This window comes from Streptomyces sp. NPDC002536 (assembly GCF_053594995.1).
This window is the reverse complement of record NZ_JBSFWU010000038.1, coordinates 1-57671: the sequence shown is the minus strand read 5'-3', so window position 1 is coordinate 57671 and position 57671 is coordinate 1. Positions and strand designations below refer to the sequence as shown.

At 70.7% G+C, this 57671-nt stretch carries 50 protein-coding genes (1 of these 50 running past the window's edge); 31 read left to right on the top strand and 19 right to left on the bottom strand.

Annotation, left to right across the window (positions count from 1 at the left end; translation table 11 throughout):
* The 5 genes from ACWD4B_RS16560 to ACWD4B_RS16540 form a co-directional block, all read right to left on the bottom strand.
* A protein-coding gene (locus ACWD4B_RS16560) for a type I polyketide synthase (RefSeq protein WP_451421392.1) crosses the window boundary here: on the bottom strand, positions 1-4908 show its 5' portion. The gene continues 327 nt to the left of window position 1, outside the view; only the first 4908 of its 5235 coding nucleotides appear in the window; it begins with the start codon at positions 4906-4908; its stop codon lies off the left edge, out of view.
* A gap of 65 nt (positions 4909-4973) precedes the next feature.
* Entirely contained in the window at positions 4974-5162 is a 189-nt protein-coding gene (locus ACWD4B_RS16555; RefSeq protein WP_336413908.1) for a ferredoxin, read from the bottom strand.
* A gap of 81 nt (positions 5163-5243) precedes the next feature.
* Positions 5244-6422 carry a cytochrome P450 gene (locus ACWD4B_RS16550; RefSeq protein WP_451421391.1) on the bottom strand — a complete coding sequence of 393 codons (1179 nt, stop codon included), beginning with the start codon at positions 6420-6422 and terminating at the stop codon, positions 5244-5246.
* Between the two features lie 29 nt (positions 6423-6451).
* On the bottom strand, positions 6452-7510 hold the full coding sequence (locus ACWD4B_RS16545; RefSeq protein ID WP_451421390.1) for a DegT/DnrJ/EryC1/StrS family aminotransferase: 1059 nt from the start codon (positions 7508-7510) through the stop codon (positions 6452-6454).
* A gap of 70 nt (positions 7511-7580) precedes the next feature.
* Positions 7581-8957, bottom strand: coding sequence for a glycosyltransferase (locus ACWD4B_RS16540; protein WP_451421389.1), 1377 nt, complete (start codon positions 8955-8957; stop codon positions 7581-7583).
* Between the two features lie 683 nt (positions 8958-9640).
* On the opposite strand from ACWD4B_RS16540, the gene ACWD4B_RS16535 reads away from it, so the two are divergent.
* Positions 9641-10261, top strand: a complete 621-nt coding sequence (locus ACWD4B_RS16535; RefSeq protein WP_451421395.1) for a LuxR C-terminal-related transcriptional regulator — start codon at positions 9641-9643, stop codon at positions 10259-10261.
* 31 nt (positions 10262-10292) lie between these two features.
* On the opposite strand, the gene ACWD4B_RS16530 is transcribed toward ACWD4B_RS16535, so the two are convergent.
* Positions 10293-11045: an SDR family NAD(P)-dependent oxidoreductase gene (locus ACWD4B_RS16530; protein WP_451421388.1), complete on the bottom strand. Its 753-nt coding sequence runs from the start codon at positions 11043-11045 to the stop codon at positions 10293-10295.
* 314 nt (positions 11046-11359) lie between these two features.
* On the opposite strand from ACWD4B_RS16530, the gene ACWD4B_RS16525 reads away from it, so the two are divergent.
* From ACWD4B_RS16525 to ACWD4B_RS16515, 3 genes are all read left to right on the top strand, one after another.
* Complete coding sequence (locus ACWD4B_RS16525) at positions 11360-11635, top strand: cupredoxin domain-containing protein (RefSeq protein WP_451421387.1); 276 nt, start codon at positions 11360-11362, stop codon at positions 11633-11635.
* 67 nt (positions 11636-11702) lie between these two features.
* Positions 11703-11924 (top strand): superinfection immunity protein, encoded by a 222-nt coding sequence (locus ACWD4B_RS16520; RefSeq protein WP_451421386.1) that lies wholly within the window; start codon positions 11703-11705, stop codon positions 11922-11924.
* A gap of 65 nt (positions 11925-11989) precedes the next feature.
* Positions 11990-12523 (top strand): GNAT family N-acetyltransferase, encoded by a 534-nt coding sequence (locus ACWD4B_RS16515; RefSeq protein WP_451421385.1) that lies wholly within the window; start codon positions 11990-11992, stop codon positions 12521-12523.
* Positions 12524-12598: 75 nt separating this feature from the next.
* On the opposite strand, the gene ACWD4B_RS16510 is transcribed toward ACWD4B_RS16515, so the two are convergent.
* Positions 12599-13549, bottom strand: coding sequence for an NAD-dependent epimerase/dehydratase family protein (locus tag ACWD4B_RS16510; RefSeq protein WP_451421384.1), 951 nt, complete (start codon positions 13547-13549; stop codon positions 12599-12601).
* Positions 13550-13920: 371 nt separating this feature from the next.
* Here ACWD4B_RS16510 and ACWD4B_RS16505 point away from each other — a divergent pair, with 371 nt between their 5' ends.
* Together ACWD4B_RS16505 and ACWD4B_RS16500 are read left to right on the top strand one after the other, a co-directional pair.
* Complete coding sequence (locus ACWD4B_RS16505) at positions 13921-14496, top strand: acyl-homoserine-lactone synthase (RefSeq protein WP_451421383.1); 576 nt, start codon at positions 13921-13923, stop codon at positions 14494-14496.
* A gap of 74 nt (positions 14497-14570) precedes the next feature.
* On the top strand, positions 14571-14762 hold the full coding sequence (locus ACWD4B_RS16500; protein WP_451421382.1) for a hypothetical protein: 192 nt from the start codon (positions 14571-14573) through the stop codon (positions 14760-14762).
* A 78-nt stretch (positions 14763-14840) separates the two neighbouring features.
* On the opposite strand, the gene ACWD4B_RS16495 is transcribed toward ACWD4B_RS16500, so the two are convergent.
* Positions 14841-15545: a Clp protease N-terminal domain-containing protein gene (locus tag ACWD4B_RS16495; protein ID WP_451421381.1), complete on the bottom strand. Its 705-nt coding sequence runs from the start codon at positions 15543-15545 to the stop codon at positions 14841-14843.
* 100 nt (positions 15546-15645) lie between these two features.
* A complete protein-coding gene (locus ACWD4B_RS16490) occupies positions 15646-15966 on the bottom strand; it encodes a putative quinol monooxygenase (RefSeq protein WP_451421380.1) in 321 nt (106 codons plus the stop codon).
* Between the two features lie 216 nt (positions 15967-16182).
* Between ACWD4B_RS16490 and ACWD4B_RS16485 the strand changes: the two genes are divergently transcribed.
* The gene (locus tag ACWD4B_RS16485) at positions 16183-17685 is read left to right on the top strand and encodes a M20/M25/M40 family metallo-hydrolase (protein WP_451421379.1); all 1503 of its coding nucleotides are present in this window, start codon (positions 16183-16185) and stop codon (positions 17683-17685) included.
* Positions 17686-17706: 21 nt separating this feature from the next.
* On the opposite strand, the gene ACWD4B_RS16480 is transcribed toward ACWD4B_RS16485, so the two are convergent.
* From ACWD4B_RS16480 to ACWD4B_RS16470, 3 genes are all read right to left on the bottom strand, one after another.
* A complete protein-coding gene (locus ACWD4B_RS16480; protein ID WP_451421378.1) occupies positions 17707-18228 on the bottom strand; it encodes a GNAT family N-acetyltransferase in 522 nt (173 codons plus the stop codon).
* A 107-nt stretch (positions 18229-18335) separates the two neighbouring features.
* Positions 18336-18863: a hypothetical protein gene (locus ACWD4B_RS16475; RefSeq protein WP_451421377.1), complete on the bottom strand. Its 528-nt coding sequence runs from the start codon at positions 18861-18863 to the stop codon at positions 18336-18338.
* Between the two features lie 122 nt (positions 18864-18985).
* Positions 18986-19972, bottom strand: coding sequence for a DUF5937 family protein (locus ACWD4B_RS16470; protein ID WP_451421376.1), 987 nt, complete (start codon positions 19970-19972; stop codon positions 18986-18988).
* Positions 19973-20072: 100 nt separating this feature from the next.
* On the opposite strand from ACWD4B_RS16470, the gene ACWD4B_RS16465 reads away from it, so the two are divergent.
* Positions 20073-20756, top strand: a complete 684-nt coding sequence (locus tag ACWD4B_RS16465) for a class I SAM-dependent methyltransferase (RefSeq protein WP_451421375.1) — start codon at positions 20073-20075, stop codon at positions 20754-20756.
* Between the two features lie 2 nt (positions 20757-20758).
* Complete coding sequence (locus ACWD4B_RS16460; RefSeq protein ID WP_451421374.1) at positions 20759-21901, top strand: cytochrome P450; 1143 nt, start codon at positions 20759-20761, stop codon at positions 21899-21901.
* A 146-nt stretch (positions 21902-22047) separates the two neighbouring features.
* On the opposite strand, the gene ACWD4B_RS16455 is transcribed toward ACWD4B_RS16460, so the two are convergent.
* Positions 22048-22305, bottom strand: coding sequence for a hypothetical protein (locus ACWD4B_RS16455; RefSeq protein ID WP_451421373.1), 258 nt, complete (start codon positions 22303-22305; stop codon positions 22048-22050).
* A 128-nt stretch (positions 22306-22433) separates the two neighbouring features.
* Positions 22434-22781 carry a VOC family protein gene (locus ACWD4B_RS16450; protein ID WP_451421372.1) on the bottom strand — a complete coding sequence of 116 codons (348 nt, stop codon included), beginning with the start codon at positions 22779-22781 and terminating at the stop codon, positions 22434-22436.
* 230 nt (positions 22782-23011) lie between these two features.
* On the opposite strand from ACWD4B_RS16450, the gene ACWD4B_RS16445 reads away from it, so the two are divergent.
* The 8 genes from ACWD4B_RS16445 to ACWD4B_RS16410 all read left to right on the top strand — a co-directional run bounded on the left by ACWD4B_RS16445 (position 23012) and on the right by ACWD4B_RS16410 (position 33618).
* A complete protein-coding gene (locus ACWD4B_RS16445; protein WP_451421371.1) occupies positions 23012-23368 on the top strand; it encodes a DUF6355 family natural product biosynthesis protein in 357 nt (118 codons plus the stop codon).
* 163 nt (positions 23369-23531) lie between these two features.
* Positions 23532-23915 (top strand): hypothetical protein, encoded by a 384-nt coding sequence (locus ACWD4B_RS16440; RefSeq protein ID WP_451421370.1) that lies wholly within the window; start codon positions 23532-23534, stop codon positions 23913-23915.
* Between the two features lie 54 nt (positions 23916-23969).
* The gene (locus tag ACWD4B_RS16435; protein ID WP_451421369.1) at positions 23970-24464 is read left to right on the top strand and encodes a nucleotide exchange factor GrpE; all 495 of its coding nucleotides are present in this window, start codon (positions 23970-23972) and stop codon (positions 24462-24464) included.
* Between the two features lie 127 nt (positions 24465-24591).
* Positions 24592-26175 carry an Hsp70 family protein gene (locus ACWD4B_RS16430; RefSeq protein WP_451421368.1) on the top strand — a complete coding sequence of 528 codons (1584 nt, stop codon included), beginning with the start codon at positions 24592-24594 and terminating at the stop codon, positions 26173-26175.
* A 27-nt stretch (positions 26176-26202) separates the two neighbouring features.
* Positions 26203-28845: a hypothetical protein gene (locus ACWD4B_RS16425; RefSeq protein WP_451421367.1), complete on the top strand. Its 2643-nt coding sequence runs from the start codon at positions 26203-26205 to the stop codon at positions 28843-28845.
* Positions 28842-29930 carry a TRAFAC clade GTPase domain-containing protein gene (locus tag ACWD4B_RS16420; RefSeq protein ID WP_451421366.1) on the top strand — a complete coding sequence of 363 codons (1089 nt, stop codon included), beginning with the start codon at positions 28842-28844 and terminating at the stop codon, positions 29928-29930. Before ACWD4B_RS16425 ends, ACWD4B_RS16420 begins: the two co-directional genes overlap by 4 nt.
* 5 nt (positions 29931-29935) lie before the next feature.
* Positions 29936-31366 (top strand): GAP1-N2 domain-containing protein, encoded by a 1431-nt coding sequence (locus ACWD4B_RS16415; RefSeq protein WP_451421365.1) that lies wholly within the window; start codon positions 29936-29938, stop codon positions 31364-31366.
* Between the two features lie 2 nt (positions 31367-31368).
* Positions 31369-33618: a hypothetical protein gene (locus ACWD4B_RS16410; protein WP_451421364.1), complete on the top strand. Its 2250-nt coding sequence runs from the start codon at positions 31369-31371 to the stop codon at positions 33616-33618.
* A gap of 4 nt (positions 33619-33622) precedes the next feature.
* Here the strand turns inward: ACWD4B_RS16410 and ACWD4B_RS16405 are convergent, their stop codons facing one another.
* The 3 genes from ACWD4B_RS16405 to ACWD4B_RS16395 all read right to left on the bottom strand — a co-directional run bounded on the left by ACWD4B_RS16405 (position 33623) and on the right by ACWD4B_RS16395 (position 38623).
* Complete coding sequence (locus tag ACWD4B_RS16405; RefSeq protein WP_451421363.1) at positions 33623-36229, bottom strand: NACHT domain-containing protein; 2607 nt, start codon at positions 36227-36229, stop codon at positions 33623-33625.
* Between the two features lie 70 nt (positions 36230-36299).
* Positions 36300-37226 carry a hypothetical protein gene (locus ACWD4B_RS16400; RefSeq protein WP_451421362.1) on the bottom strand — a complete coding sequence of 309 codons (927 nt, stop codon included), beginning with the start codon at positions 37224-37226 and terminating at the stop codon, positions 36300-36302.
* 122 nt (positions 37227-37348) lie between these two features.
* Positions 37349-38623, bottom strand: coding sequence for a hypothetical protein (locus tag ACWD4B_RS16395; RefSeq protein WP_451421361.1), 1275 nt, complete (start codon positions 38621-38623; stop codon positions 37349-37351).
* A 205-nt stretch (positions 38624-38828) separates the two neighbouring features.
* On the opposite strand from ACWD4B_RS16395, the gene ACWD4B_RS16390 reads away from it, so the two are divergent.
* The 11 genes from ACWD4B_RS16390 (at position 38829) to ACWD4B_RS16340 (ending at position 52934) form a co-directional block, all read left to right on the top strand.
* Complete coding sequence (locus ACWD4B_RS16390; RefSeq protein WP_451421360.1) at positions 38829-39419, top strand: snapalysin family zinc-dependent metalloprotease; 591 nt, start codon at positions 38829-38831, stop codon at positions 39417-39419.
* Between the two features lie 255 nt (positions 39420-39674).
* A complete protein-coding gene (locus ACWD4B_RS16385; protein WP_451421359.1) occupies positions 39675-42332 on the top strand; it encodes an aldehyde dehydrogenase family protein in 2658 nt (885 codons plus the stop codon).
* Positions 42333-42337: 5 nt separating this feature from the next.
* The gene (locus ACWD4B_RS16380; protein WP_451421358.1) at positions 42338-44026 is read left to right on the top strand and encodes a thiamine pyrophosphate-binding protein; all 1689 of its coding nucleotides are present in this window, start codon (positions 42338-42340) and stop codon (positions 44024-44026) included.
* Complete coding sequence (gene fabF / locus ACWD4B_RS16375) at positions 44023-45300, top strand: beta-ketoacyl-ACP synthase II (RefSeq protein ID WP_451421357.1); 1278 nt, start codon at positions 44023-44025, stop codon at positions 45298-45300. Before ACWD4B_RS16380 ends, fabF begins: the two co-directional genes overlap by 4 nt.
* Before the next feature lie 10 nt (positions 45301-45310).
* Entirely contained in the window at positions 45311-47281 is a 1971-nt protein-coding gene (locus ACWD4B_RS16370; protein ID WP_451421356.1) for a condensation domain-containing protein, read from the top strand.
* Positions 47278-48525, top strand: a complete 1248-nt coding sequence (locus ACWD4B_RS16365; RefSeq protein ID WP_451421355.1) for an aminotransferase class I/II-fold pyridoxal phosphate-dependent enzyme — start codon at positions 47278-47280, stop codon at positions 48523-48525. The genes ACWD4B_RS16370 and ACWD4B_RS16365 overlap by 4 nt, the downstream gene beginning before the upstream one ends.
* Before the next feature lie 40 nt (positions 48526-48565).
* On the top strand, positions 48566-48805 hold the full coding sequence (locus tag ACWD4B_RS16360; protein WP_451421354.1) for an acyl carrier protein: 240 nt from the start codon (positions 48566-48568) through the stop codon (positions 48803-48805).
* A gap of 83 nt (positions 48806-48888) precedes the next feature.
* Positions 48889-49650: an SDR family NAD(P)-dependent oxidoreductase gene (locus ACWD4B_RS16355; RefSeq protein WP_451421353.1), complete on the top strand. Its 762-nt coding sequence runs from the start codon at positions 48889-48891 to the stop codon at positions 49648-49650.
* Between the two features lie 207 nt (positions 49651-49857).
* Positions 49858-51114 carry an MFS transporter gene (locus ACWD4B_RS16350; protein WP_451421352.1) on the top strand — a complete coding sequence of 419 codons (1257 nt, stop codon included), beginning with the start codon at positions 49858-49860 and terminating at the stop codon, positions 51112-51114.
* Positions 51115-51144: 30 nt separating this feature from the next.
* Positions 51145-51291: a hypothetical protein gene (locus ACWD4B_RS16345; RefSeq protein WP_451421351.1), complete on the top strand. Its 147-nt coding sequence runs from the start codon at positions 51145-51147 to the stop codon at positions 51289-51291.
* A 230-nt stretch (positions 51292-51521) separates the two neighbouring features.
* Positions 51522-52934 (top strand): DEAD/DEAH box helicase, encoded by a 1413-nt coding sequence (locus tag ACWD4B_RS16340; RefSeq protein ID WP_451421350.1) that lies wholly within the window; start codon positions 51522-51524, stop codon positions 52932-52934.
* Between the two features lie 18 nt (positions 52935-52952).
* Here the strand turns inward: ACWD4B_RS16340 and ACWD4B_RS16335 are convergent, their stop codons facing one another.
* Both ACWD4B_RS16335 and ACWD4B_RS16330 read right to left on the bottom strand, forming a co-directional pair.
* The gene (locus ACWD4B_RS16335) at positions 52953-53390 is read right to left on the bottom strand and encodes a nucleoside deaminase (protein WP_451421349.1); all 438 of its coding nucleotides are present in this window, start codon (positions 53388-53390) and stop codon (positions 52953-52955) included.
* Positions 53387-54205, bottom strand: coding sequence for an LLM class flavin-dependent oxidoreductase (locus ACWD4B_RS16330; RefSeq protein WP_451421348.1), 819 nt, complete (start codon positions 54203-54205; stop codon positions 53387-53389). Before ACWD4B_RS16330 ends, ACWD4B_RS16335 begins: the two co-directional genes overlap by 4 nt.
* A 93-nt stretch (positions 54206-54298) precedes the next feature.
* On the opposite strand from ACWD4B_RS16330, the gene ACWD4B_RS16325 reads away from it, so the two are divergent.
* From ACWD4B_RS16325 to ACWD4B_RS16315, 3 genes are all read left to right on the top strand, one after another.
* Complete coding sequence (locus tag ACWD4B_RS16325) at positions 54299-54745, top strand: Lrp/AsnC family transcriptional regulator (RefSeq protein WP_451421347.1); 447 nt, start codon at positions 54299-54301, stop codon at positions 54743-54745.
* A 100-nt stretch (positions 54746-54845) separates the two neighbouring features.
* Positions 54846-55322: a nuclear transport factor 2 family protein gene (locus tag ACWD4B_RS16320; RefSeq protein WP_451421346.1), complete on the top strand. Its 477-nt coding sequence runs from the start codon at positions 54846-54848 to the stop codon at positions 55320-55322.
* Between the two features lie 65 nt (positions 55323-55387).
* Positions 55388-57622 carry an MGH1-like glycoside hydrolase domain-containing protein gene (locus tag ACWD4B_RS16315; protein WP_451421345.1) on the top strand — a complete coding sequence of 745 codons (2235 nt, stop codon included), beginning with the start codon at positions 55388-55390 and terminating at the stop codon, positions 57620-57622.
* Positions 57623-57671: the final 49 nt, after the last annotated feature.

Here is a 57671-nt window from a genome sequence, read left to right as displayed (position 1 = left end):
CTCGACCGCGTGCACCGAGGTGACGCCCATGTCCTTGAACGGCCGCTTGCCCTCGTCGCTCCCCAGCTCCGGGAGGCCGAGGACGGCCGAGACCTCGGTGAGGACCAGGTCCCGCACGAGCGCGTCCTGTGCGGCGGGGTCCTCCAGGCCGGACAACCGGGCGGCCAGCTCCGGCAGTTCGTCCAGTTCGTCGTCCAGCACCGCCGTGTCGCCGCCGATGCCCCCGACGGCCGCCGAACCCGCAGGCGCGGACGCCAGCCAGAACCGCCGCTGCTGGAAGGCATAGGTGGGCAGGGGAGCGGGCCGCGCCCCGGGCAGTACCGCCTGCCAGTCGACGGGAACGCCGTGGGCGTGCATCCGGGCGATTGCCTTGAGTACCGTGTGCCGTTCGCTCTCCCCGGTACGCATCGTCGGCACCACGGCGGCCCCGTAACCGGGGTCGGCGGACTCCAGGCACTCGTCCACCCACGGGGTGAGGGCAGGATGGGAGCCCAGCTCCAGGAACCCGGTGATGCGTTCGTCCCGGAGCCGGTCGACCGCGTCCTTGAAGCGCACGGACTGCCGCAGGTGCCGCACCCAGTGGTCGGGATCGTGGGCGTCCTCGGCGGTCATGTGCCGGCCGGTGACGGTCGAGACCACGGGGATGACCGGCGTGGAGTACGACAGCGTGCGGAGGACGGCGCCGAACTCCTCCAGGATGGGGTCCATGAGCGGCGAGTGGCCCGCCCCCTTCACCGCGACCCGCCGGGACTTGTGGCCGGCGGCGTTGAGCCGGTCCGTGAGCAGGGCCAGGGGCCCCTCCGCACCCGCAAGTACAAGGGAGTGCGGCCCGCTGACGGAGGCGATCGACACGGGCTCCGGCAACTCGGCGAGGTACGGCGCCACTTCGCTCTCCGAGATGCGCACCGCCACCATCGCCGCGCCGGGCGGCAGCGTGTCCATCAGCCGGCCCCGGGTGGCCGTCAGGATGCACGCGTCCTCAAGGCTGAGTCCGCCCGCGAGATGAACGGCGACGGTCTCGCCGGCGGAGTGCCCCATCAGGCGGTCCGGGACCACGCCCCAGGACTCGAAGAGCCGGTACAGGGCGACCTGGACGGCGAACAGGGCCGGTTGCGCGTAGGTGGCGTCGTCGAGGAGGGCCGCCTCCTCGGAGTCCGGATCCGCCCACATCACCGAGGTGAGCGGCCGGTCCAGCAAGGGGTCCATGACGGCGCACACGTCGCGCAGCGCGGCTGCGAACACGGGGAACGCCTCGGCCGCCTCGCGCCCCATACCGGGCCGCTGGCCGCCCTGTCCGGGGAAGAGGATGGCCAGCTCGCCGGGCGAGGAGTCCTCGACGGTGACCCCGGCGGGCCGCTTGCCTTCGGCGAACCGGGCCGTGGCGGAGAGCAGTTCCGCGCGGCCGGAGCCTGTGACGACGACCCGGTGCCGGTGCAGGGCGCGGGTGGTGGCCAGCGAGTAGGCGACGTCCTGTGCGGACAGGGCGGGGTCGTCCTGAACGCGCTCGGCCAACTGCTGTGCCTGGGCGCGGAGCGCCGCCCGGCTGCGGGCGGACAGGATCCAGGGCGCGGTCACCTCACCGGCCGTTTCCGGGCTCCCGGTGCCGGCTGCGCCGCCCGTACCCGTGCTCGTGTCGCTCGCCGTGTTCCCGGCGGGCGCTTCCTCCAGGATCACATGGGCGTTGGTGCCGGCGAGCCCGAAGGAGGACACGCCGGCCCGGCGGGTGCGTGCGTTCTCCCGCGGCCAGGGCCGGGCCTCGGTCAGCACCTGTACCGAGCCGGAGGACCAGTCCACGCGGGACGACAACTCGTCCACGTGCAGGGTCCTGGGCAGCACGCCGTGGTGCAGCGCGAGTACCGTCTTGATGACCCCGACGACGCCGGCGGCCGCCTGCGTGTGCCCGAGGTTCGACTTCACCGAGCCCAGCCACAGCGGCCGTTGCTGCGGGCGTTCCCTGCCGTACGTGGCCAGCAGTGCCTGGACCTCGATGGGGTCCCCGAGCGGGGTGCCGGTGCCGTGGCCCTCCACGGCGTCGACGTCCTGGGGCGTCAGCCGGGCGTCGGCCAGGGCCTGGCGGATGACGCGCTGCTGTGCGGGGCCGCTCGGTGCGGTCAGCCCGTTGGAGGCGCCGTCCTGGTTGACGGCGGAGCCGCGCACGAGTGCCAGCACGGGGTGTCCGTTGCGCCGGGCGTCGCTCAGCCGCTCCAGCAGCAGCAGTCCCGCGCCTTCGGAGAAGGCGGAGCCGTCGGCGGAGTCCGCGTATGCCTTGGCCCGGGCGTCGGGGGCCAGCGCGCGCAGCCGGGAGAACTGTGCGAACGGCGCCGGGGAGGCCATGACGGTCACGCCGCCGGCCAGTGCCAGGGAGGACTCGCCGGACCTGAGCGACTGGCACGCCAGGTGCAGTGCGACCAGGGACGAGGAGGAGCCGGTGTCCACGGTCAGCGCGGGGCCCTCCAGCCCGAAGGTGTAGGCGATACGTCCGGAGACGGCGCTGTCGGAGGATCCGGTGGCGAGCATGCCCTCCAAGTCGCCCTGGGGGACGGCGGTGTTGGCGGCGTAGTCGCGGTGCATCGCGCCCGTGAACACGCCGGTGCGGCTGCTCTTGAGGGTCGTCGGGTCGATGCCTGCGTGCTCGAAGGTCTCCCAGGCCGTCTCCAGCAGCAGCCGCTGCTGCGGGTCGGTGGCCGTGGCCTCCCGGTCGGAGAAGCCGAAGAAGCCGGCGTCGAAGCGGCCCGCGTCGAGGAAGCCGCCCTCGCGGGCGTAGGTGGTTCCGGGCCGGTCCGGGTCGTCGTCGAAGAGCTGGTCGAGGTCCCAGCCGCGGTCCTCGGGGAAGCCGCCCATGACGTGTGCCTCGTCGGTGAGCAACTGCCACAGGGCGCGCGGGGAGTGGGTGCCGCCGGGCAGCCGGCAGGCCATGCCGACGATGGCCACCGGTTCGTCCTGCTCCGGTGTGCGGTGCATGGGGGTGTTCTCGGTGCCGTCCTCCTGGCCGGTCAGTACCTGTGCGACGGCCTGCGGGGTGGGGAAGTCGAAGGCCAGGGTGGTGGGGAGGGGCAGGCCCGTCTCCTCGCGCAGCAGGTTGCGCAGGCGGACCGCGCGGATGGAGTCGAGGCCGAGGCGGCGGAAGTCCTCGCCGGGGGAGAAGGGGATCGCGGTGCCGTCGGGTCCGAGCACGCTGGCGACACATGTGCGGACCAGTTCCAGCGCCTCACCGGTCGTGCGCGGCGGGGAGGCGCCGGGGCGGGCCGGGGCGGGGGTGATCTCGCTGGCGGCGAGCAGGCGTTCGAGTGCCCTGCGGTCGAGCTTCCCGGCTGGCGTCCGGGGCAGGGCGCGCACGGTGACCAGGTCGAGGGGGATCTTGTGGTCGGCGACGCCGAGTCCGCGCAGGAACGCGGTGACGTCGCCGAGCCCGGTCGCCGGGTCGGCGCGGTCGGTCACGACCAGGCAGGGGTACTCCCCGAGCCGGGGGTCCGTCGCGCCGACCACGGCCAGCGGGCCCAGCCCCGGCAGGCCGGCGAGCAGGGCCTGGACCTCGGTGGCGCTGAACTTCCGGCCGCCCACGTTGATCAGCTCGGTCGCCCGGCCGTGCAGGACGACCACCCCGTCCGTGCCGATGCCGGCGAGGTCGCCGGTGCGCAGCCAGCCGTCCTCGGTGAGCGCGGCACGTGTGAGCTCCGGCTCGCGGAAGTAGCCGCGGAACACCCCGGGCCCGCGGTACTGGAGTTCACCGGTCTCGCCCGGCGGGCACTCCGTGCCGTGCTCGTCGACGACGCGCACCCGGGAACCGCTGACCGGCCTGCCCACGCTGCCGTCGGGGTCGTCGATCCGTGAGCAGGTGCCGGTGCCGAGCTCGGACATGCCCCACACCACGACGAGTCCGCAGCCGAGGGCGGCCCGGACGTCCGCGGCGAGCGCGGGCGGCACGGGTGCTCCGGCCGTGCGTATCTCGTGCGGGCGGAACCCGGCGGGTTCCTGTGTCCCGGCCAGGCGGTCGACGATGTCGTGCAGTTGGGCCGGCACGGCGAAGACGACCCGCGGGTCGTGCGTGCGGGCCAGTTCCAGGAAGCGGTCCGGGTCCCAGTCGGCGAGCAGGACCTGCGTGCAGGCGGTGAACAGCGCGGTGTGCAGGCTCTGGAGGCCGAACAGGTGGGTCGGCGGGCAGGCGGTGAGCACGGTGCCGTGGAAGGTGCCGGGGGTTTCGGCGGTGACGGCGGCGGTGTTGGACAGGAGTCCGTCGTGGCTGTGCACGCACAGCTTGGGCCGCGCCGAGGTCGTCCCTGAGGAGGGGAGGAGCAGCAGGGGCATCCCGGGGGTGATCTCCACGGGCCGGGGTGCCGTGCCCGCCCAGGCCGTCAGCAGGTCCGCGAGCGGGGTGACGCCTTCCGCGCCGGAGTTCCCGGCCCGGGCGGCGGTGTCCCCGGTGAGCAGGACGGTGTGCAGCGACGGCAGGGCGTCGAGCAGTGAACGGGCCGTTGCCGTGGCCCGGTTGCCGTCGCGGTCGTCGTGACTGTCGTTGCCGTCGTGTGCGAGGACGAGGAGGGCGGGTTCGGCGCGGGCGAGCAGCGCGTGGAGATCGGTGTCGGTGGTGCCGTGGTGGACGGGCAGCAGCACGGCGCCGACGGCCGCGACGGCCAGGTGCAGGGTGGCGAACTCCCCGCAGTTCGGCAGTCGCACCGCGACCACGTCGCCGGGCTCCACGCCCGACTCCTGCAGGCCGCGGGCGAGCGCGGCGACGTCCGCCTGCCACTGCCGCCACGTCCACGAGCGGTCTCCGTCGACGACGGCCACCGTGTCGGGGGCGGAACGCGCGGCGGCCGCGAACACGCCGGGGAGCGTGAAGCCGCCCAGCGCCTCGGCTGTGTCGGAGGGCGGTTCGATCGTGTAGTCATCTGTGTGGACGGGCACCATAACTCCCGGATCTCTTCAACGCTTTCATCGGTGGGGGCGCGGCTCGCGGATCGCCCGGGTTGTCGTCAGTCCTCGTGCACGGTGAGCGAGCGGGACGGGCACAGACCGGCCGCCAGCCGGACCCGGTCCTCGTGACCGTCGCCGGTGCCCAGGAGGGTGACCAGTCCGTCCTCGTCCTGGTCGAAGACCTCCGGAGCGGTCAGCACGCACTGACCTGCTCCCACACAGCGGTCGACGTCGGCGGTGATGCGCATCGTGTATCTCTCCTGCGGTGGAATGGGGCCCGCCGGACGGTGCTCGGACCGTCCGGCGGGCAGACTCGGTGGAAGGGGGGGCTACCAGCGGACGGGCAGTTCGCTGAGGCCGTAGAGCACGCCGTCGTACTTGACGGCCAGTCCGTCGAGGGGCACGGCGAGTTCGAGCTGCGGGATGCGCTCGAAGAGCTTGCGGTAGGTGACCTCCATCTCCATCCGCACCAGGTTCTGGCCCAGGCACTGGTGCACGCCGTAGCCGAAGGCCACGTGGTGCCGGGCGGACCGGGAGGGGTCGAACCGGTGGGGGCACTCGAAGGCGGTGTCGTCGTGGTTGGCCGCGGCGACCAGGGGGATGATGCCCTCGCCCGCCTTGACGAGCTGCCCGGCGACCTCCACGTCCTCGACCGCCACGCGCAGCGACACCAGGTCGGCGACCGAGTGGAAGCGCAGCGTCTCCTCCACCGCCCGGTCGTCACCGATCCACTGGGGGTTCGTCAGGAGGGTGACCACACCGAGTGCGATGTTGTTGGCGGTCGTCTCGTGCCCGGCGATGAGCAGGAGCATCAGCACGCCCGGCATCTCGTGCGGGGCGATCGCGCCGGTGGCCAGCAGCCTGCTGACGAGGTCGTCGCCGGGCCACTTCGACTTGATCTCCACGAGCCGGCCGACGTAGCGCAGGAGGTCCTTGGCGGCGGCCTCGCGCTGCTGGTCGGTCGAGGAGCGGATGGCGACCAGGGTGCGCGTCCTGGACTCGAAGAAGTCGCGGTCGGAGGGCGGCACGCCGAGCAGCGCGGAGATCACCAGGGAGGGGATGGGCAGGGCGAAGTCGGCGACGAGGTCGGCGGTGTTCCCGGCGGCCAGCATGTCGTCGAGACGCTTCTCCACCGTCTGCTCGATCGCCGGCCGCATCGCCTTGACGCGGCGGACGGTGAACTCCGGGATGAGTGCCTTGCGGAACCGGTCGTGCTCGGGGGAGTCCATGCCCACGAACCAGCCCGGAATCTGCTCCTGCTTGGGCACTCCCAGGGTGGCCCCGACGTTCGGGAAGCCCTCGTGGGCGGGGTTGGAGCTGATCTTGGAGTTGGTCAGGACGGAGCGTACGTCCTCGTGCCGGGTGACCAGCCAGACCCGGTCGCCGTTGGGCAGGTGCGAGAGGACCAGCCCCTCGTGCTGCCGGTAGTCGGCGTAGCCGGGCGGCGGGAAGGGCACGCCGGGCTTGCGCAGCGGGAAGTCGACCACCATCGGGTCGGTGTGCGTCATGTGCGGTTGTCCCCTTTCGGACGGGCCGGTCAGCCGACGCCGTAGAAGGCGCGGACCTTGCTGATCACGAAGTCCTGGTCGGCGGCGGTCAGTCCGGTGTGGGTGGGCAGGTACAGCCCGTCCTCGGCGAAGACGTTCGCCTTGAGCGAGGGCCAGACGGGGTCGAGGTACATGGGCTGCCGGCTCATCGGCTTGAAGAACAGGCGGGTCTCGATGGACTCGCCCGCCAGGAACTCCTGCAGTTCCTGGCGGCGTTCGGCCCGGAGGTCGTACATCCACAGCACGTCGCGCGGCGGCATCAGCGTGATGCCGGGGACGTCGGCGAGGCCCTCGTCGTAGCGCTTCTCGATGGTGCGGCGTATCTCGAGGATCTCGTCCAGCCGCTCGACCTGGCCCAGCGCGACGGCGGCCTGCATGGCCGTCATGCGGTTGTTGTAGGCGACCTTCTTGTGCAGGAAGCTGTGGTCCTTGGTGAAGGCCATGGCGCGCAGGTGCTCCATCTGCCCGGCCAGCCTGGGGTCGTCGGTGAGGCAGATGCCGCCCTCGCCCGAGGTGATGATCTTGTTGGCGAAGAGCGAGAAGCAGGCGATGTCGCCGACCGGGCGGATGCCGTGGGCCTCGGCGGAGTCCTCGACGACGCGCAGGTTGTACTGGAACGCGATGTCCATGATCGCGTCCATGTCGCAGCGCCGGCCGTAGATGTGGACGGGCATGATGGCCTTCGTCCGCGGGGTGATCTTCTCTTCGATGCGGGTCACGTCGATGTTGAGGTCGTCCGCGCAGTCGACGAAGACGGGCGTCGCGCCGGTGTACGTGACCGCCCATGCGGAGGCGACCATGGTGAACTCGGGGACGATCACCTCGTCGCCCGGGCCGATGCCCAGGGCCCGCAGGGCGAGGGTGAGGGCGGCGGTCCCGGAGGAACAGGCGACGCCGTGTGCAACGGAGTTGTAGTCCGCGAAGGCGCGCTCGAAGCGCTGGATCATCGGCCCCTGGGAGGATATCCAGCCGTCGCTGACGGTGGCGGTGACGTACTCGAGCTCCCTGCCGTCCAGGGCGGGCCTGGACACGGGGTACTTGAACGGCATCGTCGGCTTCTTCCTTGTCGTTCTTGTCGTTCTTGTCGTTGTGGTGCGGGCGCGTTGGCGCGCGGGCGGCTCAGGCCAGGGCCGGGAGCTTGAGGATCAGGGATGCGGCGGTCTCACGGCCGCCCGCGGCGCGCTGAAGGGCCCCGAGCCGCTCGGCGTTCTTGCTGAAGGAGGGGGTGTCGAGCACCCGGGTGATCTTGTCGACGACGTCGTCGGCGGACAGGGACCGAGGCCGGTCCAGGGTCAGGCTGATGCCGAAGTCCCGGCCGCGGACGGCCTGGTCGTAGCAGTCCACCCACAGCGGCCGGATCACGAGCGGCTTGCCGAAGTAGACGCCTTCGTTGAAGCCGTTGCCGCCGCCGTGCGTGAAGAACACCTTCACGTTCGGGTGGGCGAGGACGTCGTGCTGGGAGGGGACCCAGCTCTCGATGCGGAGGTTGGCCGGCCGCGACTCCTCGGGCGGCAGCAGGTGCTGCTGCTCCTTGGCCAGCTTCCACAGCACCTGGTGACGGCCTTCGAGCCGGCGGGCGACCTCGACGACGGAGGCGACCTCCGCCCGGGTCAGCCGGGTGATGGTCCCGAGCCCTATGTAGACGACGGACGACTGGGCGTCCAGCCAGCCCGAGAGGTCCTCGTCGTCCGGCGCCTCCGGCAGCGGCGGCACCATCGCGCCGACCAGCTGCATCTTTTCCGGGATGGTGAAGGGGTAGTCCAGCTCGGCGATCGAGTTGCACAGGACCATCTCGGCCTTGTCGATCCTCGTCATCGGGCTGACCGGCGGGATGCCGAGCGCCTTGCGGCGCCGGTTGTCCTCGGTGAAGACCTTGCCCATCTCGGGCGTGCAGAACATCGCGAAGGTCCGGATCTTGAACAGCTCGTTGCTGATGCGCTCGGCGAGGCTCATCTTGGCCGACAGCCCGGTGTGGGGGACCGGGAAGCCCTTGGGGGTGTAGCTCTTGCCGAACGGGGTGTAGGCCGTCAGTACATTGCTGGGCACGAACGGCACGCTCAGCACGAACGGGATGCCCCGGGCGATGGCGAGGTCGATCGCGAAACCGCTGATGCAGTCGATGACCATCAGCGCCGGCTGCACCTCGTCGACGACGGCTTCGAGCCGCCGGAGCTTCATGTCCTGGATGCCGGGCTTGTAGGACTGCCTGATGACGGCGCGATGAGCCTTGAAGCGCGAGGACTGGGTGACCTCGCGGTAGACGGCGTCGTCCCAAGTCACCGCGGACAGTTCGGAGATGACCTCGCCCAGGGAGGCGAACTCCACCGGAGAGCGCTCCGCGATCGACTTCACGTCGTCGCGCCGCGGCTCGTCGGTGGCGAACCAGAGGTCCTCAACCCCCTGACGGGAGAGCTCGCCCGCCAGCACGAGCAGTGGGTTGAGCAGGCCGCTCTCCGGAAGGCTGACGAAGAGGATCGGCCGTTGGGCGGAGTCCATGGGTTCCCTTTCGGCGGTGGCAGGCGGGCGTCGTCGAGCACGCCCCCGTGTGGGTCGGCTGGCCGTACCCACCTTTGATCTCACGCCCGACGCCGGGAAATCCTTAGACTTCGCCCCCGGCCCGGCCCCTCGCGCCCGGTGGCCGTGGCGCGCCCGGGCGGAGGCCGGTGCAACATCCGGCGCGACATCTCGCGTACCCCCGGATTCCTTGACGTGTTTTTGTCGAGGGGGTGGCAACCGGGGGTGACGCGAACTCCTCCGGGGTATTCCGGTGCTGAATTGGGATTCGGCGGCGAACTCTCCTCATTTGCATGCCGGTTGCGGTTCGGTACCTGTGATGCGGTGTTCACGATTCCGAAACATTCACAGAGCGTAGCCGCTCGTGCGTGCGGGGTGAGAATGTGTCGCAGGGGTGGCGCAAAAATGCCGTTACTGGCGGGATTTCGGCCGTACGGGGCCACCGAAGCCGTCACCCGGAAACCGAACCTTTTCGGCGGAGCCGCAGATTTAAGCGCCCACGGGCGGCGGACGTTGACCCCCGATCCGGCAGTTAACTAGCCTCCTAAACGAATTGGCCCTGCATGTGAAGTTTGATGAAAGGGACTTCCCCCTTGGCGAATGCAGCCCCCACCCTCGTTGATGCGGCCCCGCTCGTGGCGCACGGCAATCCGCTGGATCAGGTCATGAACGCGGACGGCCGGCCGTCCGACCAGACCGGCGTGTGCATGGCCAGCCTCGACGCGGCCCTGACCTTCCAGCAGGCGAACCAGGAGTTCTTCCGGCAATTCAACGTCTCGTCCGAGGAGTTGTGCGGCCGCAGCATCCGCGATGTGGTGCACCCCAGCGTCCAGCAGCCGCTGATGCGCAAGTTCTCGCACCTGCTCGAAGGCAGGCACCAGCGCTTCGTCACCCCCGTCATCGCCGTGGGCCGGGGCGAGGAGTCCGCGTTCACCGTTCCGCTCACGGCAGTTGCGGTGCGCGGTGGTCTGCCCGGCACGACGGCGATCGTGGTCATGATGCCCACGACGCGGAGCACGGAAGGAGCGCGCGTCGTCACCAACCGGAAGAAGATCCTGTCCGAGATGGACGCCCGCATCCTCGAAGGCATCGCCGCCGGCATCTCCACCGTCCCGCTGGCCTCGCGTCTCTACCTGAGCCGGCACGGCGTCGAGTACCACGTGACCTGCCTGATGCGGAAGTTGAAGGTGCCCAACCGTGCCGCGCTGGTCTCCCGCGCCTACTCCATGGGTGTGCTCAAGGTCGGCATCTGGCCGCCCGAGGTCGTGGACGATTTCGTGAAGTAGACGTGAAGCAGGGCAGGGCGGAGCAGAGCGGTCAGCGCATCTGGGTGAGCCGTCGTTCGACGTCCTTGGGGGCGCGCGCCCATGTCTCGCCGATCTCGCGGGAGACGGGGTCGGGGAAGATCTCCGGATCTCCGCGTTCCAGTCCGTCCAGAACGGCGCGAGCCACCTCCTGTGGTGTCGTCGACTGGTAGGTGCTGAGGTCCGGGGCCGAGCTGAGGGCCTGCGCGAGCATGTCGGTCTCCACCGGGCCCGGGAACACGCCGTGCACGGTGATGCCACGCGGCACGAGGTCCTCGCGGAAGGCCTGGGTCATGAGGTTGAGCGCGGCCTTGGAAGCCGGATAGCCGCCCATGCCCGGGGTGCCGCCGAACGCTCCGACGCTGATGACATTGACGATGGCGCCACCGCCGTTCTGCTCGATCACCGGGGCGAAAGCGCGGACCATCCGCAGGGGGCCCAGGACATTGGTGCGCAGGACGTTCTCGACGGCATCGAACTCCATGTCGATCAGGTGGCCGAGGTCGACGACCCCCGCGTTGTTGACCAGGACCGTCACATCCGGCGCGGCCTGTACGGCCGCATCGATCGCCTGCGGGCTGGTGATATCGAGCACCAGCGGGACCACGCGGTCCGGGTCCGCCGCGGTCACCGGCTCCAGCGCCTCCGGCCGCCGGGCTGCCGCGTAAGCACGGGCTGCGTCCCTGGCCAGGAACTCGTCCAGCAGAGCCCGGCCAATACCGCGGTTGGCGCCTGTCACGAGGACGACAGAGTCCTTGATCTGCATGTCGCCACTCCCTTCGCTCTCTGCGGCGTCCCCTCTGCCCACTCTCACCCCGGCACCACCACCGCGCATTCCTGCGCTGGAGTGTTACTGACAGATTCTGGGTGTCACGCTGAGTGGCCGACGTCGATGAAGTCGCCCTTGGCGGCGGAGCGCCATCACTCACCGGCACGCCCTGCGCCTCAATTGCCCCGGCTCGGTAGCTGATTCGAGTGATGCAGGGTTTGCCGGGGTGAATCTGGGCACAGACCTCGTACTCCGTTTAGGGCTCGAACCTCGTATCCGGCGAGGGGCGGCCGCGAGGAAAGGGGTTGCTCATGCCAACCCAGCACACGGTACTGATCCAGAACTTCGCCTTTGTTCCCGACGACCTGGTGATCAACGTCGGCGACTCCGTCGTCTGGACGAACCAGGACAGCGTCGACCACACTGCGACGTCCGACCCCAACCAGCCGGTGACGTGGGACACCGGCACCATTGCCCCGGGGCTGACCTCCGATCCGGTGCCTTTCAACACGGTCGGCGTTTCCCATTACCACTGCACCTTCCATCCGGACATGAAGGCCGACATCAGGTCCGTCGTCACTCACTGACGGGGGAGGGCCGGCCACCCTGAACGCCCAGGGATGCACGGCAGGAGCACCGGGATAGGCTGAGCCGATGTTCAGCGACATAGGACCGCTCGAGGCACTTGTCCTCGGCGTCGTCATCCTGGCCTTGTACATCGTGCCGTCGGTCATCGCGTTCCGCCGCAGGCATCCCAAACGATTGCTCATCCTGACCATCAACCTCGTTTTCGGCAGCACCCTCATCGGCTGGGCCGTCGCCCTCTACCTCGCGACCCGCTCCGCCCCGACCCCCGGCCGGCCGCGGACCGTGTGACGAGCCGTACGACGGCGCGAGCGCCGGATTTCCGATGAGGGGATTGCTTTCGGCAGGATGGGCGCATGACTGAGATCCGTACCCCCCGTCTCCTCCTCCGCAGCTGGCACGACGACGACCTCGTGCCGATGGCGGACATCAACGCGGACCCGCGGGTCATGCGCTGGGTCGACGACGGCTCGGTGCGCGACCTGGAGGACACGGCCGAGGCCATCGAGCAATGGGAAGAGGAGTGGGACGAGGAGGGCTTCGGACTCTTCGCCGTCGAGCTGCTGGCCTCGGGCGAACTGATCGGCTTCACGGGATTGTCCGTGCCCGAGTTCCTGCCGGAGGTGATGCCCGCCGTGGCGATCAGCTGGCGGCTCGGCTCACACTTCTGGGGCCAGGGATACGCGTCCGAAGCCGCGCACGCCACGCTGGAGTTCGCGCTCCAGGACCGCGGCCTGGACCGCGTCATCAGCATCAGCCAGGTGGGGGACAGCGCCTCCGAGAACGTCATCCGCAAGCTCGGCATGGAGTTTGAGCGGGAGACGGCACACCCGGTGTACGGCTACCCGCTGCGCATTCACGCCATCGATCTCACCGAGTTCCAGGCGTGAACCGGCGCCGGGGCGCTCTGCTGCCGCTCGCTGTCTGTGATTGGCATCGTGTTCAGAGCGCCCGGGTGACCGCGGTCAGTGCTGGGCCCGGGCAAGGAATGAGCGGTACCAGGCGAGAGTGTCGTCCAGGGTCGTGTCGAGGGCGATCGGCTTGAGGCCGAAGGCCTCCTGGATCGCGGTGGAGTCCATCACCTGCGGTTCGGTGTGCTGGTAGAACAGCTCGGCGTAGGAGCCCATGAACACCTCGTCGAACGGCCCGAAGGGGCGCGGCTCGCTCATGACGGTGGTCTTCAGGGGCTGCCCGACCTGCCGCTCGATCCGCTGGAAGATCTCGCGGGTGGTCCGGGCGGGGGCGGTGGGCAGGTGCCAGACACGGCCGTCGCCTTCGGGGTGTTCGCCCAGGGTGGCCAGGCCGGCGGCGACGTCGCGGATGTCGGTGTAGCTGTGCGGCAGGTCGATGTCGCCCAGGCCCAGCACTTCGGTTCCGGTCAGAGCACCGGGGAAGACGGTGCCGCCCAGGGTGGAGTTGAGCACGCCGGGGCCGACGAAGTCCGCCGAGCGGCCGAGAACGACACCGGCACGGCCGTCGCGGTGCGCGGCCAGGTACTTCGCGTCGAGGGCGGCCCGCATCCTGCCCTTGGCGCTGGTCGCGTTCCACGGGGTGTCTTCGGTCATGACCTGGCCGTGGGTCTCGCCGTAGGGGTAGAGCGTGTCGAGTACGACCAGGCGGGCGCTCTCGGCCTGGACCGCGCCGAGGATGGCGTCCTGGATGCCGGGCATCACGTCGATCTGCTGGTGGTAGGCGACGTTGACGCAGTGGTACACGACGGCGGCGCCCTTGATGGCGGCCCGAGCGCCGTCGACGGTGCCGACATCGCCCCGGGCGCGGGTGACTCCGTCGGGGGCCACGCCGGTCCCGGAACGGTCGACGAGACGAACCATGTGTCCCCGGCGGGCCAGCTCACCGGCGAGGGTCGAGCCGGCCGGGCCGGAGCCGAGGACGACGTGGAGATCGGTGGCATGCATGGGGTGTTCCCTCCTGCTGCTTCGTATGGCCTTGTTGTCCGCACTACGAGCCCCGTGCGTTAGCGGGCATCGCGTCTGTTAGAGACTATAACTCTTCGCGTGTGCATCGCGGAAGGGGGAGGGGCGGGACGAGGTTCAGGCGAGATTTGCGGAGCGCGCCGGACTCACGGTCTCGGGCAACGCAGGACGTGCTCACTGTGTGCTCGGCCGTCGAGACTGGAGCCCATCCAAGATCAAGTAGCATCCCTCCGTTAGGACACGAGGGGCGCACGGTTGTGCGGGATATCAGGGAATTGAGGGCTCCAGTGCGAACGGAGTTGTGCCCGCGCACGGCGTACGAGGTGGTGACCGGTGGGCCCGGCGACCCGGGCATGACGCCGACGCTCTTGGAGCAGATGTTCCGGCTCCGCTACAAGGTCTTCCATCAGCAGCTCGGCTGGGAAGTCAGCGGTGAAGGAGGGCTGGAACGCGATGAGTTCGACGATCTGAACCCCGTCTACGCCATCGCGGTACACCGCGCCAGCCATGCGGTGGTGGGCTGCGTCCGACTTCTGCCCACCACCGGCCCGCACATGCTTCGTGACGTCAAAGCCTTCCAGCCCGCCCTTGCAGGCCGTCGATCACCGTGCTCTTCCCGTATCTGGGAGATCAGCAGGCTGGCCGGCTCCTCACCGGTCGGCCCCGGCTCGTCGACCGACACGATTTCGCGGCCTGCAGCGGCCGGATTCGGCCCCGCCCCGCGGGCCCTTCTGGCTGCGGTCGGTGCTTATGCGGCAGGCCACGGGATAGAAGAATTCGTCACCCTTTCAGGCCTCAGTGTGGAGCGCCGAGGCAATGCCAGCGGCATCCCGAGCACCCGACTGGGACTCCAGCGGCCCACCCGGATCGGGACCGTGCTGTGCACCGCGTACAGCGTCTCCGCCGCCGCCCTGGCCGCACTCGCCTGACGGCTCTGCCCGCCGAGCAACCTGCGGCGCAGCAACTCGTGTTATACCGCTCCCATGCCCGACCAAGAGAAGCGGTGCAGACCACGCAGAATCATTCAGGCGGCAGCCCTGATCATGCTGATCGCTGCGATGACGGCGCTCACGTCGACGACGGCGGTGTCGGCATCGACATCGTCCTGCGCATCGCCCGCAACACTCTCGACCCGGTCCGTGCGGTGAAGCCCAGCTGTCATTTCGTCCCGCCGCTCCTGCCGCCGCAGCGTTGACGCTTCGCGGACCGGCACTGCAAAGGTTTTGGCGACGTCGGGTGGGGGCGGTGCGGATGCACCGCCCCGTGTCGTTTGTTACGGCTTGTCAGGCATGGCGAGCCGCTTGGCGATCTCGGTCTTGACCGTCTCGTGCAGCTCGTCCGACGTGAGGCCGAGGCTGCGCAGAATCTGCGCGGCCGGGCTTTCCTCGGCGCGGATCAGGCCCAGCAGCGTGTGTTCCGTGCCGACCCAGTCGTGGCCGAGGTCGGCCGACGCGCGGCGTGCCTGCTCGATGGCCTCCTTGCTCTCCGGCCGGAACGCGATGTGACCCCGCAGCGCCTTCTTCCCGGCCGGCGGCATCGCTTCCTCGATCGCGTCGCGGATGCGTTGCTCCGATTCGGTTTTCGCCACCAGCACCTCATATGCCAGGCCCCGCGGTTCGCCGAGCAGGCCGAGCAGCATGTGTTCGGTGCCGATGAAGTCGTGCTTGTGCGTCCGGGCGGCCTCCTGCGCCAGCACGATGCTGTGCCGGTTCAGGTTGGTGAACCGCTCGAATGCGGCGGGCGTGTGGCGTTGCTGGGCGGCTTGCTTGGACACTCCGATGGCGTCGCCGATCTCGGTCCATGACGCGCCGGTCTGCTTGGCCTTGCTGACGTAGTGGTCGATGAGCTGGTCACCGAGGTCGGACAGTGTCTGGGCGCGAAGTCGCGCCTCGCTGATGCGGGCCAGTTCGTCGGCGCCGGGGAGCTCCTCGTCGAGCCGGGCGATCAGGTCGGCAAGGCTGATGTCGAGTGGACTCATGCGTCAATCGTAAGTTGACGATCATTCGTCGTCAACTTGTAATTGACGCTTGCCTGTTCTGGCCTGAAGGGCGGCGAGTCGGTCGAACGACGTGGCAGGTTCAGTCAGTTACCGCTTCGTGCCTGCTGTCCGCGCTGCCCACACGCATGCTTGGATGCACTTCGCGCTCGATGCGCGGCATGATCTCCGGGATGTAGATCTTCTGGATGGCGTCACCGGCATCGTGGGCCTCCCAATGGGCGCGGCTGGCCCAGTGCTCGACCAGGACGAAGCGGCCGGGTTCCTCGTGTGACTGGTATGCCTCCCAGCTGACGCAGCCGTCTTCTGCCAGGCACAAGGGGCGCATCCGGGACAGGGCGTCGGCAACGGGGTCGACGTTGCAGCTCTCGGGGACCCGGATGATGACGATGAGGTCGAACAACGTATTCCTCAGGTGGGTGTTGAGCCTCCACCGCTGACGCGGAGGTTCGGACAACCAGCAGGGTAAACGATCTTGCATCGCTCGTTCCGGCCTGTACCGGGGCTACTGCTGTCGTCTCGGCCCGGACCATGCGCACAGGTGGGACCAGCGAACTGCTTCCTGCCGGGCCGAAACCGGGTCTTGCGGGGGTGATGGGGCGGGCGTGACGATGGCGACATGACGCAGCCGGGTGAGGACGTGGGCAGCAGACACAGCGGTCATGACGGGAACATCGGGCACAGCGGGCGGGGTACGGCGCGGCGTACGGTGCTCGGCGCGGCCACGGTCGGTGCGGCGGCTCTCGGACTGCCGTCGGCAGCGGCGATGCCGTCGGCGGCGGCCGGATCCGCACAGTCCGGACCGGCGCAGCCCGGAGGGCCCGCCCGCCGTCGGCCCACCGAACAGCCCCCTTCGCGTGAACTCCGGGCACTTCTGCGGGAGATCGACCCGCGCCGCATCGAGGCGACGGTGCGTAAACTGGTCTCCTTCGGCACCCGGCACACCCTGTCCACCCAGGACGACCCCGTACGCGGCGTCGGCGCGGCCCGCGACTGGCTCCTCGCCGAGCTGCGCCACTGCGCACAGGCCTCCGGCGGCCGGATGACCGTGGAGCTCCAGTCGTACGTACAGCAGCCCGCGGCACGTATCCCGGTGGCGACCAGGATCAGCAACGTCGTTGCCACGCTTCGGGGTTCGGTGACGCCCGACCGGATCTATGTGGTCTCGGGGCACTACGACTCGCGGAACAGCGACCCCATGAACGCGACCGACGACGCACCCGGCGCCGACGACGACGCCTCCGGCGTGGCCGTCGCCCTGGAGCTGGCCCGGGTCTTCGCGACCCGGCGGCCGGCCGCGACCGTGGTGTTCGCGGCGGTGGCGGGCGAGGAGCAGGGGCTGTACGGGTCCGGGCACATGGCCCAGACGTACCGGGGCCGGCAGGCCGACGTGCAGGGCATGTTCACCAACGACATCGTGGGGAGCCCCACCGCCGAGGACGGCTCGCGCGACCCGCACACGATCCGGCTGTTCGCCGAGGGGGTGCCGACCTCGGAGACGCCGGAGCAGGCCGAGATACGCCGCTCGGTGGGCGGCGAGAACGACTCGCCCTCGCGCCAGCTGGCCCGGTTCGTCCGGGACACCGCCGAGAACGACGCGACGGGGATGCGGGTGCGGGTGGTGTACCGCCGCGACCGCTACCTGCGCAGCGGCGACCACATCCCGTTCCTCCAACAGGCCTATCCGGCAGCGCGGTTCACCGAGCCCGCCGAGAACTACGCACACCAGCACCAGGACGTCCGGGTGGTGGAGGGCAAGCAGTACGGGGACCTGCCCGAGTTCTGCGACTTCGGCTTCATCGCCCGGGTGGCCCGGGTGAACGCGGCCGCCCTGTGGTCGCTCGCCCAGGCCCCCGGCACACCGCGCGGCGTGAAGATCCGTACCGCAGCCCTCGGCAACTCCACCGAGCTGGTGTGGGAACGCGGCCCGGAGCCGGACCTCGCCGGGTACGAGGTGGTGTGGCGGGAGACCACCGATTCGGAGTGGACCCATGTCATCCCGGCCGGGAACGTGACCCGGCACACCGTCAACCTGTCCAAGGACAACGTATTCTTCGGCCTCCGCGCGCTCAACCGCTCCGGCCTGCGCAGCCCGGTCGCTTTCTGCGGGCCCCAACCGTGAGGATGACCCGCCGGCCAGAACCTAAGGGAAGGCGTAGCGCCAGTTGTTGCTGGGGTGGTGGTGGCCAGGGGGATACTCGTGCACCGCTTCGCCGACGAAGGTGAAGCCCACCGCGCGGCAGACTGCGTTCGAGGCCGTGTTCGTCACGCGGGGGAAGGCGTGGGCGGCCGGGCGGCGATGCGCCGGCGGGAGGGCGGCCAAGAGGGCGAGGAGAGCGCAGACGGAGGCCGTGGCCCAGCCTTGGCGCTGGTGCTCCGGAAGGACGCCCCAGCCCACCTCGAAGATCGGCTCTCCATCGTGCTCCTTCGGAACGAAGGAGACCGTGCCCACGGTGTTCCCCGCTGGGCCCTCCACACGGAACACCCGGCCCTCGTGCGGCGCTTGCGCGCTCATCGCCGTCCAGCGGCGATGACGGGCGAGAAGTGCGGTGTCCGATTCCGGGCCGCCCAGGTGTGCCGTCATGTCCGGGGTGTTGCGGCGGCGGAGCAACCAGAGGTCAACGTCCGACCAGGGCTGGAGGCGGACCGGGCGTGTTGTGTCCATGCGATGAGAGAACACCTCGGACGAGCATTCCGCACCCGGATTTCGACGTCGAGCGGCGATGGTGGTCCGCATCGGCTCGCACCGCGGTTCCGGTCGGTCCTGCTCGGCTAGCCCACCCACCCCCGCAACAACCTCTCCCGCTCCGCCGCCCGAGGCGACCCTCCCTCCCATGCGCGGCCCCACTCCGAGATCGCCGCCAGCGTGGTGGCCATCGTCGCGGCGCCCTCCGTGAGGCGGGACAGGAGGGCTCGGGAGAGGTCGACCTCAGCAGGGGAGTAGCCGACGGCCGCGGCCGTGTAGGCCGTCAACTCGTGGTCACCGTCGGATGATTCCACGTGCACCGTCATCGTCGGCGGGGCATCGCCCGTCTGGCCCGGGCCCATGGGCACAGCCAGGTTCATCACCATGTCCAGAGCCAGGTTCTTGACCACGTCGGCCTGCCGCCTCAGGGATTTCACGGGGAAACCCGCCACCGTCAGGGCGCGTACGTCCTCCCACAGGTAGAGGCCGGACTGGCCGTCGCCGAGGGCCACCACGCCCTCGGGGGTCAGGCGTACGCCGGGAGCCAGACCGGATGGCTTCGCGCCCACGTACACGTCGCCCTCGGCGATCCAGAACAGGCCCACCATGGCCATGGGTTGCTCACTTCTCCCGGCGACGGCATTGCCGTCGTGTCACACGTCGAACGATCAGGTCGTCCCCCGTAACGCGCGAAGGATCCGGGAAGTTCCCGCTTTCGCCATCGGCCGGGGGGCGGCTACATCGGCGGCCCGCCGACCCGCTCGGCCCGGCGGACCAGCTCGTTCCCGAGCCGGGTGCGTTCGTAGCGGACCTCGTGGCCGTACCGGATGCCGGCGAGCAGACCCGCGTCGCGCATGGCGAGGAGGTGCTTGGAGGTGCCGCCCGGACTCAGTCCGTGGAGCCGGGCCAGTGTGGTGGTGGATGCGGGACGGTCCAGCCGGGCCAGTAACAACGCGCGGGTCCGTCCGAGCAGTCGGGCGAGGGTGTCCGGCGGCGCGCTCGGGCGCCACAGGTCGGCGATGCCCCGTGCCGGGTAGGCGATCGCGGGCTGCCACGGCTCGTCGGCTATCGCGATCACCGCAGGCCACAGGTAGACGCTCGGCATCAGCACGATGCCTCGGCCGCGCGGTTCGGCAGTGAGGTCCACGCCGTCGTCCACGATCACGGTGCCGTCCTGCCAGGTGATCCGCGGGTCGATCCGGTCGAGCATCGGGCGCAGTCCGTGGTCGGTGAGCTGCCGCGACCGGTGGGCCACGTCCGTGTCGAGCACGGCCTGGATGCGTGGCCAGAACGGCGCGACGAGCTGCTCCCACGCGGCGTGCAGTTGATCGGCGAGCAGGTCACGGGCGGTGGCCGGATCGGCGAGCATCGCATCGACGGTCTCCGATGCCGCTCCCCGCAGTGTTGCCTGACATCTCATCAGTTCCTTGGCCACCTGCGTCGTGGGCGTCGACCGGATCTCCGCCAGCTGGTCGTGGAACGTGGGCGCCGGCGTGCGCGGCGGAGGGGCGAGGAAGCCGGGGACCGATCCGCGCAGCGGATTGACCGCAAACAAGGGTGTGAGATGCAGTCGAGCGGCTTCGCCGGCTGTTGCCGCGTACCAGGACTCGTGGTGCAGACGCGCGCGCGGGTCGATCAGCGTTCGCACGGCCTGCAGCGTCTCCCAGGCCGGGGACCAGGCGAACCGGACGCGGCCGAGATCCTGGCGGCTTGTCGCGAACATGACCACCTGTCGAAGATGCGCCCGTGGGCAAATCTTTTGCAGGCAGCGTGCGTTGAGCGCATCGTGGGCCGGTGCTCACGGCCACACGGGGGGATGCGTCATGGGGAGCATGGGTCAGTCGGGCACCGGGCCCGGGGCGATCGCCCCGGACGGAAGCCCCGTGGAGTTCTTCGCGCTCTTCGGGGCCAGGGACGAACCGGCGATCGTGCACCGGGCGATCCCCGAAGGGGCGACGATCCTCGACCTGGGCTCCGGCGCCGGCCGGGTCGCCCACGAACTCGTCGCGCTCGGGCATTCCGTGGTGGCAGTGGACGAGTCCCCGGAGATGCTCGAACACGTCCGCACCGAAACGGTCTGCGCCCGCATCGAGGATCTGCGGCTCGACCGGCGGTTCGACGCCGTACTGCTCGGCTCCTTCCTGCTCAACTCGGCCGACGAGAGCCTGCGCCGCCGGTTCCTGGACACCTGCCGGATCCATCTGCGGCCGCACGGTGCGGTACTGATCTGCCGCGCCGTGCCGCAACCGTTGTCCGCCGTCGGGCCCACCGAGAGCGGCGGAGCGGTCATCGCGGTCGCCGATGTGCGCCGCCTCCGCGACAACCTGGTCGTCGCCACCGTCGAGTACCGGATGGACGGCCGGACCTGGCAGCAGGAAATCACCAACCACGAGCTCGACGACGCGCAGCTCGTCACCTGCCTGCACGAGGCGGGCCTGGAGTTCGACACCTTCCTCACCGAGGACCGGACCTGGGTCCGGGCAACCCTCTGCCAGGCGGGTGGCTGAGGGTGGGCTACCAGCGTCAGTACCGCAACGACTCGTTCGAGTACCTCAAGAGACTTCGCCGCCGCAGCGCGACGGGCATCGTCCAACTGCCCTGGGGCGGCTGGTGCGTGAGCGATGCCGAAATGGCACAGGTGTTGCTGCGCGGCCCGGAGTTCAACTCCGGCAGATCGGGCTTCTTCGGGGACCTGCTGCCGACCCGTTCCGCGCAGGTCGAGGTCGGCCACGCGGTACGGAACCTCCTGCGGGCGCACGTACCGCAGTACCGCGAAGCACTCACCGTCGAGACGGCCCGACTGCCGCCGACCACGCCATGGCCGACCACGGCGACCGACCTCGTGTACCGCTGTCTGGCCGATCTGCTCCTGCACCCGGACACCCCGCCGCGGGTCCGGCGCCTGATGAACAGGGCCGTGCACGGCGGAATCGTGTTCCAGGCCCCACGCGTGTGGCAACGGGCACGCGCGGAACTCCTGCGCGCCAAGTTCGTCGGGGCGGTCACCGAACAGGTCGGACACCGCCGGGAAAACGGTGCGGACGAACCCCGCGATGTCCTGGACGCCGTGCTCGGCGCCTGCCCGGACGAGTTGACGGACCGGACCGTGGCCGAGGTCTTCCTGACGATGTACCGGTCGATCGTGGCACCCGTCAGCGCCTCACTGGCGTGGGCCGTCCTGCTGGCCTTCTCGCACCACGCATCGGATTCCCCACTGCCGTGGCAAGCGGACTGGATCGTACGAGAAGCACTTCGGCACCGCCCGATGGTGTGGATGGTCGGCCGTTCCGTTCCCCGCCCCACTGAATTCGGCGGCGTCCCGTTCCAGGCGGGCGACACCATCTCGGTCAGCCCCTACCTGCTGCACCACGACGAAGAAGGCTGGACCGACTGCGAGGTGTTCCGCCCCGAACGGTGGGCGGAACCGGCCCCGCACGGTCCCTACATACCGTTCGGCGCAGGCCCTTTCACCTGTGCCGGCGCAGCGGTGGCACACGTGCTGATGACCGAAGCGCTGACAGCCCTCACCGGCGACGCCCGCCTGACCATCACCGGCGCAGACCTGCGCCCGGCCATGATCGAGGGCGCCGTCCCCCGTTCCTTCACGGTGCACCGCACCGTGAAGCAGGTCCACGAAACCGGAGGGAGGTGAGCGAACATGGCTGCTCTGCTGCACCGAGTCCTCAACCGCAAGCCGGCCGTACGGTGGGAATGGCCGTAAACACCGGCCGGTGAACCGGCTCGGCGGGCTCACACGGCGAACTCTCGGACGTGTGAGCCCAACGAGCCATTCCGTGCTCAGCGTGGGAGCCGACGATACGCGTCGACGTAGTTGCGCAGCAGGGCCTGGTGGGTGCCGTTGATGACCTGCCGCTGCCGTGCGACGCGTTCCTCGCGTTCGGCGTCGCTCTCGCCGTAGGGGTAGCCCTCGTTGAGCCCGATGACGAGCGCGCACTCCTGCCCGGTCGCGGTGGCCTCGTCGCGGTAGCGGCGCGCCAGCGTGAGCAGCTTGCCGTCGTCGTTGCCCTTCGCCGGGACCATGGCGACGAAGTCCACGCTTCCCTTGAGGGGTTGGGGACTGCCGACCGCCTGTCCCGCGCACACGTCCGTGATCTGCTCCCAAGCTGCCTTGCCGGTGGCCGGGGTTCTGGGCCGGGCCCGACCACTTCCCCGCGGCAGCGGTCTCAGCAGTGGCCCAGCACGTTGATCACCCGGCCATTGGGATCGCGAACGAAGAACCGCCGCACCCCCCACTCTTCGTCCTGCAGGGGATGAAGGATCTCCGCACCGCTGTCTCGCATGACTGCGTAGGCCGCATCCACGTCGTCCACTTCAACGCTCATGTCGGGAGTGACCGGGGCGGTCTTGTCGGCGGCCATGAGGCTCACTTGCGCCGCCGGACTGGACGGGGAGGCCATCGTCATGATCCAGCCGTGGTTCATGACCTCCTCGAAACCCAGCAGGCCATAGAACTCGCGGCTCTCTTGGACAGCCTCTGACTGGATGTTGGGCACGACACGACGAACGGCCATCGACGGCTCCAGGTGAGAACGTGCGAGTTCCAGGACTCCCCAGAAGTACTACGACTCATCCGTCGCCGCACCTGGGAAAGGGGCGCGTATTCGATCCCGGTAAATCTGTTCCACCTATTTTGATCACCGTCGAAACACTTGGTGGCACGGTTCTCGCCAGGCCACTCTGGCGTCGTCAGAAGCGGTGCCGGGCCGGTCCCGGTACCACCCTTCGGTGAAGGAGACGACAGATGAAACTCCGTGGATCACTTGCCGCCACGGCGGTCCGGCGTGCACCCCGGCTCGGCCTTGCGGCCGTAGCCCTGGCCGGCGCCCTCGCCTGCTCTGCGGTCACCCCGGCAACGGCCGCTCCCGAGCGGATCCAGGGGTGCGGCTGGAACGAGAGCAGGAACGGCGAACGGGCCTACTACGAGCACTGCGCCACGAACACCAATGTGTGGATCCAGGTCAAGCGGTGGCCCCGGGGCGACTACCACCGCTGCGTGGGACCGGGACGCACCAACCTGGACCTCGACGCCACCGGCGCCTGGTACGACAGCAACTACCAAGGCGGGCTCTGCTCCCACCCGGGGGACACCGGTCCCTGACAGGGGCGCGGCCGTCGCGGCCGGCACGCACCGCCCGGCACGTACCGCCCGGTCCTGTGGAGGGGACGGGCGGTACGGCCGGATTCGGGTCTCTGCAAGCGCGCCGTGCCCTACGCTCGGCCTACGACCTGTGTGTGGGAAACGGTGGACGGTGGAGGGCCTCGTGGACCTGATTGCACCTGAACTACTCATGGCCCTGGCCGGAGGCACCGCAGGTGCGGCAGGGGAGCAGATCTGGACGTCCCTGCGGGACCTGGCCGGACGACGGCGGTCGGGCGGAGAGCCGGGCGACCAGAGCGAGTTGACCGCCCTGGCCGAGGCGCCTGACAACGAGAAGCGCGCCATCGAGCTGGCCGGGGTACTGGCTCACCGCGCCCGGCAGGACCCCGCATTCGCCCAGGCCCTCGCGGTCTGGCGGCGGGAGGCCGAAGCTCTGGAGGGCCCCCGGACCGGTGCGGGCGATGTGCACAACGAGGTCTCCGGAGGCACTCAGAACACCGTCGTCCAGATGCGGGACGTGCACGGCTCCATCACCTTCGGCGGCTGACGATCGTCACCGTTCCGGAGACGCGTCGTGCCCCTGTGGTCTACTGTGACTGACGTGTCAGAAGGAGTCGAACCCTGCTCGCTCGCAACCGAGTTCACTGCGGCGCTCGCTCGTCAGCAACAGCTCGCCGAGCGCCGTGAGGAGATCGTGACCAGGCTGCACGACGAGGTCGAGCGGCTGCGCCAGGGCGAGATGGAGACGGCGCTCGATATCGTGCGCCACTCCCTGATCCGGCTTCACGACCAGATCCTGCGCCAGGCCGAACACGTCACCGGCCCGCTCAGCGTCGACGAGCTGCGTGCCCTGCTGACCGCGCTGGCCGACGAGGCGGCGGACACCGTGGCCAGGACCGGCGCAGAGCGGTACGTGCCCCGGCCCGGCGAGCCGTTCGACATGGCGTTGCAACGTCCGGTGGACCGCGTCGCCGCCGAAGGTCCCGAGGCGGACCGGACGGTGGCGCGCGTCGTGGCGGCCGGATTCGTCCAGGGGGAACGGGTTGTGCGCAAGGCCGACGTCGTGGTGTCCCGGTGGGAACCGGACACTCCGTAGACGTCTCCTTCTCCGGCGGCCTCACAGGGCATGACGCACCAGGACAACAGACGGACAACAGACAGACAGCAGACGGACAACAGACGGGACGGGCGCAAGCGCGGGCGTCCCGGTGGCGGGAGACCCTATGGCCGTGTACGGCATCGATCTGGGGACCACTTACTCCTGCGTCGCACGGATCGACGACGTCGGCAGACCGACCGTGCTGCGCAACATCGAGGGGGCGGACACCACGCCGTCCGTCGTCTACTTCGAGAGCGCCGACAGCGTCGTCGTGGGACAGAGTGCCAAGGACGCCACCGTCCTCGACCCCGACCACGTCGTACAACTCGTCAAGCGCGACATGGGCGATGTGGTGCCGCGCGAGTTCCACGGCCGCACCTACACACCCGAGGAGATCTCCGCTCGCATCCTGCGCAAACTCGTCGAGGACGCGAAGGCCACCGGCGGTGAGGAGGCGCGCGACGTGGTGATCAGCGTGCCCGCCTACTTCGGGCTCGCAGAGCGGGACGCCACCCGCAAGGCCGGCGAGATCGCCGGCCTGCGCGTCCTGGACGTGGTCGCCGAGCCCATCGCGGCCGCGCTCGACTACGGGGCCCTGGAAGGAAACGAAGGGGACGAGGAGCGTGGTGACCGCGCCGTCCTCGTGTACGACCTGGGCGGCGGCACCTTCGACACCACCGTGCTCACGCTGCGCGGGCGCGAGTTGACCGTGCTGTGCACGGACGGTGCGAAGGAGCTGGGCGGCAGCGACTTCGACGACCGCATCGTCGTGCACCTGGTGGAACGGTTCCGCGAGCGCTTCCCGGACGCCGACGACCCGCTGTCCGACCCCCAGTCCGAGACGCAGCTGCGCAAGGACGCCGAGGAGGCGAAGAAGGCGCTGTCGTTCCGCGAGCGCTACACCGTCCGCGTCATGCACCAGGGCAGGGTCGAAGCGGTGGAGCTGACCCGGGGACTGATCGAGGAGCTGACCCGCGACCTGCTCGACCGCACCGTCGACATCACTCGCCGCACCGTCGAACTGGCCGCGGAGCGCGGAGTGTCGTCCTTCGATGATGTGCTGCTCGTCGGCGGCGCCACCAAGATGCCCGCCGTCGCCGCCGCCCTGCGCACCCAGTTCGGCTTCGAGCCCCGACTGCACAACCCCGACCTCGCGGTGGCCCGCGGCGCCGCGTTCTACGCCCTCGACCGGGCCGCGTACATGCTTTCCAGCGGCGAGTTCGCCGACGGGCGGGCACCGGACGTACCGGAGACCGGCCTTGCTCACCGCCCCTACGCAATCTCCACCGTCGCCTCGCGCGGTTACGGCATCAAGGTCACGGACATCGACACCGGCCGGGAGTACGTGACCCACCTCGTGCACGCCAACGACGTCCTGCCGGCGTCGGTGACCGACGATTTCTACACCCTCCGTGACGGCCAGCGGCAGGTCCGGATCCAGGTGATGGAACAGGCGGGCGCGGTGGAGTCGGAGGAGCCGGAGCACAACACCGTCGTCGCGCAGGGGACGTTGAAGATCCCGGCCGGCAAACCCGCGCGCTGGCCCTTCCAATGCGTGTTCACCCTCGACGCCTCCGGGCTCCTCGCCGTCGTCGCCACCGAGCAGGAGTCCGGCGAGCAGATCGAGATCTCCGTTCAGATCGGAGGCCTGTCACAGGAGGCGGTCGACGAGGCGCGGGTCACGATGAGCCGCCAGCGGATCGGCTGATCGCCGGCAGGACGGGGGAACACGCTCGTGGCTTTCGACGAGTCGCGATACCGGCGCGAGGTGCTCGACGCCGGGCTGCCCGTGACCGAGGACCTGCGCACGCGCTACCAGTTGCCGCAGAACCTCGACGGGGCTGCGGTCGCCGAGGCGGTCGCCGCGGTCCGCGCCTGCTGGCGCCGGAGCCGGGCCCGGCTCAAGTACCGTGCCGTGATCGAACAGTTGGAGGCCGGGTACCTCTCCCACCGGCCGCTGCTGGACGCGGCCGCCGCCGGGGATCCGGGGCCACTGCGGGCCGCCCTCGAAGCGCACGGCCGACGTACCGAGTCCGGGCGGGCCCGGCTGCGCGCGGTCCTGGAGGAGGCGGCAGGCGGGCTCGGCATGCTCGCCGAGACCACGGTCGCGGAGATCGCCACAGCCCACCGGGTCCGCGAGGATCAGGTACGGGAGCTGCTGCCCGCCCTCGGGCTGCGGATCGCCGAGCCCGACCCGCTGCCGCGGTCGGTGCCGCACCCCGCGTATGCGCGCTGCGCCGGCCACTTGGAGGTGCTGGGGCTGCGGCACCTCGGCGACTTCTTCGCGACGGGCACGCCCGGCGGGCGTGCCGGAGAGCCCTTGCACGTCTTCGGCGTGTTCCCGGCCGGCCCGTCGACCGTCGAGGCGGCGGCGCAGCGCTGGGGCCGGCTGCCGCACGGCGCTGCGCACACGGCGGCCCAGGCCGTGGTTGCCGCCGTCCGCGGCGTGCTGACCGCGCAGGGGCCGGAGGGACTCGCCCGGATCCTGCTCCATGAGCTGGCGACGCCGCTGCGGACGCGGCATGCCGCCCGCGCGACCCCGGCCACGCTTCTCGCCCACGCGGTGGAAGAGCTGTCCGTCGCCGAGGACGACGCCCGACGGCTGGTGTTCGCGGTGCTGCACGAGACGGCCGGGGATCCGGTGTCGGAGCGGCTGCGCCGCCTGGTCGCGGACGGGCGGCTTGCCGAGGCGGCGGCCGTGGCGGACCGGTTGCCGCCGGGCTCGCTCGCCGAGGACGTCCACGCACTCGTCGGTCATGTGCGCGGGAAACTCGCCGAGGCGCGCAGCCTGGTCGACCGCGCGCGCCGACTGCCGCCGACCGAGGCGGACCGCGCCTGGGACCTGCTGGAACAAGCGGAGGCTGCAGTCCGCGACCTGCCGGGTGTCGACGCCGTGCGCCGGGGCCTCGCGGTCGGCCCGGTGTCCGGGCTCACTGCGACCTGCGACGGTCCGGGCGTCACGGTCCGGTGGCGGCCCTCGCCGTCCACGGCCGGCGAGCCCGAGTACGTGCTGCTGCGCACCGAGCGGCGCCCGCCGCACGACGCGGCCGACGGCACGGTGCTGCCGCTGGCGTCGCCGCGTGTCACGTCCTATGCGGACGGCGTACCGCCGGCCTGCGTCCCGCTGTACTACGCGGTCGCCGTGCGCCGCGCCGCCGAACCCGGCAGCACGCCCTCGCCGCTCATGGTGAGCGGGCCCGTCGTGCACTGGCCCGAGGTCACCGACGTCCGCCTGCGCCCCCGGGACGGTCGGATCACCGCCGACTGGACCTGCCCGGACCGTGCCCGGTCCGTCGAGGTCGTCCGCACCGCGCCCGACGGCGAGGAGGTGTCGGTCGCCGCCCGCCGCGACGGCTTCACGGACGGTGGGCTCGCCAACGGCACGACGTACGGCTATCGCATCCGTGTCGTCTACCGCACCGACGACGGACGGACCGCGCGCACGGGGGGCATCCGGCGCACCGCCACGCCGCTCGCGCCGCCCGAGCCGGTCACCGGCCTGGACATTCGCCTCGTGGACGGCGGCTTCTCGGCGCACTTCGACCCGCTGCCGGGTGGCGAGGTGCGCCTGTACGGCTTCGACGACGTGCCCCCGTGGCCGGCCGGCACCCGGCTGCGCGCGGCGGAGCTCCCCGGGCCCGGGCGTCCGATCAGGGCGCAACCCACCCCGGACGGGCTGCGGTTCGTGCCGCCGGACCGGCCCACCATGGTGCTCGCGGTGACGGTCGCCGGGGACGATGCCGTCGTAGGAGCACACGCCGCCGCCGCGCCTGCGCTCGGCAACCCCACGCTCGTCCGGCACGGCGGCACGGGCGTGACCGTCGTCTTCGACTGGCCGCCGGACGCGCACGAGGTCGAGGTCACGTGGCGGATCACCGGGGAGCCGGGCAGCCGGCGCCGAGCCGTCACCCGCTCCGCCTACCGGCACGAGGGAGGCCTGCGGCTGCCGGTCGCCGACGGCGCCGGGGTGGAGGTCGAGGTGCGGCCGATCGCCCTGCTCGGAGGGCAGCCCGTGTACGGCCAGCCGAGCACGACGGGGCTGCCACCGCGCGCCGAGGCCGACTACCGGCTGGAGCAGCACGGCCTGCCCGGACGTCGCACGGTCACCGCCGTGTTCACGGCCCGCGCCACCGTACGGGCCGAACGACTGCTGCTGGTGCGGTCGCACGGCCCGGTCTGGCCGCTGGAGCCCGACGACGGAGACGTCCTCGCAGAAGCCGTCGACGTCACGCTCGGCCCGGGGAAGGGCCTGAAGCTGTCGGCGCGCCTCGCCCGTGGCCCGGGCGGCTGGCTGCGCTGCTTCGCCGTCGGCGAGCAACTCGTGCTGCGCGACCCGCCACAGCACACGCTCAAGGCCACCCGGAGGGAGTGGACATGAAAATGCCCTGGCGCCGCACCTGGGTGTGCCCGCACTGCTTCCGGAACATCTCCCGGGCGCAGATCGCCTACGTCTGCGCGAGCCGCGCCGCCTGCGCCGAGGACCGGGGCCTCGCGTCCGCCGACCCCCGGGCCGGTTCTGCGGTGTGCGGCACCTGCGGCCGTACCACCACCCGGCTGCGTTGCACCAGTTGCACAGGGCGGTTGCCGGAAGGCTATCTGCGCACTCCCGGCAAGCTGGTCGCGCTCGCCGGACCGGTCAGTTCCGGCAAGAGCACCTACATCGGCGTCCTGGTGCACGAACTGCTGCATCGCCTCGGCGCCGAACTCGACGCTGCGCTGCTCCCCTGCGACGACGACACGATGGCCGACTACCACGAACGGTACGAACGGCACCTGTACGAGGAACAGCACACCGTCCCCAAGACCGCCGAGCACGACACCGGCCGGCCCCTCGTGCACCGCCTCAGCCGCACGCGTCGGGGCCGCTTCGGACGCACCCGCAAGCAGGTGCTGACCCTGGTCTTCCTCGACACCGCCGGTGAGCACTTCGCCTCGCGGGACCGCATGGAGACCCAACTGCGCTACTTCGCCGCGGCCGACGCCGTCGTCGTCCTCGTCGACCCGCAGGACCTGCCCGGAGCACCGGTGAAGGACGGCGACGGGGTGCCGGGCCGGTCGGGTGAAGTACTCGCCCGGGTGCTGGGACACCTGGGCGGTGGCGGGACGGTGACCGTGCCGGTCGCCGTCGCCTTCACCAAGGCCGACCTCTTGTGGCCGCACCTGCCGGACAACTCCGCGCTGCACCGCACCCGTTGCCCCGGCCCCGTCTTCGACGCCGACGACCGGGCCGCCGTCCACGCCGAGCTGCGGGCCCTGCTGCGGCGCTGGCAGGAACACCAACTCGACGCGCGGCTCCAGCAGTTCTGCGCCGACTACCAGCTGTTCGCGCTGTCCACGCTCGGTACCGCGCCCCGGCAGGGCGGCGGCCTCGGACTCGGCGGCGTCGTACGCCCGCACCGGGCCGAGGACCCCCTGATGTGGCTGCTGCACCGTTTCGGTGCCCTGGATCGTGGACGGGGATGACGCGTATGGCAGGACAGGCGCACTACACCTCCGCCCCGCCCTCGACCGACGCACCCCACGGGGGCTTCCGCTTCACCGCGGTCTCCCCGGCGGCCCGCCCTGCACTCGAGGTCCTGCGCCCGCTGACGGGATACGCGCGGCCTCCGGGGCGGGACCGGCATCACCCCTTCCCCGTGGCCTTCGCCTACGACCGGCCGGACGACGACGTGGCCGTGCTGACCCGCACCGTCTTCACCGGCCAGGACTACAGCGGCCGTTGGGGCAACCACTTCTGCCACGCCGTGTACGCCACCCCCGACGAACTGGCCGGTCTGCGCCCCGTCGAGCTCTGGGACAGCCCCGACTGGGCCCCGGCACCGACGTGCGACGGCGACCTGCTCGACCTCATTCAGCTCGTTCCCGGCAGCGCCGTCGGGCCCGGCCGTGCGACCCGCTTGCTGGCCGGCACCGGCGCTCGCGGCGTCCGCCTCCTGGAGCGGCTGCTCACCGTGGTCCTGCGCGCGCTGGTCGGCGAGGGCCCCGGTGCCACCCTGGTCTCCGCGGACCCCGACCGTGTCGTCGACTGGACGGCCGCCGCCTCCTATCCTCTGCCCGTCGGTCTGGCCGCCCGCCTGACGTTCACGACGTACACCGCCCGGCCGCAGGACGACCACCATCATCTGACCGGGACCCGGCCGGAGAACGGGGAGGGGGTGATGGGTCCCGTGTTCCACCTCGACCGGCTGACCTGGGACGGGTGTCCGGAGCCCGGCCCGGCGGCACGGTTCCTGGCAGGGGCGTTGGGGAGCGGGCGCCTCGACGTCCTGGACGCCGTCGCCGAACTGTGGGACGCGGGCTCCGCGGACGATGTCGGCGCAGGCGTACGGCGGTTGCGGGCCGCGTGCGCCCTGCTCGCGCCGGACACCGACGCCGAGGCCTTCGGAGGCGACGGCTCCCCGCTCGTGGGCTTCGTACGAGGCGTGGCGGAGCTGCGGCCGCAGGAGGCGGGACTGGCACCCGAGCGTCTGAGGGACGCCGTCGCGCGTCATCTCGCCGGCGGGACGGGGCCGCTCGGCGATGTACGTGCCGCGCTCGCTCCGTTGCCCGAGCCGTACCGGCCGGCCGTTCTCGCCGGGCTGCTCAGCGCCCTCGAAGCCTCCGCCGCACTGCGCACTGCGGCCCTGGACGCGCAGGCGTGTGCCTCTCTCGCCACCCTCGTGGAGGAAGCGCCGGACCTCCTCGCCGCCGGCCCGGCCACCGCGCTGCACGTACTGCGCCGGGCCCCCGGGGAGCCGCGGCCGGCCGCGCTGCGGATCCTGCGGCTGTTCCGGCAGGGGCTGTGGGAGGAAGCGGAGACCTACGAGGCACTGCGCGATCTGGTGCGCGCCGAGGAACCGGAGCCCGAGCGGGCGCCACGGCTGCGGTGGCGGCGCGGGCCGGCCCGGGAGAAGGAGTAGCCGTGCCGAACCCCGTATTGCTGCTCCTGGCGATCGTCCTGCTGGTGGTCCTGGTCGTCTGCTACGGCATCTTCGTCACCCTTCCCAAGCTGGTGTGGGCCCAATTGCGCACCGTCTGGCGGACTTTCGGCCGGGCAGCACGCACCCCGCCCGATCCGCACGGCGAACCGGCCGTCCCCGCCTACCTTCGCGTCACCGCCCCGCGCGACCTGCGGGCGACGTGGTGGGACGGACTCGAACAGCACGAACGGCTGATGGACGACGCCGAGCGGTTCATGGCCGACCGGGTGAGCGGTGCGTTCCGCAGGCCGCAGCAGACCGGGACCGGCGGGCAGGGCTGCCTGATGCTCTTCCTGCGCCCGGCCTTCCTGCTCACGGCCGTCGCCGTTGTGCTGACCGCGACGGCGTTCAGCATCCTTCCGCTGCTGTGTGCGCTGTCGGTGTGGGCGCTGTGCTGTGCACTGTGGAGCCTGTGGTGGGCGGTGGGGGCGGCGGTCGCGTGGACGGGGCGCGCGCTGGCCCGCGGGCCGGCGCCGTGCCCGTACACGGACTGCGGTCGCACCATCGACCGCCCGGTCAGGCTGTGCCCGACATGCCGGGCCCGGCACCGGCAACTGGTGCCGGGCCGGTACGGCGTCTTCCACCACCGCTGCCGCTGCGGCACCCGCCTGCCCGCCGTCCTCGGCGTGCGCCGCCTGGACGCGTGCTGTCCGCACTGCAGGAAGGCGCTGCCTCCTGGATACGAACAGGCGCGTGTCGTGGTGCTCGTCGGGGGCTCGGGCACGCAGCGCGCAGGCGTGCACCGGCAGGGGCTGGTCTCCCTGGGCGCCGCGCCCGGGGCCGAGCCGCCGCTCGTGCGCACGGCCGGGACGCCCGTCCTGTGGTACGACCCGTCCGGTGACGCGTACGGCAGCCAGGAGTCGGCGGCCGCGCTGGACGTACTGCGCCGGGCCCGGGGACTGCTGCTGGTGGTGGACGACCTTGCCGCGCACGGCGATGCTGTGCGCGCCATCACCCGGGTCCTGCACGTCCTCACCGCCCTGCCCCCGCGCCTTCGGCCGCGCCGTCTCGGGCTGCTGTACAGCCGAGCCGTACAGGGCGACGACACCGCCGTGCGCGCGCAGCTGGACGCAGCCGGCGGCGGCCATCTGCTGCGCGCGCTGGACACCTTGGGCATCCCGGTGCGCTGCGTTCCGGCCGCGGCTCTCGGGGGGACGGTGCGGTGGCTCGCCGGTACGGCCGGTACCGCGGGTTCCGGTGAGAGCATGGGGCCTCCGCCCGCGCGCCCACCGGAGAACACCGCGTTCCGCCTTCCCCGGCACCGCGTCGCCCGCCACACCCTGCTGCTCGCCCACTTCGCCGGGTACCTGGTCATACCGCTCGCCCTGACGCTCCTGGAGACGAGCGTCCTGCCGCCGGACGCCTTCTTCGGCCTGCCCGGGAGGTACGACAAGTGGCGGCACCCGCTGACCGGTTCGGTCCGCCGGATCGACCTCACCGCGGCCGCAACCCAGGACTGGCCGAAGCTCAGCGCCAGTTACTCGGCGCCGGGACACCCGCCGTCCGCCGCTCTGCCGGGCCACGCGGGCTACTGGTCGGTCAAAGGATCCCCGCAGAAGAGCAACTGGCTGAGGATGGACTTCGGAATGCCGCTGCCGCTGAGCGAGGTGTCGGTGGACTTCGATCCGGACAGCATCACGTCGTCGTTCTTCTCGCCGGGCTCCGTGGAGGGCCAGGTCGGTATCCGCACGGTCAGCTTTCCGCATGGGCACTCCCACCAGAAGAAGCAGGGCTACTTCACGAAGGAGTACGGCTACGACATTCCCGTCCCGGAGGCCGTCGACTCCGTCCGCCTCGACATGGGCTCCCTGCTCGACAAGGACAACAAGCAGGAACAGCAGCTCCGCCTGCGCGAGTTCACCATCCGCTGGTCCAGCTCCGACGCCCTGCGCCTGCACCCGGCGGACGGCGGACGGCTCACCGTGGAGAACACCACCGCACGCGACCTCGCCATGACCGTACGCCCGCCCCTGCTGCCCGCAGGCTGGCACGCCACCCTTGTCGGACGTCCGCCCCGGATACTGCGGGCGCACGGCACGTACGAGGCGCGCTGGCGGATCACGGCCCCGGAGGGGACCACCGGCCGGGCCCCCATCGCCTACGCCGTCGACATCACCGAGGACGGCCGTACCGTGACGGCACGCTGCCTGGCCCTCCTCACGGCCTCCATGAAAACCGAGCCGCTCTGCTGAAGACTCAGCGGCCACCGGACGACGACGTCCACCGGGATCCGGCGAAGTCGGCCAGGACCGCGGTGAGCCGGGGATCCACGCGCGACGAAAGGCTCATCGGCAGAACGAAGAACCAGCCCTCTCCCATGCGGGAGCGGCGCGGCGGCCGCGGGGCGCCGGCGAGCAGCCGGACCTGGAGCGCGTAGAAGCGTGCGTCCCGGCCCCGGACGATCGCCCGGCGCACGGTGATCTCCTCGACGTGGCGCCACTCGTAGGAGCGTCGCTTGCGCCCGATCACGGAGGTGACGCCGTCCCGGGTCAGCTCCAGCTCCAGCCGCCGCCGCGGCATGAGGAACCCGGCCACGGTGATCAGGGCGCCGACGAAGGGCCAGAAGAGCAGAACCAGCCACGCGGCGGGGTCCTGCCACTGCCCGGACACGCTCAACCGGACGACGAAGACGCTCATGATCGGGCCGAGTACGGCCCAGTGGGCCAGCGGAAGCCTCCGCGACCGGCCGTGGAGGCGGTAGTGGTCCGCCGTGCGTTCCACCGTGAAATGACGGGAGTCCGAGAGCGAGGGGAGAGAGGCCGGCTCGGGGCCGGACGCGGCCGTTCCCTGTTCCTGAGCGCGCCGCTCCGCCAGATGCTCCTGGAGCCTGCGGTTACGGAAGCGGTAGGTGCCGCCCGACACCTGCAGCAGGCCGGCCGTGCGTGTGTCCCTGAGGAACGCCATCAGCGACCAGGGCACCCGGCCCGCCGCCGCGAGGGAGCACCTGGCCAGCATCCAGCGACTCCACGGGCTGAGCAGCACCAGCGTGGCCGAGGCGCCCGCCCAGCCGCCGACCGCCTCTTCCCAGCCGCCGCTCCCGCCGTTCAGCCAGAAGAACGCACCCGCACCGGCTCCGATCAGCGGGGCCACCAGCGTCAGCGTCGTGATGAGCGCACTCTGCTCGCCGCGCAGGAGTTCGTCGGGAGTGGCGGCGTCCACGGTGTCGGCGGGAGCCCCGTACACGATCAGCAGCAGCACGGGCAGCACGCCACCGATGGAGAACCACACCAGGACGGGGCTCCGTACCACGGCGTACAGCGCGAGGAGGAGGACGACGAGGGCGGGACCGCCCGCGAGCGCCGCGAGACGGACCAGCGGGCCCACGCGCGCGTGCCGGTCGAGAGAGCGCAGGGCCCGGACGAAGAGCAGCGGATTCGCGCTGCGCCGCGGCTCGGACAGCCGCTGACCGAACCAGGACGCGGTCACCGACCGCGCCATGGCCGCGAAGACGACTCCGCCCGTCACGGCGTACGTGCCGCTGAGATCACCCAACGGTGAGGCGTCTGCATAGCCCGACATACCCGCCTTGATGAGGAGGGAGAGCAGGATGCCGGTCGCCAGCAGCGCGGGCGTGGCGAGCAGCCGGGGCAGCGGTGCCATGTGCAGCCGCCACCAGGCCAGTTCGGACTCCTCGCGACGGTTCAGCAGCAGCGCCAGGTACGAAAGCCAGGCGCCGGCCCGTTCGGCGTCCCAGGTGCGGGGCGGGTGCAGCCGGCCGGGGTGCGCAGGCAGCGGCGGAAACGCGGCGGGCACGATCCGGTCGAGCAGGAACGCCTCGACGGCATCCCGGGTCGGGAACCGCCCGCGGTCCGCCAACTCGCCCGGATCCGCCGCACGTTGCTCGTACGTCCGGCGTACCAGCCACACCATCAGCGGACTGCTCAGGGCCCAGGCGACCGGTGCGGAGGGTTCCTTCTGGAGGGTCTCCAGCAGGGGTGCCCAGGCGGCGGCGCGGGCCGGAGGCCGGGCTCTGCGGAGGTAGTTCGCCACCTCGTCGGGGCGCAGCGGCAGCGACTCGATCACCGTGGCGTGCCGCAGACCCCTGCCCTCCTCGTCGAGGCGGGCGTACTCGGCCGTGCGAGAGACCAGTACGGCGTCCCCCTCACCGCCGAGGCCCGTGTTGAGCGCGTCGAGGACCTCGGCGCGGCGGTGCTCGGGCAGTTCGTCGAGGCCGTCGAGGACGGGCAGCACCCGCCGCTCGAGGACCAGCCGACGGGCCGGGTGGACGCCGTCCACGGGCGGCAGACCGGGGTGGTCCTGGCGCAGCCGGTCGACCAGCCACTCGGTGAGCGACTGCCGCCGGGTGTCCCAGGACTCCAGCGACAGCACGAGCGGGACCGGCACGCCGTCCTCGCCCTGGGTGAGCCGGCGGGCGAGGAGTTCGAGGGTGAGCAGGACGGAGAGCACGGTCTTGCCGGACCCGGCGGTGCCCAGCACGACCAGCCGCCGTCGGGGCCGGAGTCCGAGAAAGGTCCCGGCGATGGTGTCGGTCCCGGAGCCCGCGGGCACGTGCTCCCCGGCGGACTGCACCCGTCGGCTGGGCGTCCAGCGCACGGGCAGCGGCTCGGGATCGGTCATGTCCCAGGCGTCGGCCTCGGCCCGCCACCGGTACAGGAGACTGCGTGCCAGCCTCCGCTCGGCCGCGGCCAGCGGGGCGTCGTCATCGGGCGGCGGGGGCTCCACACGCAGGGTCAGATTGAGATCGCCCTGGAGGATCCCGATCTGGATCAGGTACTCGGCTGTGCAGTCGACCGCGGTGTTGGTGATGGGCGGCCCGCCGCCGGAGCTCGTCTGTCTCGCCATGTACGTCCGCCCCCGTCATCGCTCGTCCCACGAGTACTTGTTCGGTGCCCGGCTCAGGTCGGTGCCCGGCTCAGGATGTCTTCGGCTTCCCGTGGAGGCGTACCGTGCCGAGGATCTTCATGATCGTCGAGTCCGGCAGCTCGTCCTTCACGCCTGTGGCGCCGTAGAGGCTCCACGCGACGAAGTCACCCGCGGAGTTCTTGAAGCCGAACGTGATGGCCTTGCCGTCGGTCGCGCATTTGTCCTTCTGGGGTGTGTTCCTGGAGCGGGCCCAGGCGATGCTGCCCCTGATGCCGGACTCGGTCGTGTACGGCCTCGCCGTCCTGTCGACGATGATGCTCTTCTTGTCGGGCTGCGTGTAACCGCCGTACACCCACGAGGCCACCTGGCTCAGGGCGACATCGTCGGTACTCCCGGCGCCCTCGGCACCCTTGGTGCCCGCCGCCGCCAGATCGGTGCCGTGCGCAAGGCCGTCCTTGTCGTCGACGGACCGGCACCAGTTCTCCTGGAGGACCGCCGGTGCGCTCATGACGATGACGGCCTTGCCCCAGTTGTGGGGGTCGCTGTAGTCGACCTTGCTGTCCTCGAAGCCGATCATCATGCCCGGCGGCTTGACGTCCCAGTCCGGCGGCGCGTCGAACGCCGTGCCCCACTTGGGGTTGACGACGACCTTCCAGCCCGGGACGGTCGGTCTCTCGGTCTCGCCGGCGTGCGGGGGGCCGGACGCCGACGCCGAGGCCTTCGTGCTCGGCGAGGCACTCGCCGACGCCTTCGTGCTCCCGCCGCGGCCGTCCGCGCTGTCGTCCTTGCCGCCGCCCAGGAACAGGGAGCCGGTGACACCGGCGGTCACGACCACGGTCGTTGCGGCTGCGATCGCGACGACCTTTGCCCGGTACCCGCCACCCCCGCCGCTCGGCGGCTGCGGCCCCCTCGGCTGCTGGTAGGGGTCCTGGCTGTAAGGGTTCTGCTCGCCCCCGGGCGGCTGTCCTAACGGCATGGTCAGTAACCATAGTCCCTGGCGTCCCTGAGGGCGCGTCCCGCAGGCGAACCGTGACGACCGCCCAGCGCACGTCAGTTGCGTCGAGCAGGGGGACCACGGTCGGTTCGGGGAAGAGCCGCTCAGATGCGGAGCGTTCCGGGGAACGCGCCGTGCCCGACGCCTGGAGCGGTGAGGGTCAGCCAGCCGTGGCCGCGTACCTCGGTGTCCGGGCCGACGTCGTCGGGGTCGACCGAGAGGTATCCGCAGGCGGACCGGGCGCCCGTGGTGCCCGCGTTGGACGGGGCTTCGTCGTACTCGGGGTCGAAGTCCGGGTCGTCGACCGCGAGGGTCTCCCACGGCAGTGGGTCGCCCTGCCATTCGGGGTCGCCCTCGGCGGCGTACTGACGGATCACACGGCCGTTCGCGGCGACCATCCACACGTCGGAGCCGCCGGCGTCGTCCAGGAAGAAGAACTGGGCTTGGCCGCAGTGGGCGCTGACCCGCTCGACCGTCTCGGTCATGCTGTCCCAGCGGTCGCCGACGAGCAGGTCGCAGGGGCCGAAGACCAGGCGCCAGCCGTCCAGTTCCGGGGTGACGAAGGCCCGTCCCACGGTGTGGCCGGCGCCGTTCGGCCCGGATATCCGGATGTCCTGGTTCTCCGCCGCGTGGACGCCGGCGGCGACCGTGACGGGCCGCCGGTCGTGCAGGTCCAGGGCCGCGAAAACACCCTCGTAGGACGCCCCGGGCACGGCCAGCCACCAGCCGCCGAAGGCCGGCGACGGGAGCGTCGGGATCTCGTGCGGGATCTTCACCCGGATCAGCCGCTCGATCGTCGCGCGGTCGCGGTCGTCGAGCGCGTCGGCACCGCCGCCCGCCACCAGCGCGGCCATCGCGCCCCGCCGGGTCCTCGGGGACGCGGCAGGGTCGCGGCGCAGGGAGCGCAGCCGCGGCCGGAAGGAAGTGTGCATCAGGTGGGCGTAGTCGGAAGCCCTGTAGGGGATGAGGCGGCCGCGGGCATGGCTTTCCACCAGGGCCCGCAGCCCTGCCTCGGAGTCCGTCCGCAGCCTGAAGAGCCCCTGGAAGCCGTTGCCCGACCTGCCGTAGTCCGGACCGGCCGCCAGGGCCGCGTACTGGTCGGCGGAGCGCTCGTCGAACACCCCGAGGAGCCGGCCCGCCTGCCAGTCCGTCACCTCTTTCCGGTCCCACGCCGCCAACACGGCGTCGAAGGCCGGAGGCCCGACGTCCCTCAACACCCGTATGACCGGCTCCAGATCAGCGGTCCGCTGCACACCGGCCAGACCCCGCAGCAGCGCCGGCACCACGCTGTCGGCCTGCCCTGCCAGCCGTGCGGCTGCGGCCTCCACGCGCGCGGGGTCGTCGCTCTCCAAGTCCTCGAGAAGGAATTCGATCTTCATGTGGCAGCACGATAGCCCCAGCCACTGACTGCGCCCTGCGGTGACCGTGGGCCGGGGCGGCTCACGTCGTGGACGCGGGCGGGCGCTCCGGGACGGTTCCGTCTGCCACCCTCCTGCCCCGATCTCCGACAGAGGGATTGTCATGTTCGCGACGAGCGCGTTTACTGCGGGCAACAGCTGAGACTCAAGGAGGCGCATCAGTCCCATGAACAAGCGAATAGCCGCCCTGATGACACTTGTCCCGGCCATGCTGAGCACTCCGGCCGGCGTCGCTTCGGCGCACTCCGCACCGCAGGCGGCCCCGGCTGTGGTCACCCTGACCTACGACGCCGGCAACGCCGGTCAGTGGGCGGGCCCGATCCAGCAGGCCGCGCAGAACTGGAATGACGCGGTGCACAACGTGCGCCTGGTGCCGACGAGCACCCCAGGCTCGGCCGACTACATCTACGAGGCGACCAGCGGCTGGCCGCAGACCACGTTGGGGCCGATCTTCCCCGGCGGCAACGGTGATGTGCAGCTGGGCCAGCAGGCGGTGGACGAGGGCTACGATCCGACCCGGATCGCGGCGCACGAAACCGGGCACATCCTCGGGCTGCCCGACGACTACAGAGGCCCGTGCTCGGAGCTCATGTCCGGCCACGGCCCCGGCACATCCTGCACGAACGCCAAGCCGGACGCGGCCGAGGCGGCGCAGGTCGACAAGAACTACGCCGCCGGCACACCGACGGTGCGCCCGCATCACCACCAGGTGGTGATCGACATCTGGTCCGGCCGTGTTCTCACCGGCTCGCGCTGACCGGTCGGCAGCACGCCCGAGATCCGTACTCGACCGGGGGAGATGTTCACGCATATCTCTTCTGTAACTGCCTACTCAACGACCTCACATGTGTCATGGAGTGCCGTTGCAGTACTCGACACCATTCTAAGGGTATGGGATAGTCGTTTTAGATGTATCTTGTTGAACAGAAACAGACGTTATCGCGGGATTGTGGGTTGACGAACGTGCACGTCCAGGAAGCCGAAAGCACAACCTGGCGTTAAGGAGCACGAGTTGCCCGTTTTCAGGCGCTTGGTCTCGCCCGAGGGGCGCATCTGGGAGACGGGCGAAATAGTGGCTCGCATATTAGGTGCCGCCGAACTTCTTGCACGCCGTGGTATCGAACCCGGTTCGCGGGTGATGATGAGCGGGGCCAATTCCCCGGAATGGGTCGTCGATCTGCTTGCGCTCGTTCACCTCGACGCCTCGGTGGTCCTGGCCGATCATCGGGCCACCCCGGCACAGCGATCGCAGATCCGCACTCAGGCGCGCGTGGTGCTCGACATCAGCGACGGTACGGGCGACATCGCGGCGCCACGGCCCGCTTCGAACACGGCGGTTGTGCCCGATTTCGCGGCCTGGGCGCGGCGCCCGGACGCCGCGATCTCGTGGTCGTCGGGTACGACAGGCAGCCCCAAGGGCATTGTCCGTTCCGGTCGCTCGATTCTGGACAACCTCGCACTCAGCGCGGAACGCATGGGGTACCTGCCGGAGGACGTCTTCCTGCCCGTCCTGCCGTACTCCCACCAATATGGTCTGTCGCTGGTCCTCTGCTGGTGGCTGGGCGGAGGCACGCTTGTGGTCTACGGGCCGACCACGCGCCTGGACCGTGCACTTGAGGTCGGTGTGGACCACGGCCTCTCCATCGTGGACGGGACCCCGTCGACCTATTACAGCCTGCTCAACCTGCTCGACCGTCGTCCCGCGCTCGCCAACGCGCTGGAGACGGTACGAGCTTGGTGCGTGGGCGGCGCGCCGCTGGGGCGAAACCTGGCGGCCCGGTTCCACGCCCGCACCGGCCAGCACCTGCTCGACGGCTATGGAGCGACCGAGGTGGGGAACATCGCGCTGGCGTCCCATACCGATCCGGTCGGGTGCGGCACGCCGCTGCCCGGCGTGCTCGTCGAAGTCCACGACGACCACGGCAGGCCGCTTCCCAGCGGCCGGCTCGGCGAGCTCGTCGTACGCAGTGACGGCCTGATGACCGGCTATCTGGGCGATGACGGTGAGATTGTTCCGGTTTCAGGTCCCGTCCACCGCACCGGCGACATCGGCCTGCTCGACGACGCCGGCCGCGTCTTCCCGGTCGGGCGCAAGCACGCCGTGCACCGCGACGGCCACACGCTCTATCCCGACCACCTCGCCGAGCGGGCCGAGTCGGCCGGCGCGCAGACGGCAGTCGCCGCCGTCCCCGATGAACGTCTGGGCTGTCGCCTGGTGTTCGTGATCGCGGACCCGGACGATCACGAGCCTGCGCACTGGAAACGACTGCTGCGCTCCGTGCTCGCCCGCTACGAGCAGCCCGACCACATCGTCGTGCTTCCCGCGTTGCCTCTCACGAGCACGGGAAAGCCCGACCTGGCCGTTCTGGAGAAGATCGCCATGACCTCGCTGCCCGCGTCGCGCAACACGACCACCGGCGTTGCCGCGTCCGGCTCGACGGTCAGTGCGACCGATTACCGTATCCCCTTCGCCCACCGTGTCGATGCGCTGCGCGCAGTACGCCGGTACGTGGCCGACAACGAAGACGCGGTGATGAGCATCCTCACCGAGATCTCGCCCCACCACACCGCCGGCGCGGAGATTCGTTCGTTCCTCGCCACTCTCGACGGAGCGGAGGAGGAGATCCACCGGGTCCGGCCCGGCTGCGTGCCCCGGGCCGCGGTCTTCATGCCCTCCAACATCCCGCTCTATTCCTACGCGCTGTACATGCTTGTGGCGTCCCTTTACAGCGACCGCATCACCTTTCGGCCGTCCTCCGAGATCAAAAGCCAGGTGCAGCGCTTACATGAACTGCTGGCGCCGGTTCACGACTTACCCATCGAGCTTTTAGAACACAGCCAGCGCAAGTTCGTGACGGGACCGGTACGCGAGGCGGACCTCATCGTCTTCACCGGAAAGTACTCCAATGCCGAGACCATCCGCGAAGGGCTGGCGGAGGACCAGCTCTTCCTCTTCTTCGGCCACGGCATCAACCCCTTTGTGATCGCACCCGACGCCGATCTTGCGCGCGCCGTGCATGACGTCACGAAACTCCGGCTCCACAATTCGGGCCAGGACTGTTTCGGTCCCGACGTCGTGTTCGCGCCGCAGGGCCGCACCGAGGAATTCATAGACCTGCTGTCCGCCAGGCTGACTTCGCTGCGTTTCGGGCAGAACAGCGACCCCGGCGCCGACTACGGTCCGATCCACTACGACTCGGCGCTGGTGAACTGCTCGGACTACCTGGTGCGTCATACGCGTCGCATCCGGCACGGCGGGCGTATCGATCTGCTGTCCCGCAGGATCGAGCCGACCGTGCTGCTGTGGGGCTTCGACGACAGGATTCCCCTGGACGAGATGTTCGCCCCGGTGTTCAACGTCGTGGCCTATCCCAGTGCGACGCGGCTGCGTGAACGTTTGTCAGGCCCTTACTTCAGCGAACGCGCGCTGGGAGCGATGGTCTACGGGAACGATCCGGAAACGGTGACAGTCCTGGCCAAACGTCACCAGACCTGTGTCAACCGCACGCTGCTCGACGCCGAGGACGGCAACCGCCCGTTCGGCGGCTTCGGGATGAGGGCGAACTACCTCTCCTACGGCGGCGAACGGCACGCCGAACCACTGCTCATGTCGCAGGCCGTGGCGCAGAATCTCCCGACGGCTGCCCCTGCCACGGTAGGTGGGAAGTGACCCCGGTGGGCAAACGGTATGCCGACGCGTGGTCCGCAATCGTCGACGTGCTGGTGGCGAACGAGGTGGACACCTGCTTCGGGCTGCCCGGCGACGATCTGGAGTTGCTCCGCGCCCTCGACGCTGCCGGCCTGGACCTCGTGCCGTGCCGTGACCAGCGCAACGCGATGTACATGGCGACCGGTTACGCGTTGCAGTCAGGCCGGCTCGCCGTATGCGCACTGGGCAAAGGGCCGGCTGTCACGCACGCGGCCACGGGGCTGCTCGAGGCGCGGGAGTCCGGTGCGCCGGTCCTCGTGCTCGCCGCCGGAGTGCCCGAACGGCGCCGGGGCAGCGGCGGATTCCAGGAACTCGACCAGGTCGCCGTGACAGCGCCCCTCGTGCGGTGGGCGCACCGGGTGGGTCATCCCGACCGGGTCGTCCCCGCGACGGTGACGGCGCTGACCCGAGCCGTGGGGCCGCCGGCCGGACCGGTGTATCTGGAGGTACCCGATGACGTCCGTACGGCGGAGATCCTCGTCACCGGACCGCAGCCAACGCTGCCCGAACCACTGCTCCTTGACTCCGTTCCCGTGACGCCGGGACCGGCACTGGCCGCGATCCGCGCGAGCCGGCGTCCGGTGGTTCTGGTGGGCGGCGGAATGCGGCACCGCAACGACGACGGTGTGGTCGAGCGCTTCGCCGAACGCCTCGGCGCGCCGCTCTTCACCACCGCATCCGGCCGCGGTGCCGTCGACGAGCGCCACCCGCTGTTCTGCGGCGTGGCAGGCCTCTACGCCGCAGCCCCCGCCCGTGAGTTGTGGTCGTCCTGTGATCTGGTGGTGTCGCTCGCCGGGCGACTTGAGGAGACGGCCGTCGACGGCGGAACGCCGTGGCCCCCGGTCGCGGTGGTGCAGGTCAACGTCGATCCGGGCGGGCTGTCGGCCGAGTTCCCGGGCCCGCGCGTGCTCGGAGACGCCCGGCACGCCGTGCTCGGCTGGTCGCGGGCGCTGGACGAAGACGGCAAGGCCGAGCGCGCAGAGGCGACCGTGGTGTGGGCGAACAGGACCGCCGTCGCCCGTAAGGCCATGTCGGCTGAGGTGGAAGCGGAATTGGCCCGCGCGGCGACGCTGCCGGGGATCCGCATCGCCGAGTTGCTCGCCGCACTCGACGCCACCGCCGGCGAGCCCCACGTGCTGGTCCAGGAGAACGGGCTGCAGGACATGTGGTCCTACTGCTTCCCCTTCCACGCCGGTGGCGGGTCCATCGTGCCGTCGGAGCAAACCCCCTTGGGCTTCGGAGCGGCCGCGGCCATCGGGGTCAAGCGGGCCGCCCCGGACCACGAGGTCACCGCATTCATCGGGGACGGAGCATTCCTCGCGGCCCGCGCGGACATCGCCGTCACCGCTCCGGCCCACGGCGGCGTTCTGTACGTGGTGCTGTGCAACGGCGGCTACGGCTGGCTGGACGCCCAACGCGCCCGCCTCGGCCTCGACGCCGAACGCTATCCCTTCACCCGCCCGGGCGCGCCGCCACCCGTGGTGGACGGGCCGGACATCCACTGTCGCGTGCTGCGCGACAAGGCCGCGCTGACCAACGAGATTTGCGCTGCGCGACAGTTCTGCTCACAGGGAGGCACCGCCGTGCTCATGGTGCCGGTCGCCCCCGATGACGTCCCCCCGCCCCTCCGCGACGCCGCAGTGGTTCCCCAGTGACCGACGCAGGAGAGCGAGGCGACGCCCGGCGCAGCCGGGCCCGGCGCCGGGTGATGGTCACCGGGTACGGGGCAGTGACACCGCTGGGCCACAGCGTCCACGAGACCTGGACGGCGATGCTGGCCGGGCGCAGCGGCATCGACACCGTGGACGCGATCGATGTGACCGGTCTCGGAGTCCGGATCGGCGGCCAGGTCCGCGGATTCACCCCCGGCCGCTACATGCCTCCGATGGTCAGTCGTCGCGCCGACCCGTACGCTCAGTACGCCCTCGCCGCGGCGCTGGAGGCCTGCGAGCACGCCGGACTCGTCGTCGACGACCGCCTGGCGCCGCGGGTCGCCGTGATCATCGGCAGTGGCTACGGCCCGGTGGGGTCGATCTACCGCGCCGCGAACACACTGCGCGACAAAGGGCCGCGGGCCATCAGCCCCTTCACCCAGGTCACGACCGCCATGGACAGCGCCGCCGGCGAGATCAGCATGCGTCTGGGCACACAGGGGCCCAGCCGTGCCCAGAGCACGGCGTGCGCCAGCGGCGCGGATGCGGTGGGCGCGGGGATGCGCATGATCAGCCATGGGGAGGCCGACATCGTCCTCGTCGGCGGCGCCGACGCCTGCGTCACCGCCGTCGACCTCGCGGGCAGCGGCAACGCCCGCGCGCTGTCCAGGCGCAACGACGACCCGACCGCGGCGTGCCGGCCGTTCGATGTGCACCGCGACGGGTTCGTGATGAGTGAAGGAGCCGCCGTGGTGGTGCTGGAGGCCGCCGAGGTGGCCGACAGGCGAGGGGCGACGGCCTTGGCCGAACTCACGGGATACGGAGCGAGTTCCGACGCCCATCACTGGACCGCCCCGCATCCGGAGGGACGCGGCGCCTGCCTTGCCGTCGAGGCAGCGCTGCGCGACGCAGGGATAACGGGGGCCGACGTGGACTACGTCAACGCACACGGCACCGGAACGCTGCTGAACGACGCCACCGAGACGGCCGTCCTGCACAAAGTGCTGGGTGAGCGCGTCACCCAAATCCCGGTCAGCTCCACCAAGTCGATGACCGGACACATGATCGGTGCCGCCGGAGCGGTCGAACTCGTGGCCTCGATCCAGGCCCTCCGCACGGGTGACGTCCCGCCAACCATCAACTGCGACGAGCCGATCGACCCGGACATCAACTTCGTGCCGCACCAGGCGCAGCACCACGAGCGCATACGGGTCGCTCTCAGCAACTCGTTCGGCTTCGGCGGCCACAATGCCGCTCTCGTGGTCCGAGCAGTATGAGGTCCCGGCCGTGAATCACCTTGCGGAGCCGACCCCGAGCCCCGGTACCGTCACCCGCAGCGGGCCGCTGACCTGGGTCCAGCAGTGGCACTGGTTCGAACGCACCATTCCCTCGGCACGGCGGGTGAACCCGACGCCGCTCGCCGACCACTGCCACGTCCCGCCCCCGGCGACCCTCGCCGACGTCCACGCGGCGCTCACGTCCCTCACCGCCCGCCACGAGGCGCTGCGCACCACCGTCGACCCGCTCCGCCCGGTGCAACACGTCCACCGCGCGGACTGGGCCCCGCTGCCGGTCGACTACGCCGACGTCCCCGCTGTCGACGCCGCCACCCTGGAGGCGGCCACGGCAGCGCTGGCCGCCCGCCCGATCGATCCCGAGCGGGATCCGCCCTGGCTCGCCAGGGTGCTGTTCGAGGCAGGCAAGCCGCGTGCGGTCCTGATGGCCGCCCACCACGTGGTGATCGACGGATGGGGGCTGGCGGTACTGATCGACCAACTGCACGGTCAACTGCGCGGCGGCGACGCGCCGGTGGAGGCATCCCTGCACCCGCTCGACACGGTCGCCGCCCAGCCCCCGGAACGCGCCCGCGCAGCGGAGCACGAGTGGCTCATGCGCCTGGCGAGCAACCCGACCGGCGTGCTGGCCCCGTTCGGCGGGACCGACGACGGCGACGGGCGCCACCGCCTCCAGCACCGCTCGGCGGGCTCGTACGACGACCTTGAGCGCGTCGCCCGGCGATATCGGGTCAGCCCGGAGGCCGTTGTGCTCGCGGCGCTGGCCCACGACGTCGCCACCCGCACCGGCGAACACCGATTCCTCGCGTCCGTGGTGGTCTCCAACCGCGCCCGGGCCGCTCTGCGGAACAGCATCGGCGTGCGGGCCCTGACGGTCCCGGTACAGATCGATCTCCGCCCGGGCGCGGCGTTCGGCGAGGTGGTCGCCTCGGTCGCAGCCGCCTCCGCCGCCGCCTACCGGCACGGTCAGTACCGTCCCGCGGAACTGGTCGCCGCCCAGGCGCGCATGGACCGCCGCCGCGGTGTCGTGACCGTCCCCACCATCGAGTACAACTGCTACTCGTGGCCACGCGACTACCTGGTCCCCACGCAGTACACCCCGCCGGACGGGTCCGCCACCTGGATCAGCAGCGCGCCTGACGAGCCCTGCGAGACGCTCTACGTCGACCTCGGCCGCGACGCGGGGGTCGTCACCCTCGACGTCACCGTCGGGGACCACCTGCTCGACGCCGGTCAGGCCGCGGCGTTGCCCGTCCGTCTGTGCGGCTTCCTGCGCGCACTCGCCGACGGCGCCGAATGCCCGGTTCCGGCACGCCCGCTCACACCGGCCGCCCCCGGATGGTGGCGCGCCCCGCAGGGATGGGCGTGCTTGACCAAGGTCGAAGACGTGTTGCGCAGCCATCCCGGAGTGCTCGACGTGACGGTGACGCCCAGCGAGGACGCCGCCGGGGACGGCGGCGAACCGCACCTCGTCGCGCACGCCCGCACCGCCTCTGGTATCACTCCCGACGACTTGCACCGCCACGTCCTGGACCACCTCGGCGAAGTCCCCGGCCTCCTGGCCCCGGGCCGCTACGTCCTGTCCCCGGCCGGCCCCGAACCGGGCCGTCTGCCCGACCAGTTCTGCACCGCCACCGGCGGCACGGCAACCCTGCGGGTCCCGTTGCGCCCGGCCGCGACGGACGCCGAACGGGCTCTGGCCGCCGCCGTGTTCGCCGTCGGACCCGGCGGTCCGCCGGCCGGCTCCTTCGACAGCCCTGAAGCCGTGGACATGAACCGTTGCCTCGCCGACCACGGAGTCACCCTGGTCGCCGTCCCCCGTCTCCTGGCGCTGCTCCACCGGTTCGGCTTCACCGGGATCGCGTCGGACGAGCTGGCCGGAACGGCCTCGCTCGGCCACCTCGCCGCAGCCCTGGAACCCTTACCGCCCCGCGCCCATCGTGGAGGAGAAACCTCGCCATGACCGCGCCCCACACCGCTGCACCGTCCACGGATCGCCTGGCCCCGTGGGCCTTCGCCGCTTTCGTCGAGGCGAACACGCACGACACGGCATACCGCCCGCCGGTGGTGGACGGTCCCGTCGGGCCGACCATCGTCCGCAACGGCCGCGAGCTGGTGAACTTCGCGAGCATCAGCTTTCTCGATCTCGAGCGCCACATCCCGGTACGACGCCATTTCGCCGAGGGGGCGCTCGCCCACGGCCTGAGCACCAGCGGATCCAGGATGACCCAGGGGATCTGCCGCCCGCACCAGGTGCTGGAAGAGACGATCGCCCGCCACACCGGCAAGGAGCGGGCCATCAGCTTCGCCACCGGGCTCCTGGCCAACATCGGGTTCGTCCACGCCATGAGCAGTTCTGCGCACTTCGACACCGGCATCGAAGTGCGCAACCGCGACACCGTTTTCGTCGCCGACCGAGACGTTCACTGGAGTATCTGGAAGGGCCTTGAGGGACTTGGCTACGGCCGCAACGTCCACGCGTTCCGGCACAACGACGTATCCGACCTGGCACGCATCCTGAACCGGGTCCGGGCCCGCAAGACCGTGGTGATCGCCGAGAGTATCTATTCGGCCGACGGCACCATGGGGCCGATCGTGGAGATTCTCGACGAGTGCGACCGGCACGGCGCCATCAGCATGATCGACGATGCGAACGGCTTCATGGTGTACGGGCCCGGGAATCGTCCCTACGCCCGGGAGGCGGCTGCGATCCGGGAGCGGGCCGACTTCGTCATGGTGTCACTGTCGAAAGCCATCGGTCTGGAAGGCGGCGCGATCGCCGGGCCGACGGTGGCCATCGACGCTTTCGAACTGCTCTCCGGCACCTCGATGTTCACGGCCGCCATCCAGCCACCCACCGCCTACACCGCCAAGCACACCATCGACGCCCTCGCCGGCAATCCGGCGATCGTCGACGACTACTTGGCACATGCCGCCCGCCTCCGCCGACAGATGCACGAGGCCAACACGCCGACGACACCGACCGAGTCGTACATGCTCTCGGTGCCGATCGGAAACGACGCCGCCGCCCTGCAGATGCGGGAGTGGTTCGTCGAGGACGGCTACCTCGTACCCGTCTTCTCCTACCCGGCCGTCTCACGCAACCAGGCACTCCTGCGCCTGTTCCCGCACGCGGGCCACACCGAGGAGCAGATGGACGCCTTCCTGCGCACCCTCGTCACCTACCGACGGCGCCTCGGGATCTGACGTCCCCACCCGGCCCCACCCCCAAGAAGGAGGAACCGCGGTGAACAACACCGACATCCTCAACGCCATTGCCAGGATTGTCGAAGAGGTCGTCGGCGTCGACTCCGCCGAGGTGACCACCGAGAAGTCCTTCACCGACGATCTCGATATCGACTCCCTGTCGATGGTGGAGATCACCGTGGCGGTCGAGGACGAGTTCGAGGTGAAGATCCCCGACGACCAGGTCGCGGAGTGGAGAACCGTCGGCGATGCGGTGAACTGCATCGCGAATCACCGGTGACTGCTGCCGGACTGCCTGGCCGCGGCACCGTTCTTTGGGAGACGTGCCATGCACAGAATGATTCACCACAGGGTCAGGTGGCCATGAGCGTCCTCGACCGCTTCCGGCTCGACGGTCGCGTCGCCGTGGTCACCGGCGCCTCCTCCGGACTGGGTATCGCCTTCGCCACCGCGATGGCCGAAGCCGGTGCCGATGTCGTGCTCGGGGCACGGCGCACCGAGAGACTGGAAGCCGTGCGCACGGCCGTCGAGAAGCTCGGCCGCCGGGCCGTCGCCGTGCCTACCGACGTTGCCAAGCCGGAGGACTGCCGCGCGCTGGTCGACGCGGCTCTGCACGCATTCGGGCGGGTGGACATTCTCGTCAACAACGCCGGGATCAGCAGCGAACACCCCGCGACGGAAGAGACACCGGAGCAGTTCCGCGAGGTCATCGACGTCAATCTCAACGGCTCCTATTGGATGGCCCAGGCCGCGGGCGCGGTGATGCTGCCCGGCAGTGCCATCGTCAACGTCTCGAGCATCCTCGCGCTGGTCACGGGCGGTCTGCCGCAGGCCGCCTACTCGGCGTCCAAGGCCGGGATCCTCGGGCTCACCCGAGACCTCGCCCAACAATGGACCCCCGGCAAGGGCATTCGCGTGAACGCCCTCGCGCCAGGCCTTTTCACCTCCGCGATGACCGACGGCTACGCCGAGGGCTACCTGGAGGCGATGATGCCGCGGGTGCTCTCAGGCCGCATCGGGCAGCCCGAGGAACTCGCTGCGGCTTTGGTCTTCCTCGTCTCCGACGCGGCGTCCTACATCACCGGCACCACCCTGACGGTCGACGGGGGCACGCACATCGCATAGGGACACGCACCGTGGACCCCGCCGGCAATGCGGGCGGGCCGCCACCAGGCAACGGAATCTGCGAGCGGATGTGTTCATGTTGTCGATCAGTGAGCGATGCGGTCCCTGCCGGTCTCAACTGCAGGCGTGGCGGCTGCTCGACGCGATCACTCGTCCGTCGAACCTTTCGTGCGGGACCGATCCATTCGGCGGCCCGGGGAGCCGACGATGACGACGGAGCCGACCGCCCGTTCCCTTCCGCGCGAACCGCTCGGCGATCCGCACTTGCGCCGCCTGATCGTGGGCCAAGGGCTGGCGGCCGTGGTCGATGCGCTGTTCATCATCTGGCTCACGCTCTTCGTGCTCCAGCTGTCGGAACCCGGGCTCGCCACAGGGCTCGTTCTTGTGGCCGTGGCGCTGCCGCGGGCGGCGCTCCTGCTTCCTGCGGGAGTGCTGGTCGACCGCCTCGGTCCCGCCCGTGTCGTGGCCGGCGCCTCCTGGCTCCGGGTCGCCGTCCTGCTCGCCCTCGACGCCCTGACCACATTCACCTCGCCGTCGGTGACGACGGTTGCGGTGCTCGCCGGACTGCTCGGCGCCGCCGACGCCGCATACTTCCCGGCGGCCCTGGCGTTGCTGCCCGCCGTCGTGCCGACCGAGAAGCTCTCCCGGGTCAACGCGCTGGTGCAGGGCGCGGAGTCGGGGGGCGATCTGGTCGGCCCGGCGGTGGCCGCCGGAGTCATCGCCGCAATCGGCTTCGATGCGACGCTCGGTGGGATCGTGGCGGTGGCAGCGTTGGCCGCCGTCGCCCTCAGCACGCTCATCCGCGTGGTACGACGTGGCGAAGGTGCCCGGGACGGCGCCGGTCCGGGCGCCGTCGACGGTGAGCAGCTCAGCAGTGCACGTGCCCTCGGCGCGGGCTTGAGCTACGCCTGGCACGAACCGCCGGTGCGAGGGATGCTGGCAGCCATCGCCCTGATCAACATTGCGGTCGTGGGCCCCGTGCTCGTGGGCGGCGCGGTGCTCGCCGATCAACGCCTCGGCGGCGCGGGATCTCTGGGCGTCGTGCTCTCCGGTTTCGGTGCCGGCTCACTGGCCGGCTCACTCATGGCCGGATGGCGGCCGCCCGCCCGGCGCGGCTGGACCGTGGTCGGCGGGGTCGCGGCGATCGGCGCAGGCATGGCCGGACTCGCCGCCGTCACCCATGTCGTCGCCGCAACGGCGGTCGTCTCACTCATCGGCCTCGGGTCCGCGTTCCTCGGAGTGGTCGTCGTGGCCACTCTGCAGGAGCGAGTGCCCGAGCAACTGCTGGGCCGGGTGATGAGCCTCGTCGTGCTGGCCACGGTGGCGTTGGACCCGTTCTCCTATGTGGTTGCGGGCTTCCTGCTCCCGTACGGCACGACGATGCTGTTCCTGGTCTGTGGCAGCGCTGTCCTGGCGTGCGCCGTCCTGGTCGCTGCGAGCCCGGCGATCCGCTCCTTGCGTTGACCGTGTCGATCGCTGGTCTTGCCAAGGTCTATGACCGAGACCCGGGGCGGCGTCACCGAGGACGGCCGCGCCGTCAACGTCGCCGTCACCACGCAGCCGGGGAAGGCGACGCAGAAGCACATGGAGGAGATCGTTGACGAGGCGCTCTGCTCGGCCGCAGGGCCGGGCAAGGGCTGAGGACAGGCCCTGGGCACGTCGGAAAGGGATCTCGGCAGCCTGTGTCGCGTCACCGACGCAGGCGGAGCGATCAGCACCACAGCACCGGGTTGCAATATCACTTTGTGTTAGCCTCAAACGTTTGGACGGCTGAAACGGCTGGCGACTCCGTCCGTGCGGTTCCCCTTGTTCGTCGGCTGCTCATACTTGCCGGGCCTTCCTCGGTACGTTGCCCATGCGGAAGGCTCTTCATGAACCACCCGGACCGTCTCGGTACCTCGCAGGGCGACCTCGCCCGGCCGGTGACCCCCACCCCGACGGCGTCCCCGGCCGCCTTCGCCGACATGGACCTGCCGGCCGCGGTTCTGCGGACGCTCACCGAGCTCGGCGTGCGCGAGCCCTTCCCGATCCAGGCAGCCACACTGCCCAGCGCCCTCGCGGGACGCGACGTCCTGGGGCGCGGGCGCACGGGGTCGGGCAAGACGCTCGCCTTCGGCCTGCCGCTTCTCGCACGGACGGCCGGGCGGCGCGCGGAGTCGAAGCAGCCCCTCGCCCTGGTCCTGGTGCCCACCCGGGAGCTGGCCCAGCAGGTCACCGAGGCGCTCGCGCCGTATGCCGACGCGCTCCGGCTGCGGATGGCCACGGTCGTCGGCGGCATGTCGATCGGCCGGCAGGCCGCAGCGCTGCGCGATGGCGCCGAGGTCGTCGTCGCCACCCCCGGCCGCCTGCACGACCTCATCGAGCGCAAGGCCTGCCGCCTGGGACGAGTGCGGATCACCGTCCTCGACGAGGCCGACCAGATGTGCGACATGGGCTTCCTGCCGCAGGTCACCGAGGTGCTCGACCAGGTGCACGCCGACGGCCAGCGGATGCTGTTCTCGGCCACCCTGGACCGCGACGTCGACCAGCTGGTCAGCCGCTACCTCCACGACCCGGTCGTCCACTCCGTCGACCCGTCCGCGGGCGCGGTCACGACGATGGACCACCATGTGCTGGTCGTCCACGGTCCCGACCGGTACGCCGTCACCACGGAGATCGCTGCCCGCGACGGCCGCGTACTGCTGTTCCTGGACACCAAGCACGCGGTCGACCTGCTCACCCGGCATCTGCGGGCCAGCGGAGTGCACGCTGCCGCCCTGCACAGCGGAAAATCCCAGCCGCAGCGCACGCGGACCCTCGCGCAGTTCAAGAACGGCCAGATCACCGTCCTGGTGGCGACCAATGTCGCGGCCCGTGGTCTGCACGTCGACGACCTCGATCTCGTGGTCAACGTCGACCCGCCCACCGACCCCAAGGACTATCTGCACCGCGCGGGCCGCACCGCCCGGGCCGGCCGGTCCGGCAGCGTCGTCACGCTGGTGCTGTCGGCCCAGCGCCGCGAGATGAGCCGGCTGATGGCCGAGGCCGGCATCGAGCCGACGGTCACCAAGGTGCGCTCGGGCGAGGCGGAGCTGAGCCGGATCACCGGAGCCAAGGCCCCCTCCGGCACCCCGCTCGACGGCGGGCCCGCCGCGCCCCGGGCCAAGAACACCAACGCCCCCTTCCGCGGCCTGGGCTCCAGCAAGGACGCCTCCCGCGGAACCGGCAACAAGTCCCGCAAGGCTGCCGAGGCCCGCAAGCTCGCCGAGGCCCGCAAGGCGGCCCGGGTGCGGCGCGGCGGCTGAGGGCCACCGACACCGCGGTCAGCTGGGTTGGTAGTAGGCGTCGATGGGAGCGCGTGCCTCCTCGAACAGGGCCGGGCCGTCCTGCGTCACGGTCGGCCAGTTGCCCGACTGCGGGTTGAGTTCGACGAGTTGTGCGGTGGAGAGCGCGTAGACGACCCGGCCGATGCCGGAGCGGACGATGCCGCCGGCACACATGCCGCAGGGCTGGCAGCTGGTGTACAAGGTGGTGCGCGCGGCTGTGTCGGGGTCGAGTTCGCGGGCCGCCCAGCGGGCGAGCTTCAGTTCCGGGTGGGCGGTGATGTCGTTGTCGCGCCGCACCGTGTTGTGGGCCTCGGCGAGGATCGTGCCGTCCGGGGCGGCCAGGAGGGAGCCGTACGGTGCGTCGCCCTGCGTGATGGCGTGGGCTGCGATGCCGATCGCGCGGCGCAGGAGCGTCTCGTCGGCGGTGGTGATCATGATGCTGTCCTCCAGTGCGTGGCCACCTCGGTGAGTGCCTGCCAGGCCGTTTCGGGTCGGATGGTTTCTCTCGGGTCGCCGTGGTACGGGTCGAGAACGACGGTGTCCGCACCGAGCAGGCGGAGTTGGCCGAGATCGTCGAGGACCTGCTCGATGGTGCCGACGCCGGCCGGCCGTTCGGGGCCGTCGACCGGGGTGGTGGTCAGTTTCAGGGTGATGCGGGGTGCGAACGCCGGCAGCGAGTGGTCCTTCAGGACCGCGCGCATGTGGTTCAGGGGGAGTCGCAGCGGGTGCCAGGCGTCCCCGAACCTGGTGGCACGTCGGAGAGCGGCCCCACTGTGGCCGCCCACCCAGAGTGGGATCGGGGCGGCGCCGTCTTCGATGTCCGTGCGCCAGGTGTCCCGCAGGGCGGCCAGGTACTCGTCGGCCAGCCGGCCGCGTGCGGCGAACGGCACGTCGAGCGCGTCGAATTCCTGCCGCGCCCAGCCGACGCCCACTCCGAGGACGAGCCGGCCACCGCTGAGGCGGCCGAGGTTCATGGCCATCCGCGCCACCAACAGCGGATGCCGGTACGGGAGGATCAGCACGCTCGTGCCCAGCCGCACTCTGCTGGTGACGCCGGCCAGCCAGGACAGCGTGGTGAACGGCTCGTAGAACGGCTCCGGGTATCGTGCGGCCACGTCCGGGGTCACGACTACGTGGTCCGACACCATGAGGAGGTCGTAGCCGAGCTCCTCCGTGATCCGCGCCCAGTCGCGCAGCATGCCGGGATCGGTACCGGGTCCGAAGTTCGGTACGTTGACGCCAAGTTGCATATGCCGAGGCTATCCCGGTGATCACGGACAGCGGAACCGAATCCTCCCGGCAGAAGCGGTGTTCTTCCGTGGTTCTGCCGGTAAAGTCGCGACGTGACCGTGAATCTTGATGAAACCGACTGGGCGATCATTGCGCAGCTGCAGCAGGAAGCCCGCATATCCCTCAGCGAGTTGGGACGGCGCGTGAACCTCAGCCCGTCGGCCACCACGGAACGGGTACGGAACCTGGAGTCGTCGGGGGTCATCACCGGCTACCACGCCGTGGTGGACCTGGCCAAGGTCGGATATCCCGTGCTCGCCGTCGTCCGGCTGAAGTACCCGGGCAACCGCCACGAGCCCTTGCGCCGGCTGCTCGCCGAGCGCCGGGAGATCCTGGAGTGCCTGCGCACCACGGGCGATGACTGCTACACCCTGAAAGTGGCTGCGACGTCGATGGAGCACTTGGAGACGCTCGTGGACGAGTTGGCGGGCTTCGGCAGCACGACCACGAGCGTCGTCTACAGCCAGACGCTGCCCCATCGCGGTCCTGACCGGATCTGAGACCGGCGTGGATCGGCCTCCTCCGCTGAGGTGGCGTTGGGGTGTTGGGGCGTCGGAAAGGGGATCGCGGGTGTGCAGGCGTGGTTGGTAGGAATGGGAGATGACTACTCACGATCTCGACCCTGTGGAGCGTCTTCTCGCGGAACGCGCCTGCGAGCGCTTGATCCTGGAGCTTGTGCGGCGGCTCGACCTGGGCGAGCCGAGCACGGTCTGTGAGCTCTTCACCCCCGACGGGGTCTGGGAATGGCCGTACGACGGCCGACGGATCGAAGGCAGAGAAGCTCTGCGCGACTACTTCGGTTCGCGCCCAGCGGATCGGCTGTCCCGGCGTATGTGCACGAACATCCTGGTCACCCTCGACTCACCGCATACCGCCGCGGCGACCACCTACTTCGCGACCTACCGGGTCGACGGTTACACCGACGGTGCGCTGCTTCCGCCCCGACTGCCCGCGAACATCGGCCATTACGAGGACACCTTCCGCAAGATCGACGGCACCTGGCTCCTGGCGAGACGGACCCTCGTGCTGCCGTTCGGCGGGCCGACGGAACGGGTGGTCAGTCCCAGCCAGTCCTGAGTGCAGGAATGCGCCGAACACCCCTCCGGTTCTCGGACCCTGACCGGACCTCGGAAGGACGGAACGTGTCTCTGCGACCGCACTCCCGCGCCCTGGCGACCGTCGCCTTGGCCCTGACCGTGGCCGTCACCAGCCTGCAGCCCACGGCTGCCGCTCCGCCCCGGCACACGGCTTCCCCGAACGACGCCCACGCCTACGCCCACGACCACGACCGGAACAGCACCGGCCACGGCTACGACGACGTGCTCGACCTGCACGGCAGCCCGGCAACAGCGCTGCCCGGCGACGCCAAGGACATCAATCCGGTCAACGTCTTCTCCGACCAAGGGGCCTGGCACGCCTACGCCCTGCCGGCGTCGCACGCCCCGGAGGGCTACGGCGGATTCACCGGCCCGCTCTACATCGCGCAGGAGTATCCCTGGTGGCTGAGCTCCTCGTTCACCCGCATCAGGCTGAGCGAGCACGGCCGCACGCTCGACCTCACCGGCGGTGGCGAGCCGTACTTCACCTCCCGCCCCGGCGCCCTGGTCCAGACGTACGACCTCGGTGACGGCCTCCGGCTCACGCTCGATCTCCGGTACGCCACGCACCGCACCGCGCTGGTACGGGCCGTGGTGCGCAACACCGGCCGCATCCCGCGCACCCTCGGCGCCGACTGGAGCGGACGTCTGCTGCGGCCCACCGAGGCGCCCATGCGGCAGGCGCCCTCGCCGGCCGTTGCGTCCCGCGGTGTCGCCGTCGACTTCGCCAAGGTGCGTGCGGCGGACGACTTCCTCACCGACGGCACCGAACGGTTCGAGGCCCGCCACGCGGACCCGGTGCATACGACCGTGACGGGGGACTCCTACCGCACGGAACTGGCCGCGCCCTTCACCCTCGCGCCCGGCACGGAACGCTCCCTGGCCTGGACCGAGACCTACACGTTCACCCAGGCCGAGCGCCGCGCCGAGGCCGACAGAGCGCGGCGGGTGCTCACCGCCCCGGAGCGGACCGTGCAGGCGGTCGAGACCCGCTGGCGGCGGTACGTCGACGGTGTGACCGCAGGGGTGCCGGCCGGCCGGCGGCGGCTCGCCGTCAAGGCGCTGGAGACGCTGGTGACCAACTGGCGCAGCGCCGCCGGGAGTCTCGCCCATGACGGGATCACGCCGTCGCTGTCGTACAAGTGGTTCGCGGGCGGTTTCTGGGCGTGGGACACCTGGAAGCAGGCGGCCGGCACGGCGCGCTTCGATGCGGAGCTCGCCGAGTCCCAGATCCGCTCGGTGCTCGACCACCAGATACGCCCGGGCTCCACGACCCGACCGCAGGACGCGGGGATGATCCCGGACGCCGTGTTCTACAACGACCCGCGGCGCGGCGGAACCAACTGGAACGAGCGGAACAGCAAGCCGCCGCTGGGGGCGTGGTCGGTGTGGCAGGTCTACCAGCGGAGCAGGAACAAGGAATTCCTGCGGGAGGTGTACCCGAAGCTGGCTGCGTACGAGGCGTGGTGGTACCGCAACCGGGACCACGATCACAACGGACTCGCCGAGTACGGCGCCACCGTGGACGCCGCCAACGGCTCGGCCGAGCAGCAGCGGCAGGCCGCAGCCTGGGAGAGCGGCATGGACAACGCCCCCCGGTTCGACGCCGCGTCGGGCACTTCGGTCGTGCCGAACCGGGACGGCTCCGGGAAGGTGATCGGCTACTCGCTGAACCAGGAGTCCGTGGACCTCAACGCCTACCTCGTCGCCGACCAGGAGCATCTGGCTCTCATCGCTGGGGAGTTGGGTGAGCGGGCGGACGCCACCGCCTGGCGTGCCAAGGCCGCAGTCACCACGCAGCTCGTGCGCCAGAGGATGTACGACCCGGCGACCGGCTGGTTCTACGACACCGCGCTCGGCACCGGCACCCGGCTGACCGGGCGGGGCAGGGGGATCGAGGGCGCGATTCCGTTGTGGACCGGTGTCGCGACCCGTGCGCAGGCCGGCGCCCTGCGGGAACGGCTCCTGGACCCGGCCGAGTTCGCCACTCCGGTGCCCCTGCCGTCGGTCTCCAGGAGCTCGCCGTACTTCGCCCCACGGCAGTACTGGCGCGGCCCTGTCTGGCTTGACCAGGCCTGCTTCGCGATCGCTGGCATGCGCCGTTACGGGTTCGGCCGCGACGCGGACGCCTTGACCGCGAGACTGGTCGACAATACGGCGGGCCTGCCGGGACGTGCGCCGCTCATGGAGAACTACGACCCGCTGACCGGAGCCCCTTTGAACTCACCCAATTTCAGCTGGTCCGCTGCGCTGCTGTTGCCGTTGATCGCAGGGCGATAGCGGCCGGCGGTCGGCCCTCGATCTCATCGGGATTTCATCGCTTCCTGGC

Bases quoted from the DNA above. Each gene is read 5' to 3' on its own strand.
- ACWD4B_RS16555 (WP_336413908.1), bottom strand. From the start codon at position 5,162: ATGCGCATCACCGCCGACGTCGACCGCTGTGTGGGAGCAGGTCAGTGC.
- ACWD4B_RS16550 (WP_451421391.1), bottom strand. From the start codon at position 6,422: ATGACGCACACCGACCCGATGGTGGTCGACTTCCCGCTGCGCAAGCCC.
- ACWD4B_RS16545 (WP_451421390.1), bottom strand. From the start codon at position 7,510: ATGCCGTTCAAGTACCCCGTGTCCAGGCCCGCCCTGGACGGCAGGGAG.
- ACWD4B_RS16540 (WP_451421389.1), bottom strand. From the start codon at position 8,957: ATGGACTCCGCCCAACGGCCGATCCTCTTCGTCAGCCTTCCGGAGAGC.
- ACWD4B_RS16535 (WP_451421395.1), top strand. From the start codon at position 9,641: ATGAACGCGGACGGCCGGCCGTCCGACCAGACCGGCGTGTGCATGGCC.
- ACWD4B_RS16530 (WP_451421388.1), bottom strand. From the start codon at position 11,045: ATGCAGATCAAGGACTCTGTCGTCCTCGTGACAGGCGCCAACCGCGGT.
- ACWD4B_RS16525 (WP_451421387.1), top strand. From the start codon at position 11,360: ATGCCAACCCAGCACACGGTACTGATCCAGAACTTCGCCTTTGTTCCC.
- ACWD4B_RS16520 (WP_451421386.1), top strand. From the start codon at position 11,703: ATGTTCAGCGACATAGGACCGCTCGAGGCACTTGTCCTCGGCGTCGTC.
- ACWD4B_RS16515 (WP_451421385.1), top strand. From the start codon at position 11,990: ATGACTGAGATCCGTACCCCCCGTCTCCTCCTCCGCAGCTGGCACGAC.
- ACWD4B_RS16510 (WP_451421384.1), bottom strand. From the start codon at position 13,549: ATGCATGCCACCGATCTCCACGTCGTCCTCGGCTCCGGCCCGGCCGGC.
- ACWD4B_RS16505 (WP_451421383.1), top strand. From the start codon at position 13,921: ATGACGCCGACGCTCTTGGAGCAGATGTTCCGGCTCCGCTACAAGGTC.
- ACWD4B_RS16495 (WP_451421381.1), bottom strand. From the start codon at position 15,545: ATGAGTCCACTCGACATCAGCCTTGCCGACCTGATCGCCCGGCTCGAC.
- ACWD4B_RS16485 (WP_451421379.1), top strand. From the start codon at position 16,183: ATGACGCAGCCGGGTGAGGACGTGGGCAGCAGACACAGCGGTCATGAC.
- ACWD4B_RS16480 (WP_451421378.1), bottom strand. From the start codon at position 18,228: ATGGACACAACACGCCCGGTCCGCCTCCAGCCCTGGTCGGACGTTGAC.
- ACWD4B_RS16475 (WP_451421377.1), bottom strand. From the start codon at position 18,863: ATGGCCATGGTGGGCCTGTTCTGGATCGCCGAGGGCGACGTGTACGTG.
- ACWD4B_RS16470 (WP_451421376.1), bottom strand. From the start codon at position 19,972: ATGTTCGCGACAAGCCGCCAGGATCTCGGCCGCGTCCGGTTCGCCTGG.
- ACWD4B_RS16465 (WP_451421375.1), top strand. From the start codon at position 20,073: ATGGGGAGCATGGGTCAGTCGGGCACCGGGCCCGGGGCGATCGCCCCG.
- ACWD4B_RS16450 (WP_451421372.1), bottom strand. From the start codon at position 22,781: ATGGCCGTTCGTCGTGTCGTGCCCAACATCCAGTCAGAGGCTGTCCAA.
- ACWD4B_RS16445 (WP_451421371.1), top strand. From the start codon at position 23,012: ATGAAACTCCGTGGATCACTTGCCGCCACGGCGGTCCGGCGTGCACCC.
- ACWD4B_RS16430 (WP_451421368.1), top strand. From the start codon at position 24,592: ATGGCCGTGTACGGCATCGATCTGGGGACCACTTACTCCTGCGTCGCA.
- ACWD4B_RS16420 (WP_451421366.1), top strand. From the start codon at position 28,842: ATGAAAATGCCCTGGCGCCGCACCTGGGTGTGCCCGCACTGCTTCCGG.
- ACWD4B_RS16415 (WP_451421365.1), top strand. From the start codon at position 29,936: ATGGCAGGACAGGCGCACTACACCTCCGCCCCGCCCTCGACCGACGCA.
- ACWD4B_RS16405 (WP_451421363.1), bottom strand. From the start codon at position 36,229: ATGGCGAGACAGACGAGCTCCGGCGGCGGGCCGCCCATCACCAACACC.
- ACWD4B_RS16400 (WP_451421362.1), bottom strand. From the start codon at position 37,226: ATGCCGTTAGGACAGCCGCCCGGGGGCGAGCAGAACCCTTACAGCCAG.
- ACWD4B_RS16395 (WP_451421361.1), bottom strand. From the start codon at position 38,623: ATGAAGATCGAATTCCTTCTCGAGGACTTGGAGAGCGACGACCCCGCG.
- ACWD4B_RS16390 (WP_451421360.1), top strand. From the start codon at position 38,829: ATGAACAAGCGAATAGCCGCCCTGATGACACTTGTCCCGGCCATGCTG.
- ACWD4B_RS16365 (WP_451421355.1), top strand. From the start codon at position 47,278: ATGACCGCGCCCCACACCGCTGCACCGTCCACGGATCGCCTGGCCCCG.
- ACWD4B_RS16355 (WP_451421353.1), top strand. From the start codon at position 48,889: ATGAGCGTCCTCGACCGCTTCCGGCTCGACGGTCGCGTCGCCGTGGTC.
- ACWD4B_RS16350 (WP_451421352.1), top strand. From the start codon at position 49,858: ATGACGACGGAGCCGACCGCCCGTTCCCTTCCGCGCGAACCGCTCGGC.
- ACWD4B_RS16345 (WP_451421351.1), top strand. From the start codon at position 51,145: ATGACCGAGACCCGGGGCGGCGTCACCGAGGACGGCCGCGCCGTCAAC.
- ACWD4B_RS16340 (WP_451421350.1), top strand. From the start codon at position 51,522: ATGAACCACCCGGACCGTCTCGGTACCTCGCAGGGCGACCTCGCCCGG.
- ACWD4B_RS16335 (WP_451421349.1), bottom strand. From the start codon at position 53,390: ATGATCACCACCGCCGACGAGACGCTCCTGCGCCGCGCGATCGGCATC.
- ACWD4B_RS16330 (WP_451421348.1), bottom strand. From the start codon at position 54,205: ATGCAACTTGGCGTCAACGTACCGAACTTCGGACCCGGTACCGATCCC.
- ACWD4B_RS16320 (WP_451421346.1), top strand. From the start codon at position 54,846: ATGACTACTCACGATCTCGACCCTGTGGAGCGTCTTCTCGCGGAACGC.